We start from the raw sequence: 57671 nt of genomic DNA on the forward strand, positions 1-57671 counted from the left end.
ATGATTAACCTGCCGGCGTGAATCCACCCCGACAGGAAAACCTTCCTTTAATACTCGTGTGAGACTTGATACTTTCGCTTCCGGCAGACCCCGAAGGATCCACCGCCGCGTCGCGCATCAAGCGCCCACACTTATCGGCTGTTAATTTTTAAAGATCGATTACGCACTCACTAACGGACCAGCGCCGTCGTCGTCAACATCACAACCACCCGGCACCGCTTCGTTCTGCGTCGCTGCATCAGCAGCAGAGAAACGAGATTATGAAGAACGACCGGCAGGTCGTCAACCCCCTTTTGTGAATTTTCTTTTGACCAAGTGCGATTTGACGCCGAAACATGCGCCCCACTATATGTAGCAAGATCGACGGAAAGTCATCCGGTCGTGCGGGAGTGGCCGACATAGCCTATAGTGAAGAGCCTGCATACGCGCACGACGAGCAGTTGAAGTGCTGCCTTCTGCCCCCACCTGAACTTACGGATGACAGGCGATGAAGGGACCCTGCGACAAGAGCGCATGACAAATTGGTGTGCTCATAATGCGCGCGAAGGCGCAAGCTCGTATATAATGCGAGCCGCGCGAATTTCGCACATTTCTATCGGCCCGCTTCGCGCGGGCTCATCTTTTTTGCTCCCCAGAGCACAGCCAAACAACCGCGTTGAGTCACTCAGGTGATGTTGAGCCATGCTCGAAACGCCTGACGGTAGCGTCTTGCGTCTCATAGCGAAGCCTCTAGAGGAGAATACGTGAACCCTTTTGATCGCGAAGATTCGCAACACGAAACTGCCGGATACACCGCCAAGGCGCCCGCTGGCCGTACGGCCAAGGGCAAAGGCGCAGGCAAAGCGATCCCCGTAGCGGCTGAACTGCCGCCGCAACAAGCTGAAGAACGCCAGCGCCAGATGCGTGCGCTGATCCAGCTGGGTAAGGAGCAAGGCTACCTGACCCACGCGCAGATCAACGACCACCTGCCCGACAACTTCGCGCAGACGGCGGCGATCGACAGCATCGTCAGCGCCTTCAACGACATGGGCGTGCAGGTCTACGAGCAGGCTCCGGATGCGGAAACCCTGCTGCTCAACTCGAACGCCCCCGCCGTAGTGTCGGACGATCAGGCCGACGAGGAAACCGAAGTCGCGTTGTCGACCGTCGATTCCGAGTTCGGCCGCACGACCGATCCCGTGCGCATGTACATGCGCGAAATGGGCGCAACTGAGCTGCTGACCCGCGCCGGCGAAATCGCGATTGCGAAGCGCATTGAAGACGGTCTTCACGAAATGGTGCAGGCGATTGCCGCTTGCCCGCTCGCGATCTCCGCCATTCTGGCCAGCGCCCAACAGGTCGCGGACGGCGAACTGCGTATCGACGAACTGGTCGACGGTCTGAATGAAGATACGGTTGCGGCGGAAGACGCCAGCGCGAGCGCGGACGCCGCAGCAGACGTTGACGCCGACGCGACCGACGATGACGACAGCGATAGCGAAGACGACGACGATGCCGGTCCGGCCGACTCCTCGGCAGCGGACGAAGCACGCCTGAAGCAACTCACCAGCGATTGCCTGGAAATCTTCGCGCAAGTCGGCATTCTGTCCGACCAGCAGAACGCCTCGCACACGCGCGGCGACGTCAGCTCGAAGGCTTACCTGCGCGCCCGCGAAGAGATTCAGCAGCACCTCGCCAAGATCCGCTTCACGGCACGCACCATCGACCGCCTGTGCGGCGACGTGCAGCACCAAGTCGCGCAAGTTCGTGCGATCGAACGCCGCATTCTGCAAATCGTCGTGACGAAGAGCGGCATGCCGCGCGAGCAGTTCATCGAATCGTTTTCGGGTCATGAAGCCGATCTGGGCTGGACCGAGCGTGCCGCGCGCGGCGCGTCGACGTTCGGCGCGGCGCTCGAGCGCCATCTGCCGGCAATCCAGTCGGAACAGCAGAAGCTGATCGACATCGAAGCAACCGTTTCGCTGCCGCTCAAGCATCTGAAAGAGATCAATCGTCAGATGGTCGCGGCCGAGTCGAAGATGCGCAAGGCCAAGAGCGAGATGATCGAGGCGAATCTGCGTCTCGTGATCTCGATCGCGAAGAAGTACGTCAACCGCGGCATGCTGTTCCTCGACCTGATCCAGGAAGGCAACATCGGTCTGATGAAGGCGGTGGACAAGTTCGAATACCGCCGCGGCTGGAAGTTTTCGACGTATGCAACGTGGTGGGTTCGTCAGGCCGTGACGCGCTCGCTCGCCGACCAGGCGCGCACGATTCGCGTGCCGGTGCACATGATCGAAACGATCAACAAACTCAACCGCATTTCGCGCGAGATCCTGCAGCAGACCGGTCAGGAAGCCCATCCGTCGGTGCTGGCAGAACGCATGGAACTGTCGGAAGAGAAGGTGCGCGGCATTCTGAAGATCGCCAAGCAGCCGGTGTCGATGGAAACGCCGGTCGGTGACGACGGCGACGCCACGCTCGGCGACATGATCGAAGATTCGGCAGCTTCCTCGCCGGCCGACGCAGCAATGCAGGCCGACTTGCGCGCCGCCATCGACGACGCGCTCGACTCACTGTCGCCGCGCGAAGCGAAGGTGCTGCGTATGCGTTACGGCATCAACACGAAGTCGGACCACACGCTCGAAGAAGTCGGCAAGCAGTTCGACGTCACGCGTGAGCGGATCCGTCAAATCGAAAGCAAGGCCATGCGTAAGCTGATGCATCCGAGCCGTGCAGATCGCCTGAAGTCGTTCCTCGACCGCTAAGCCAAGCCGGTCGTTGCGCTTGTCGTGCGTCATGCACGACAAGCGCATCTCCCTCTCCCATTTCAAGCAAGCAACGAGATGATCCCGCCAATGCGCCAATGGTGATTCCCGCGGCCAGCCAACGCCCAGCCGTGTAGAACGCATTACGCTCTTCATGAGGCTGATCCGGGCGTTCGAGACCCAGCGTACCGTACGCGAACAACTTGACCGCCGAGACGTCGGTTGTCGATGCGCCCTCTCCCGCTGAATCGCTTACCGCACCGTCCTGAACCGTATTGCCCTCTTGCGCCGCCGTCGCTGCGCCTTCGGCGGAGATATGGACGGCGTCGTCCTGCCCGGATGTATTTGACGCAACCGTCTGCGTGGCCGTGTCGTCCGTTGCGGACCGGCTCTTCGTCATCGCGCGATCCGATTCCGGCAGTGTCGACGACAGCGCACTGTCGATTTGCATGGCAACCTCCGTTTATTTCGCCCAACGCATGCGCCGCCTCCGGTTCGCTGTGGCAATGCAAACAGACCCATTACGCTCGCACACGGCGGTTCGACGCACGACCGCTTACAGGACCTATCGACGGCAGCAAGCCAATACTTGAGCGCCGGAAAGAAGCGGTAAGCTCCATCGGATGGCATTGCGCCATCACACGCCGATCACTCGAAGAGCCTGCCAGAAACGCATACGACGACTGCGCAACACGCGGTTCTACAGAACGGATTCCATAGTTCGATTTGTCCACAGAAACTGTTCAGAAGCCTGTGGATATCCTGAGCAAGAGTCACCCAACTCGTTGAGTACATTGGTTTTCACATCTACGCTTCCGACAGGTCGAACGGCTCACGGCTTCCCGCACATTGCGCGAACCGCTGCCCATTGCTGCGCCGTCAACGCACTTTCGCCGACTGGCGATCCCTGACTCCGCTTTTCCCGGTCGAGCGTACGCGGATGATCTGACAGAAATTCAATCGCACCGCTGGCACTGCCGCTACGCTTCTCGGTCAACGCAAAAAATGCTGCGAGCCCATCGCTGCGCAATCCACTCGCTTGCAGATAGGCAACGCCGTTCGCATCGGCGAGACGTTCCATGTCACGGCTATACGACAAACCCACTAATCGCCCCGCCAGCGAAGAAACGTCTGCGAAACCCAGATGGATACCCAAGGTTGTGCTGATCAGAGTGATACCGGCGCTGCGAAACAAAGCGGTCAACGGATCGCGCCGCGCGATATGTCCCGTCTCGTGCGCCATCACGCCGGCCAGTTGATCGGGATTGTCGACATGCTGGAACAGGCCGCGCATGACGATCATGCGTGCTCCAGGTAGCGTAAGTGCATTGACCGTCTTGCTGTCGATGACCACCACGCGTACCGGCTGCGCGATCCCCGCCGCGTGAGCGAGGCGCGCTTCGAGTTGTTCGAGCGCACGTTGTCCGTCGTCGCCTCGGCACACCCGATGCTTACCGACCACGACCGACTCCACCACCTCGCCAAGCCGGTTTTCCGCGCTGCGTGGCACAAGCGCCGCGCCAGCCGCAGGCAGTCGCACGACGAGTACGAACGCAAGCGCCAGTGCCGCCACGCCGATCGTGACCCAGCCCAGATAATGCCAACGCTGCCTGCGTGGCGCCGTCATCTGCACAGGTAGTGCAAAGGCATCGGTCAACACGCGGCCCGGTTCGCCCTTGCACGCCAACGCGACCCTGCCTTCCGGGTCGGGCTCGCTGACGATCAGCCGCGCACGCGGCCAAGCCGCCAGCTCGCCCTCAACACCGTCAATCGACAGAAACGCCTCGCTCCAGCGCAGCGTTGCCACGTGAGGCGCGGCGGTATGGCCATCGTAATAGCGTGTGCCGGTCGGCACTGAAGGCTCCACAACCGCGTCAGAACGCGCCGCCATGATCGAGCAGGTTCAGCATGCCTTCGCCCGTGCGCGGCGGCGGCTGATCGCTTTGACCGAGCGTCTGCGGGTCGAGTTGACCGGACACCTGCAGCGTATCGGCTGCGAAGCGCATCACACGATGCAGCACGATCGGGAAACCCAGACCCAGCGTAAAGACGATGATCGCCAGATTGCCCAGCATCATTCCGAGCAGACGCCCGGCGGTAATGCTGCTGCCGAAGCGCAGTTGCGTGCCAAGCGTCGTATTGCCCATGACATGGCGCGTCACCAACGCCAGATAGAAGCACTGGATCAGCAACGCACCGACGATGAACAGCACGTAGAACAGAAATATCGAGCCGAATGCGGCGAACGCGGCAGGATCATGGGCCTTCAGCGGTGCATGCCCGATGGGCAGCAACGCCATGATGCTCTTGAGGAAAACTGCCCCGAGCACGACGAACAGCGCGACGACGCCCAAAAACGTGCCGACGAACGCGCCATACAGCGCACGCGCGCGGCCTTCAAAATGAAACGGCAGGCTGCCGAAACTGCTCGCGTTGATGCGTCGCTCCGCAAGGCGCATGGACACCCACGGCACCATCTGTCCAAGCGTGACGATGCACAGCAGGCCATACAGCAATGCGTACGCGCCGTAGACCCACGACGAGCCGGTCATGCCTCCGCGAATCCCACACCATTGGGTGCGGCTCAAGCGGTAACGCTGCGCGCTGAAATACGCCCCTGCTGCGATCACCGCGATCACGATGTAGAGCACAATGATCGGCACGAGAGCCAGTGCAGCGCTCCCTGTGATGGCGCGCAGAATCGCGCTAAGAATGCCAGCACCGACAATCGCGCCAAAGATAATCGCAATCGCCAGTAGAAAACCTTTGAACAGTTCGCCGCCCGTTCCGGTGTACTCAAATCGCTCACCTTGAAAACGCATGCGCGACCAGATATATCGGCGGGTATTCGTGGTGGCCCAAAAACGATAAATGCCAAGCGTGATGATCTGCAGCAACAGATTCTTGATGAATATCCCGTACAGCTCTCCAACCTTGCCGTCGTAGCTCAACAGCGGCTGCTTCTGGTCGAGTGAGTTCATTTTTTCTTCCCCCGGCTGGCAAATATACGTTTTTGAGGCCCGCGTGCGCATAAGCGCATATGCACGTCGGGCGGGTGGTCTTTCCTTCGCAAAACTGACTACGACAGCGTGAAAATTTGAAATCTGGCCCGCAAGAGAGCAACTGTTTTACGGCATCACGAATGTTTTCACGAGCGTCAGCTCGCCCGGCTTACGCATCGGCACCCGAATGGTTTCGCTCTTCTCGTTCGGCGTGTTCTCGTTCGTGATGATCGTCACCTGCGCGACGGTCATATCGCTGCCGCTGTTCCCGTTACCGTAGTAATTCACATAGACCAGATACGTGCCCTTCAAGGGCGCCGCCGACGAGTAAATCTCCGGCCCGTAGCCGGTAGTCACATCCACGTCGAGTGCGCCGCCGTTCGGCGCAACGCGATCGCCATACCAGGTGTGCACCCCGTCCGGCGACACCACGTGCAAGTCCAGATCGGTGCCATCGGTGTCCCATGCGAGCACCACGCGCAACTTGGGTTGCGTCTTGCCGCTGTAGGCGTCGTAAAACTGCACGCGCTTGCGCGAGCCATCCGGCGCCCGCAGTTCCACGCTGTTGCTGCCGGACGGAAACGCGTAAGGCCGCGAAAACTTGCCGTCTTCCTCCACCCGCTGCGGCAACGGCGTGCCGTCGACCACCAGCGTGCCCACCGTGGTGCTTTTCTTCTTCGGCGTGTTGCGGATCTGCCCTTCGATCAACGCGAACTTCGACTGCCCTTCCGGTGTCGATACCGACACCGCCGGATAGTGCACGTCCTGCGTATAGCGCTCGCTGTCACCGCTGGTGTTGCGCCAGCCGTTCAACGGCGCGCCGAAGTCGATATCGCTCGCGTGCGCCACCGTCGCAGCCTGCAAACAGGCGACGACGAGCATCATCCAGCCAGCCTTCACCCACCCCGTCGTCTTGACCTTCATCGTCACTGCTCCCATCCCGCTGTCAGAGTCGCTCGCTTTTCACGAGCTGCAGGTCGCCGATCTTACGCAGCGGCACGACCATCGTTTCACGCCGCTCGTTCGGCGTGTTTTCATTGAACACCAGCGTCAACGTCGCGGTAATCACGTCGCGCTCGTGCGCGGCGGCGTCGAAGTTGTAGCCGGTCGAATCGAAGTTGCCCCAGTAGTTCAGAAAGAACAGCCACGTCCCGTGCTCGGGTGCCGCCGACGAAAATATTCCCGGCCCCGCACCGTCCACCGAATCGACATCGAATCCGCTGCCGTCTTCGAGCGTGGGATTGGCGAAGAACGCGTGCAGACCGTCCGGCGTAATCACGTGCAGATCCACCTGCGCTTTCGGATCGTCCCATGTGACGATCGCGCGCAGCTTCGCCTGCGGCTTGCTGCGGTCGGCTTCGTAAAACTGCATGCGCTGGCGCTGCTTGCCGTCGGCGGAAATCAACTCGATGCTGTTCGAGCCCGCGCCGAAAGCCCACGGGCGCGCGAAAGCGCCTTCGTCGTCGGTATAGAGCGGCGTTGGATTGCCGTTGACGACCAGTGTGGGCGGCTTGCGCGCGTGTTTGTCGATGTGCTTCAGGCGCCCCTCGATCAACGTGCGATAGCGTTGCGCGCCACGGTCGACCGGCGGCCGGGGATACGCCGCGACGAAGTGCTCGCCTTCGTTCGTCAGCCCGCTGTGACGCCAGCCGCCGAACGCGCCGGTGAGGTCGGCGAGCGCCCCGCCATTGCCGTCTGCGCCGGCGGCTTGGACATTCGTCGCCATACTCGCCGCCAGCACAGCCGAGGCCACAGCAATTGCCATGTTGACTCGAACACCGCGCGCAAGAGGTGCCAAGGTAACTGCCACGCGAACGCGAACTCGAACGCCCTGCATAAGACGCGTCAAGGCAACGGCCGCAGGAATTCGGACGCAGCGCATCACAGGAAGCGCACGGACCACGGCAGAAAGCGAGCGCGAGACGTCGTTCATTGGATCGGATTGTCGGTACGAATCAGCGTGCGCGCGGTACGTTCGACGAATTCTTCATCGAGACCACGCGGATGATGCTGGAACGCGAGGTGAATATATTCATGCGCCAGCGCGATACGGTCTTCTTCGGTCTGCAGGTGATACACGTACACGCGATTGCGCTGCGCATCCGCATACGGCCGACCTTCGCGCACCGCGCACACGGCCGGCAGATCGGGCGTCTCGTAGCCCGCCGCGCCGTCCATGCGCCGCGCCCACAACGGCGCGTTGCGCTGCAGCCATTGCTGCGCGCCGGCCACCTGGATGCAATCGCCGGACAACGGGCTCTCGAACGACGTCAAGGTCGCCTGCGGCCACGTGCGCGAGAGAATGGTGTCGAACGTGAGGCCGGTTTGCGCGGACGCTTTCGCGGCGAGCCAGCTCATCTGAGCGGGCGCGGCCTTGTCGTGGTGATACTGAACCGGCACGCCGGTGAGCACCAGCGCGTCGGTCAGATCCGCGGCACGACGCGCGGCGGCGGTCGGCACGCGCGGCAGGACACGCTGCGTGCTGCTGCTGTCATCGATACGGAAACAGCCGTGATCGTGGTTGCCATGCTGCACGACGTAGGAGCGCGCCGCCACCGCCAACGCCTTGGCTGCTTCCGGTTGGCTCGTGTCGCCCTCCCGCTCGACTACCCGCGCGACGTAGTCGTTCATACCGAAGCGGCCGACCACTTGCGGTGCGCCTGAAGCGTCGCGATCGAGGCGCAGTTCGCCTCGACTTTCCACACGTGCCCAGTTGCCGTTGACGAAGCCGATCCGAAACTCGCCACGCAATGGGCCGTCCGGTACCGCAGCCGGACCTTTGTCGCCGAGCACCTGGCGAATCGGATAGCGGCTGAAGAAGTCGACCAGCACGCACGCGTTGTCGTCCGGTACGGTGACTTGTGTGAGCAACGGCGCGATGCGCGGCGCGGCGGCCGCCAGCACGCGCGCACTGCCGCCGGCGCCACCGAGCCACACTGGCGTGCCATCAGCGAGCCAACCTGCTGCACCGCCGATCGAGGCGCCAGGCCGCGCCGGATCCGGCATCGTCCAGGTTTTGGCGCGCAGCAGGCTGCCGTATAGCGACACGGTGCCTTCGCCGCGGCCGCTGGTCAGCACCGACACCAGCGTGCTCGCCGCCGCTTCGCGCGGCTTGGCCGGCATCGCCTGCAAGGCCGCGAGCAAGTCTGTCACGGGCACGCGGTGCGTCGGCGTCATCGCGTGAAGGTCGCGCAGCCAGACGGGTGCATGCGCGGCAGTCCAATACTTGCGCCAATCGGCGGGATCGAGTTGCAGGCGTGCGGGCTCGAAAAAGCGTCCGCATGATTGCACCAGCGCATGTTCGCGGTCGATGTGACCGCCCGTCATGCAGCAATACACTTCTTCAGGATCGCCGCCGCTGCAAGTGTAATCCGGCGTAGCGATATTGCGATCGACCAGATAACCGTAGACGAACAGCTTCCACACGCTGCCGAGCGGCGTTTCCAGCGTCGCCGGCAACGGACTCGCCGACTGCGGCACGAGGCCGTCCGCGCCGCCGCCGGCGTTGAATTGCCAAAGCAGCGATTGACCGTCGCGCAACCAGGCGAAGCGCAGCATGTTTACCGGTGGTGCGGCTGACGGCGAGGTTGGCGATATGGTTGACGCCGATCCTGGCAATGAGCTTGGCGACGACGTTGACGGCACATTTAGCGATGAGCTCGTCGCCGACCTTGACGACGCGTTCGGCGCCGAGCTTGCCACCGCAGCTAGTGACGCAGTCGACAATGCCATCGCCGCAGTCGCTGCCACACCCGCGCCACTCAAAACACACCCCACTCCCACGGCGAGCGCAATCCGCAGCGTAGCTGCCAGACGATCGCGCGAGTGCCGAAGAGCGGAGAACATAGCGGTCTCGCTTACTGAATACGCAGAGTCGTCATGCGATCGCTCTTGCCGCCTTCGAACGCCTTGGCGTCCGGCTGATACATGCGGAAGTAGCGCGCAGGCGGCAACGCGAACGTGCCCGGCAATGCAAAGCGCACCAGTTGCCGCAGCCTCACTGGACGATCGAGCAAAGGCACCGGCTGGTGATAGGCCAGCTCGCCCATCTCATACGAAGCGGCACGCGCAAACGGCTGCGGACCGCTTACCCCTTCCTTCTCGCCCGGCAACCCGTCAATCGACACGCCCCAGCTTGTCGCCTCCACATCGCCGCCCGGCGACAGCGGCACGTCGAGCAGACCGTAGTGGTACGCATTGCCGGAGCGCGGTGTGAGCGTGACTTCGTCGACGTACAGCGCATTGCTGTCGATCGCATCGCCCTGCTTAACCAGGCGCGCAGTAAATGCCGAGCGACCCAGTTGGCTCTCGGCGCCACCCGCCTTCTTCGGATCGACCTTCACTTCGAGCGGCTCCAGCTTGTAGAAACGACGTTCGACGGTGATGTTCAGTCGGCTGTCCTCGCTCGTATGACTGCGGAACGAAACCAGCGCGTTCACGTCGGTGCGCGCGCCGCCTGCATCGAGCGTGGCCGGCAATGCAGCGCCGGTCCACTTCCACAGCGGCGTGCCAGTCGGGGTCGCAGCGCGCGTCCAACCCGCGCCTTGTAACGACGGCAGCGAAGCCGGCGCCGCGTCGCCACCGAGCGCTTTACGCACCCACAGCAACGTCAACGCACGATCGAGCGTCGGGTAGTCGGCGCTGCTCTTCGCGAGCAAGGCCGATGCATCGATCGCCGCGCCGCCGTCGCCACCTGTCATGTAAAGCAGGCTTTGCACGAGCGGTGCGGGATCGTTGGCCAATGCCGTGCGCGCAGCACTCGCCGCCGCATCGAAGCCGTCCGGCAGTTGAGCACTCGTGCTACGCGCCATGTTGGTGACCAGCAGCGTCGCCATCTGCTTGCCACGCGGCGAATCGGCTTGCGCGAACACGATGCTGTCCGACGCGCCATACGTGCCGTTGCGCGCCGGGGTCGAAGCATTGGCCGCGGCCGTTGCATCGCTTTGCAAGTCCGCCGCAACACCCGACACCGGCGTTGCGACCGGCAGGCCCATTTGTTGCATGAACCACAGCGCCAACGCGCGATGCAGCAGCGGCTCTTTCGCACCGGCATCGCGATAGACGTCCATCGCATGCTGCCAGTTGTCGGTGGGCAGCGTAATGCCGAGGCTGCGGCTCGCGAGCCAGTCCGCGTAATACGCGTAGGCGGTGATCAGCGAACTGCCACCGGTCGTATCGCCCCACCAGCCGAACGTGCCACCGACACCGGCCAGCATCGCCAGACGTTGGCGCTGATTACGCAGCAACGCTTCGAGCCCCTGCGTCGAACTGGCGTTATCGCCATGACCGATGGCGTCGTGCGCAAGCGCCAAAGGAATCAGGCGGCTCGACGTTTGTTCGGCGCATCCGTACGGATAGTTGATCAGATCGTCGGCGACACGTGCAAATTGGCTCGCGGCACTGCCGATGAAACGCACGCTGACGTCCTGCGCATCTTGCGGCAGATTGAGCGGCTTGCTCGAGCCGTCGAGCGCCACTGTGTTCTGATGCAGATCGAGCCAGCCGCTCGCATCGAGCCGGATGGTGGTCTGCAAGCGATCCACATCCTTACCCGCCCGACGCAAGCTCGCGTTGATCACACCCGCCTTCAACGCACCGGTCGGCAAACGCAGGTAGTTCGCGCCGCGCTTGAGCGTGACCTTCTGGTTCAACGAGAGACCGCCGCCGTCGACCACCCACTCGGCGTCCATATCCGCGTCGGTCTGATTGAAGGCGATCATGTCGATGGCCGGCTGATCGTTGACGCGGAAATGCGAAGGCCCACTCCACTTGAGATACAGCGCCTTGTCCGAACGCACATACGCGGTACGTTGTCCGACCATGCCGTCCGGCGCCGCCGCGCGCACGGTGACGCGCCAGCGGGCCAGCGAGTCCGGCATCTTGAAGGTCATGGTGGCGTGGCCATTCGCGTCGGTCTTCAGCGTACCTTCCCACGCGGCCGTGTCCTGATCGTCACGACGCGGCCGTTCGAGCACCTTCACACCGCGCTCGTTGTAGTTGGCGCGTTGCGGACCGCCCGGCGCGCCCTTCAACGGCGAGCGCGCAAGGTCGTACGTAATGAACGACAGGCTCGACGACGTCCGCACATTGTTGCGACGCGGATGATAGAAAAAGTCGACGATATTCGGTGCGATTTCCGGCTGCAGCACGTAGACCATTTCATCGACCACGCTGACCGTCAGATTCGCCGCTTCCGGCTTGCCGTTCAGCGTGCTGTCGAAGCTGAGCGTGACCGTATCGCCGGGACCATACACCGGCTTGTCGCTCTTCACGTTCAGTTCGATCTGCGGCTGCGCGACCACGATGCCCGCATTCTGGAACACGTATTCGCCGGCATGCACGTACAGCACCGAGAACGTCATGTTCGGCGCGAATGCTTCGCCGACCTTGATGCGCGCCTTCCATTGCGACGGCGCCACGCGTTGCAACTGCAGCCAGTCGCCGCCTGCTGTCAGCAATGCGCGATGTTCGACGTTGTCGCGCTCCAGCGTCAGAAGGGCATCGCCGACCGGCATCGGGAACGTGATCAGCGCTTCGGCGGTATCGCCGATCTTGTACCTGTCGCGATCGAACACGATCTCGACGCTGCCCGGAATCGCCTTCAGGCCATCGCCCGCCACCCAATGGCTCGCGGCGGCGAGCAGATTGCCGGTGTCGTCCTTGACCGACAGCATGTACGAACCCGGTTCGTCGAATTGCACAGGGAACGACAGCTTGCCGCCTGCCGTTGCGCCTTTGATTGCGCCTTCTCCGTGTGTCTGCGATTCAAGGCGCGTCCATTCCCACTTGGCCGGCGCACGCGAAGACGGATCGATCGTGCCGAGCGCCTGCAGATCGAAATTGACCGCTTCCTTCGGCTGCGAAAACGACTTGGCCGTTGACAAGCGATAAGGCGTCGCGCCGCGCGCGATCAGCACCTCACGTGTCACACGCACCTTGTAGGCCGCGCCGTCCTGCGCGAACAGAGTCAACGCATAACGGCTCGGTTCTTTTGCAGCGGGCAGCGTGAGACTCGCGTTGCCGTCGCTATCGGTCGTGAGTTCCTGCTGTTCCAGCTTGACCGGAAACAGCCCTGCGTAGCGGAGTTCACCATCGACGATCGTCACTTTCTGCGCGCGCAGCGTAACCGAAACCTTGCTGTCGCGGACCGGCTTGCCATCCGGATAGCGCAACTGGATCTTGCCCTTCAGTTGCTCGCCCGTCGCATAGTCGGTTTTATCCATCGACAGGTTGACGTCGAAATGCGGCTTCACATATTCGGCGACGCGAAATGCGCTGCCGTATACATCGCCGTTGTAATCGAAGCGCAGCGTATAGCCACCGGCGGTAGCATCGGCGGGCAACGTGAAGGACGCGTCCGCGCCCGTATCGGAAGCAAAATGCACCTTGCTGGTCGCCACCGGTGCGCCGTTCGGATCGAGCACGTCGAGCTTGATATCGGCTTCTGCAGGCGCGGTGGATTGCGTCGCGTTCTGGAACGTGCGGCCGATGAACTTCACATGCACTGCGTCGCCCGGCCGGTACATCGGACGATCGGTCACCGCGTAGATCTTGGTGTTGTAGATCTCGCTGTCGTAGTAGAAATTCTCCGAAACGAATACGCCGCCTTGCGGATCGGTGCCGAGCACGTAACTGCGCTCAGGGCTCACGTGTTGCAGCACCAGTGCGCCGTCGCTGCCGGTGGCGCCGCTTTGCAGCACACCTACGCCGTCGGTCCAGTTCACGTCGGTATTCGCCACCGGCTTGCCGTTATCGCGCCGGGTGGTCCACACCAGCATGCCACTCGATGCCGCTTTCACAACCGCAACCGTGTCCGATACGAACAGCAAGGTATGCGCGCGATAGTTGCCGATCACCGCCTCGACGATATACAGCCCCGGCGGCAGCTTGCCCACCGGAATCATCACGTTGCCCGAACTCGCTTCGATGAAGTTACTGCTGCTGCCTTCGAGATTCACACCCTTCGGCGGCTCGATCACCTTCGCGTCCCAGATCGGATAGCGAAAGCGCGCGACCATGTCATAGCCCTTCAGCGGCGCGAACTGCGAGTTCCGCTGGAATTGCGTCTGTTTGCCGGTCTGCTCGCCGAGCTTGAATTGTGGCTCGGCTTCGGTTGCCTTGCTTCGCGTCGCGAACGACAGCACACGTTGCCAGGCGCGGCGCGCTTCGGTGAACCAGCGGTCCCACAGATAGGCCAGCGTATTTGCCAGCCCTTCGCCCTGATAATTCGGCGCGACGTTCAGGCGATGCAGATTCTTCTGCGCCTTCAAAAAATCCGACGGCTTCGGCACGCGATACACGACGATGTCCGCACCGCCGTACGCTTGCAGCGCATCCTTGAACTCACGGCCGGGCGCTTCGAGACGCACCTGCGCCAACTGATCGCTGCCGAAGCTCGCATCCGAGAGCAGGAAGAACGGCTGGCCGTCGACCTTCTGCGACGCGAAGTTACTCGATGGCGTTGTTTGCAGCGTCGGGTTCGCGGCGATGTTGGTATCGGCGGCGCCGCTCGAGGCGGCGTCGTCGGCATAGGCCGTTGGTGCGATGGCGAGCGTCAGGGCCGCGAAGAGCGCGACCACGGTAAAGCCCGCGCGACGTTTCAGGTTGCCGAGCCAGGCGCGCGACGCAGTGACGGAGTTCATTCGGGTCATGGTGTGAGAAAGTCCAAACGAAACACGCCAACGAAATTCGGATTGCCGTCGAGCGGCTGCCAGCGGGAATCTTTCCATTGCATCAGGTCGGAGACGGCCACGGCGCGCAGACCGGTATCGGTCGGCGTAACGGTGCCTGTGTGATAAGCGATGTAGCGATCCAGCCAGATCATCAGATGCTGGTCGTCGCCCTGGTCGAAGAACAACAGGTCGCCAGGCAGCGCCTGGTTCACGTCCTTCGAAACAAAACGGCTATTGCGTTGAATCAGTGCGATCGCCGACGCATACGCGCCGGTGGAACCGTCGAGCCGCGTCCAGCGATTTGCGATTCCGCGTTGCGACGCGGACAACTGCAACTCGGGCGGCATGCTGCTGGTGTCCGCGAGACTGGTCATGCCGTTCGCGCGCAACCATTTGGTGTCGTGTGGCTTGAGCGTTTCGCCGACGGCAAAGCGCACGAGGCCTGCGCAATCGCGTTGCGTCCAGCGCGGCGTCGGACCGCGGCGCATTTGCTGGTCGACGATGCGCACGAACCACGCGCGAAATGCAGCGGATTGCTGCGGCGAGAGCGCGTCGGGGTCGGGCGACGCGGTTGTGCTGGTGAGCGCGTTCGCGTACGGCGCGAGGCTGGCCATGACGAGCGCTGACGCAGCGCGCGCGAGCCAGATGCGGCGTGACGTGCACGCACTCGTCGCGAATGCCACGTCGGGGACGTGAAGGCGGCGCACTTAGTCGCCCTCGGTGCCGGGCTGATCTGCAGGCGAGTCTGCTACTCCCGCGGTGGCGCCGGAATCCGCACCCGCCTTCGCGCGATCGAACCACCACTCCACCGGGACCCAACCCGTCGACCCCGGCAAGCTCTGCGGCAGCGTCAACGAAACCGGCGGGTAGTGTGCCAGCGCATGCAGCTTCGGCACGAGATGGGTGCGCGACGCATTGCGGAACACCGCTTCCTGATCCGCCGGCAACGCCGCGCCCGCTTCGCGTTCGATCAACGCAGCCGCGGACGAAGGTGTCAGCGTGAGAATCGTGCGTGGCAGACGCTGCGGCGCGAGCGTATCGGCCAGCGCCGGATAACGCTTGTCGAGCACGGCGAGCGTGTCGTCGACTAGACGTGAATCAGGGGAGAAAATTAGATAACCATGCGCCAGCGCGAGCGTCACCGGGAAATAGCGCTCCGCCGACAGTTGCGATGCAAACGACGCCTTGCTGGACAGCGCCGTACCGGAGAGCGCGCTGACCGGCCGTTGCCACACGGTAACGCCGACGCACTGGTCATGCTTCGTGACCGGCAAGCGACGATAGCCCGAATCGGCATCAGCGGATTTGGCGGCCTTCGCCTCATACGCGCCGATCACGTCGCCAAAGGTCTTGCCGAGCGCGGTCTGCAGCGCGGCGATGCTCGCCGCGTCCTGCGTCTTCACGCGAGCGACGAACACCGGCGCAACCAGCGTGGACTTCGCATACCAGCAGACGGCCGCGGGACCGGTGAGCTGATCGCCGATCGCAGCAGCGCCATCCGCGCCCACATCGGCCACCTTGCCCAACAAGCCCGACGCTTCTTTCCAGTCCGCCGGCAAGCTCGTGCATGCAGCCGGATTGGCCGGCAAGGCGCGCCACAAGTCGGCACTATTCCAGGCCTGCGGCAACTTGCCCGGCTCGATCAAAGCGGAAGTCTGCCAGTTCGCCGCAGCACTGCCGTTCGGCGAAAAATCGAATCGCAGCGCGTCGATACCGGAGAAAAACGCCTGATAACCAAACGACAAATAATTGGCCGACACCACCAGCCGGTGCCCCTTCGGCGCATCGCCCGGCGCGTCCAACTGATAAGCGCGCGCCGCATCGTCGCGGCCTGAAGAAAGCATCTCGGACACGGCGTCGGCCCGCTCGCCCAGCAAGCTGCCTTTCGCGTCGAGCAGCACGCCGGGGGCGGACATCACGACAAGCCGGTCGTCCTTCGTGGCGAACAGAATCGTGCGGCCAACTGCCAGCTTCAACGCGTAGACCGGTACGTCGCCGGAGAGTTTGGCGACCTGGCTCAACTGCGAATCGCTTGCGGCGACGTTGCCGAAGCTTTGCAGCAGCTTCGCCAGACCGTTGCGGTGCATCGACATCACCCAGTAACCGAGGCGGCCGTCCGGCGAGCGCCACAGCAGCACATGCGCGGGTTCGTCGAATACGCGGCGGATCAGTTCATCACGCCAGTCTAGTTGATGTTCGAACGCGAGACGACGCAGCGCGCCTTCCGTGGACAAGCGCGTGTCGTTCGATTCGTAATAGTCGACGAAGTCTTGAGTCAGCACGTCGTGCAACAGCGGCACACGCAAGATGTCGCGCGGCAAACGCGAAAGCGCTTCGCTGTCGATCACCGCATCCGGGTGATGAATATCGAGCACGATTTCGCTGGTCCCGGCGGCTTTGCGGTGCCCGAATGGACGCCACACCGCCTGAATGACGACGCCGGCCACGACCAGAAGACCGACTACCAGGATTGCAATCTTTTTTCGCGACATCTTCATCTGATTTTTTCTGGTTCGATGCGACGGTATTAACGTGGATGGCCGATGAATTAACTCACCGAAATCATTCGCCGAAGGCAGCGATGATAACCGATATTTTTAGTCCAAAACCAGCGGCACTCTCCATTTAACATTCAGCCATGTTTCAGGAGTTTGACGGAAATATTGAACGGGCGAAATTAAATCTTTAGAAAGCGGGCTCGTTTGAAGCAACGGCTTGAGTTAAAGGGCGGAGCAAGGCGGCGGAATACAAAGAAGGGGATGTCTACGCCCGCTGCCGGCTTGAACAGCGCATAGGAGAGCGTGCGAGCATAGTCAAGCCAGGCGCGGTCTTATGCTGCTTTACAGGATCGGGATGGTTATCCCAAATCTCCGTGATTTAGCACTTGCATAAAAAAACCCGGCTATGCACTACGTGCTCACCGGGTTATTTCAGGTATTGCCCTTACCGCTTTACCGCCAATACTATGTTAGCCGCGTTAGCCGTCATCAAAACAGTGCGAGCGCCTGCTTCATTCTCTGCACACCGGTTTCGATTTCGGCGACGCCGGGCGCTGCAAATGACAGACGCAGTGCCGTCAGATCAATATTGTCTTTATAGAACGCGACGCCCGGCACGAACATGACATTGCGCTCGATACAGGCGCACAGCGTATCGGACGCATTCTGTCCACCTTTCAATTGCGCCCACACGAACATGCCGCCGGCAGGACGATGAAACGCGATGGCGTCACCCAGATGCTCATCGAGCGCGTCGCACAGCGTGCGGCACTTCACGGCGTAGGCGTCGATGATCTTCGGCAGATGACGCTCCAGCGCTCCACTCGCGAGGTATTCTGCGGCGATCGCCTGAGTCCACGGTGAACTGCACAGGTCGACGGTCTGCTTGGCAACTACACAGCGGCGCAAAATTTCCGCGTGCGCGACCATCCAGCCGACCCGCAATCCCGGCGCGACGATCTTCGACAGACTCGAAAAATGCACGACCCAGTCCCGCGAACCGGGCACCTGATCGCTCAACGCGAGCAGCGACGGCAGCGCCGCGCCGCTGAAACGCAGATCGCCATAGGGATCGTCTTCGACGATCAGAAAATGGTGACGCGCCGCGAGCTTCAACAACGCCATGCGGCGTTCGAGCGACAAGGTCGCGCCAGTCGGATTGGCAAAGGTCGGGACGGTGTAGAGCAGCTTCGGTGGGCGAGCTAAAGTGCCCGCTTCGAGCAACGCGGCAAGCGCGGCGACATCGAGTCCGTCCTGATCGACCGGCACCGTCACCACGTCCACCTCCTGCAGCTTCAATGCCTGCAAGGTCGCCGGATAGGCAGGCTGTTCGACCAGCACCACGTCGCCCGGCGCGACCATCACGCGCAACAGCAGATCGAAGCCTTGCTGCGAACCCGTCGTGACGAGCAATTCCTGCGGCGTGCACGGCGTACCGCGCCGCGTCATCAAATGGGTGAGTTGTTCCTTGAGGACGGCGATGCCGTCAGTCGGGCCATATTGTAGACAGAGCGTGGGCTGCTGCGACGCACGCGCGGCGGCCGCATCCAAACCCTCGCGATCGAACAGATCGCTCGCCGGATAGCCGCCGGCAAACGAAATCATGCCGGGTTGCGCCAGATACTTGAACAGCTCGCGGATCGGCGAACCGGTCGGCGCTTCGAATGCAGGATTGAACTTGAACATGGTGACGGGCCGCTTATCTTATCGATGGAAGATTCGCGTCGATTGTGGCCATCGTCCGGGTGGGCGGCAAACGATATCTACGCACTACGTATTGCGTTTTCCGCATCACCTCGAACGCGCGAGCTAAACCACGTTCTTCTCGACGATCGGCCGGTTTTCGAGCACACGAGTGAAACTCAGCGAACCAAGATCAAGCGTCGTATAGCGGCCATGAAGGATCAATTCGCTGACACCGCGGCCGGTTGCCGGGCCCTGCTGCAAACCGTGCCCGCTAAAGCCATTGGCAAAAATGCAGTTATCGACGTCCGGGTGATAGCCGATGATTGCGTTCTGATCGAGCACGTTGTATTCGTAGTAGCCGGACCAGCAGTTCTGCACGCGCAGCGCCTCGAATTGCGGCACGCGGTGCGCGAGTGTCGGCCAGATCACGTCGTCGAATAGTGCGTGATCGACTTCGTCGAGCGGTAAATCGTCGGGATCGTTATCCGCTGACGGCGACGTACCGCAGATGAACGAGTTGCCCTCAGGCCGGAAATACACGCCGCTCGGATCGATCAGCAAAGGGCACTGTTCGAGCCGCGCGGGCGACGTGACGTTGAAAATGCTGCGGCGTCGGGCGAACACCGGAAGATCGATTCCAGCCATCTGCGCGATTTTGCGCGACCAGGCACCCGCAGCATTCACTACGAAATCGCAGGCGTAGACCTCGCCATCCGCGGTTCGCACTTGCGTGACATGCTTGCCGTCGCGATGCAGCGCGGTCACGTCGGCGGCAATGTAGCGCGCGCCGAGCGCCTGCGCTTTCTTGCGCAGCGCCTGCACGAGGCCGTAACCATCGAACCAGCCCTCACCGCTTTCGCCGAAAGCGCCGGCAACGAGGTCGTCGGTATTGAGCCAGGGAAAGCGCGCTTGCAACGCATCTTTATCGAGCAAACTGATATCGGCGCCAAGACGCTTTTGCAGCGCGTGATTCTCACGCAGCGTCGCCTCACCGGCGGGCGTGGCGAGAAACAGATAGCCGCCTTCGTGCAGATCGATCGAGGGCTTCGAGCCGTCGATTTCGAGCCGCTCGCCGATCGAGCGCAGAAACTCGATGCCAAATAGCGACATCTGAATGGAAAGCGGTGTAGAGAATTGCTGGCGAATGGATGCCGCCGATAACGCCGACGACGAACGCGCATACGTCGGATCGCGTTCGATCACCGTGACGCTGACCGACGGATCATTAAGCCGCAGAAAATACGCAATCGAGCTGCCGATCACCCCACCGCCGACGATCACAACTTTGGAACTCACGTCTTACTCCACGAGTAGCGTGGCCGCTCTGAAACGGCGGGCGGCGCAAACGAATTGCTGAAAGAAGTTGTGAACAGCGGCGCGTGGATGCGCCGCTGCTTTCTGCTGAATGCTCTACTGATCGACTGCTCTATCGCTGTATCGCTACTGGCCGGATCAGTCGATATTGAAGTCGATGCCCTGCGCGAGCGGCAACGCCGACGAGTAGTTGACCGTATTGGTCGCGCGGCGCATATAGGCCTTCCACGCATCCGAACCCGACTCACGACCGCCGCCGGTTTCCTTCTCGCCACCGAACGCGCCGCCGATTTCCGCACCGCTCGGTCCGATGTTCACGTTAGCGATACCGCAGTCGCTGCCCGAGTCGGACAGGAAACGTTCAGCTTCGCGCAGATCGGTCGTGAACACGCACGACGACAAACCGTGCACCGCCGCATTGTTTGCATCGACCGCATCTGCGAAATCCGAATAGCGCAGCACGTAAAGAATCGGGGCGAAGGTTTCTTTCAGCACCACTGCCGTTTGCGACGGCATTTCGACGATCGCCGGACGCACGTAGTAACCGCCTTCATGGCCCTTCACCTCGACGCGCTCGCCGCCGAACACCTTGCCACCTTCGGCCGTAGCCTGCTGCAGCGCTTCCTGCATGCGAGCGTACGATTGCTTGTCGATCAGCGGTCCCATCAGCGTGCCCTTTTCGAGCGGATTGCCGATCGGCACCTTGCTATACAACTGCTTCAGACGTTCGATGGTCTTGTCGTACACGCTCTCGTGCACGAACAGACGCCGCAGCGACGTGCAACGCTGCCCCGCCGTACCCACTGCCGAGAACAGAATGCCGCGCATCGCGAGTTCGTGATCTGCCGTTTGCGCGACGATGCCCGCGTTGTTGCCGCCGAGTTCGAGCAGCGAGCGGCCGAAGCGCTTCGCCACTTCAACGCCGACCGTGCGGCCCATTTCCGTACTGCCCGTCGCGCTGACGATCGATGCACGCGGGTCCGCCACCAGCTTCGCGCCGACATCGCGGCCACCGTTGATCAGTGCGGTCAGGCCGGCCGGCGCGTCGCCGAATTCCTTCAGCGCTTCGCTGAGAATCTGGTTGACGGCGAGCGCGGTCAACGGGGTTTTTTCCGACGGCTTCCAGATCACTGCGTTGCCGCACACCAGCGCCAGCGCCGCATTCCACGACCACACCGCAGCCGGGAAGTTGAACGCCGAAATGACGACGCACGTCCCCATGGGATGCCATGTTTCCGCCATACGATGGCCCGGGCGTTCCGAGGCGATCGTCAGACCGTACAACTGGCGCGACAGACCGACCGCGAAGTCGCAGATGTCGATCATTTCCTGCACTTCGCCCAAGCCTTCCTGCAGGATCTTGCCGGTTTCGAGCGTGATGATGCTGCCTAGTGCGTGCTTCTTTTCACGCAGACGGTTGCCGAGCAGGCGCACCAGTTCGCCGCGGCGCGGCGCCGGAACGTTGCGCCAGGCGGTGTACGCCTCTTTCGCATTGGCGAGGGCCGCGTCGACTTCCGCGACCGTATTGCTGGCCACACGGCCGATGAGTTCGCCGGTAATGGGCGAATGAACCGCGATGTCGCCGGCTTGCGCCGCGTGGGCGATGCCGAGGTCGGCGAGGATGGTGGAAGCGTCCATGAGAATCCCTTTAATTTCCGATGCGAAACAAGAGTAAGTTCGGAAACTATACACGCGGGATTTTGTGGCGGCAAGGGTATTTGCCCCGGGGTTGAGTGGCGGATCGGGCTGAATGGGCTTGTGAGCTTGGTGCGCCGTAGAGATGGCGTGGCTTCGGGCGGTGTCGTGGGCCACGGCTGCCGACACCCCGGCAGCGCGGTATGGCTTGTTCAGTCGTTTCTTATTGGAAATTCGCAAACGACCTTCACGCCTCGGAATCCCACTGCACGAGCAGCTCCGGCGGGATTGCCTGCACCACCTCGGCGTAGCGCTTGCCCACGAACTGCTCTGCGCGCCGTAGCAGCACCGGAATTGGGCTGCTGGGCTCGTGGGTTTCGAACCAATGCCGTGCCTCGCGCATTTTCTCCAGAGCCATCAGTCGATCAGTCGCGGACGTGCAGGCGCTCCGCATGGGCTGGCCCGGCTCGACTGCATGCGGCGTTGTCGCAACCTGTACGGTAGTTGTAACGTCGAGTGGCGCACCCATATCGGCGACCTGCGTTACACAAGCGGCTGCGTCTTCCAGAATGCCGTCGTGCGCGGCCAGGCCTTCAATTGGCCGCGCAAACAGCCGCAGCACGTTACCGAGCGTGGACAGATCCGGGGCAAATGAATGCAGATGCAGTTCGGACCATGTCTCGATGCCATCGAAACTCGCCAGCGCCTGATCGAATCCACTCAATACTGCGGGAGTCTGCGCGCGCAAATAATCCAGTTGCTGTCGCACCGAGTCCTGCGAAAGCGCGTCGGCCGGGCGTGGTCGGGCAAATGCGCGTTCCACGTCCCGGACCTGCAGGCGCGTAGCGGTCGATTTGACGAGGGATATTTCCCGCAGATCCGACAGCAGGCCATCGACGTCGGTTAGCGCCTGGAGTGCGTTCGATCGTATCTCTAACGCAGCATCGCGATCCGCATCCACCGCGAGTTGTGGATGGATCGTGTCGGGGTAGAGGTCGAGCCAGCTTGCCAGCAAAGACATGCCTTCCGCGAAACCAGCACTGCCAGCCAGCCTTGTCCGGCTCCGAGCGAACAGCACGGCGAGCCGGATAGCGTTACAAAACGCTTCCAGGCGCAACCGAGCCCGTGCAGGGGCCGAGTCTGGCGCCATTCGAGCGTGCGAAGGCCATCAGGGATGTGTTTTTCACAGACCCAGGACAGAAGAAACTAGCCTGGAAAGCCGATATCACCATCCCTGAACTCGACCCGACGATCACCGGACTCGTGCTCGATATCGACGGTCAGGGCGAGCAATACCAGCATGGCCCCGTCCGGCCGTTCTCCATAACGTGGCCCGGGCCACGTGGCGGTGCGCATGCGGAAGTTACAGCGAACCCGCGCATTCGTCCGGATACCTCAACGATTTCGACCGACGGCCCGTGGGCGCTGTTGCGTCTGCTAAGCAAAGGGACGCTGATCAATACGGCGACCCGTGGCCGCACACGCGTTGAGTTCGATTTCGACGGACGCAAGGCCGTGCTCGATATTGCGAGTGCGGGCAGTGTCGCCAATCCACTGACGGGCGATGTGCTGAGGGGATTTCAATGCCCCAGTTCCATGGCGATGTTCAGTTTGCCGGATAGCGGGCCGCCGGTGGGATTGCCGCCTGGGTTGCCGGTCACCCGGGCTGTGAATTGACATGGGAAATGACCGTCAAGGTTATCGAAGAACAGTTCATTGGTCTCATGATTGCCCCTCAAATCTCCTGAACCCATCCCGCCGCGTAGTTCGCGCAAACAACTCTCGCAGAGTTCAAGCAAGCGCGGCCGTAGCCCGCATAGTTAGATAACCTTCGTGGTCTTTGGCCCACAGGTCGACGGTCCTACCGTCGGCAGAAGGTTTGCCGCATACCGTGAAAGCCTGGCCAGCGAAGGTAGGCCGCAGCGCCTTGAACGCAAAGCTTTGCACCACCGCGTCCGGCTGTTCACGACGCACCAGATCAACCAGCAACGTCGCGATCAACGGCCCGTGTACGATCAGCCCGGGATAGCCTTCCACCTCGGTCACGTAAGGGTAGTCGTAATGGATGCGATGGCCGTTGAAGGTCAGCGCGGAGTAGCGGAACAACATCACGGCGTCCGCATCGATCGTACGGCTCCACGTTTCGCCCTCGGGGGCGAGCGCCGCCTGCGGTGGTCGGGCACCCTCTTGCGGCGCATCGCGATAGACAATGTCGTGCTCTTCTTCGAGCCTCAGCTCACCGTCGACCTCAATCGCGTGCTGCACCGTCACGAACACGAGACGGCCCGAGCGGCCGGTCTTGTCTTCGATATTGGCGATGGTCGAGGTACGTTTCGCATGCTCGCCGACTTTGAGCGGCGCATGAAACGTCAGGCGGCCACCGGCCCACATGCGGCGCGGCAACGGCACCGGTGGCAGAAAGCCACCACGCTTCGGATGACCGTCCGGACCGACCTCGGACAGCGGCGCGATCGGCAGAAAGTACAGCCAGTGCCAGAGAGGTGGCACGGTATCGCCACTTTCTTCCCGGTCCAGGGTGGCAGCCATTGCCGTCAGCGGAAACGCGGTGATGTCGTCTTCGGTCACCGCTTCCTTGTTGAGCCAGTCGTCGAGTTTCTCTAGGGAAGCAGACATGGGCAAAGTCTCCAAACACACTGATTGGACGAAATAGGTCTTACGATAAACCTTGCGGCAGGTTTCGCGAAGTTTGCATTTTCGAACCGGGCCTTCGCTTTTGCTTAAGACGCTCCGGACACCCACGCGGCGGATTGGAGCGGCTCGGTCATAACGATACGGGAATTGGAGAGCAAGAGTCGGAGTGCGTGGCCTTGGGCGTGTGCTTACACTCGGTCATCGTTCGATGAATCGCCTTACGGAGAATGTTCATGAATACGGTCGCGAAGGATCTGCAGTCGCCGGAGTTGGAACTGGAACTGGAACTGGAACTGGGGTTCGAGCCCGACCTGAAACACGCTGGCGCACGGGAGTCAGGCTCCAGCACCGTCACCGGCTCGTTTACGCGGCGCGTCGACGCGATCGACTGGTTCGATGTCGAAGAAGAACTGAACGGATATGGCTGCGCGATGCTGCGCAATCTGCTCAGTGCGCAGGAATGCGACGCGCTGACAGCGCTCTATCCACGCGACGATCTGTACCGCAGCCGCGTCGTGATGGCGCGGCATGGTTTCGGTCGTGGTGAGTACAAGTACTTTGCGTATCCGCTGCCGCAGTTGGTAGCGGCGTTGCGCGCCGAGCTTTATCCGCGCCTCGCGCCGGTGGCGAATCGCTGGAACGAGGCGATGAATATCGATGTCCGCTATCCGGTCGCCCACGGCGAATTTATCGAGCGCTGTCACGCCGCCGGCCAGCTGCGTCCAACGCCCCTGATGCTTCAATACGCCAAGGACGACTACAACTGCCTGCATCAGGATCTATACGGCGAACACGTGTTCCCGCTTCAGGTCGCGATTCTGCTTTCGGAGCCAGGCAAGGATTTCACGGGCGGCGAGTTCGTCATGACGGAGCAGCGTCCGCGGATGCAGTCGCGCACGGAAGTCGTGCCGCTCGGCAAGGGCGACGCAGTGGTGTTTGCGGTTCATCACCGGCCGGTGCAGGGCACGCGCGGCGTGTATCGGGTGAATCTGCGACACGGCGTGAGCCGCCTGCGGTCGGGTCACCGGCACACGCTCGGGGTGATTTTCCACGACGCGACCTGATTGCGCTCCACACGATGACCACCCGTCCCGGCTGGACGCGCCGCCAAGCCACGGACCGGTCCCGTGTTCAATTGGGCGCTTAGGAGTAGGAGCGCGTAAGCGGCGATGGGATTTGGACTTTGTTTGTCCACGGCGTTAAGGGACGGTAGCTGTTGTGAACTTGTCCACAGAAAATGTTCGCAAGCCTGTGGATAACAACCCCACAACAGCGCCAACTACTTGATCCACTTAACTTCCTAAGCGCTGCACGCTGCGCGCCGAAAGGCGATTCCCCTCATCCCGCGACGATCTCGAACCACGCGCCATGCGTGCGATCACGGTCGAGCACTCGCGACTCCGCTTTACCATCAGCGCGCAAAGCGACACCCAACACCCCTTCCCCACGCGTGGCGAGTTGCCGGCGCAACGCCGCGCCTTCGGGGGTAACACTCGCGGCATCGACATGCACGGGGCTCAGCAACACAACCGACGCATCGCCAATCGACACCGTCGCCGACGCTGCCCCAAGTCCCGGCAAAGCCACCGTCCGCGCGTCCGCAAAACCAAGCAACGCCCGATACCGCTGCAAACTCGCCTTCAAATCCTCCACAGCGACCGTCAAGCTCGCCACCCCTCGCACGCCGTTCGCATGTTCACGCACCGCGCCTTCAGTCACACGCAGATCACGCGGCGTGATATCCCCGCACAGGAATGGCAAGTCGCTGGTTTGCGGGCGGCCGGTCTGCCACTCGAGCCGCGCGCCGTCCGGGCGGACGCGCCCACCTGCCTGTGGCCCGTCGTATTGCAAGCCCCGCCCATGCGCGGCGTCAATCACAGCAGCCACGCTCGACGGCAACAACGCGTAATCAACAAATCCATCGCCATGACGCTGCCCCACATCCCACCAGCGACGCTGCGGCGCCGCCTGCAAGAAAGCGATCAGCTCGATGTAACTGCCATCGGCGAAACCGATCAGCGCGTTATGCGTCACGCCATCGGCATGTGTACCGCCTTGCTGCACGGTGAAACCGAGCGCCGTGAAATCTTCAATGGTCTGCGTCAGGTCGTGGACGCGAATCACAATGTGGTCGAGTAAAAGGCTCATGGCACAAAAGTCGTGAATGTTGTGAATGATCGAAGAGTTGGACGGCCGGCGAAATACCTACTTCTGGGCAACCGTCGCCTTACTCTCAAGCAATGCCCACTTATCGTTCTTCACCACCACGTTGATGTTTTTCACGCCGATCACACGACGCGTCGCCGGATCGAAATTGGCCTTGCCGAACACGACGCTCGGAATGTCGTGCAGCTTCGGCAGCGCATCGCGCACAGCTTTGCGGTCGGGACCGCCGGCGCGCAGCGCATAGGCGGCGATGATGACGGCGTCATACGCGTAAGCGTTGAACGCGTCCGGTTCGCGGTGGTATCTCGCCTCGAAGCGTTTAACGAAGCTTTGCACTTCCGGCCCGGATTCACCGGGGAAGAAGCTGGTGTTGGTCGCCACGCCGTTGACGGCCTCACCGCCGAGTTCGAGGAATTTCGGCGAATACACGGAACTGGCTGCGGCGATCGGCAGGTTGATACCGCTTGTGCGCGCCTGGCGGGCGATCTGCGCGCCGTCGGAGTAGTACGAGATCAACACGATGCCATCCGGATTCGCAGCGCTCACGCGCACCAGCGTCGCGCGGAAATCTTTCTCGGCCGACTGATAGCCCTCTGCCGCCACGACTTGCGCACCGCGTTCGTTGGCGGCTTTGACGAAGACGTCCTTGCTGGTGCGTCCCCAGTCGGTGTTCAGATAGAGCACGGCGATGCGCTTGAGGCCGAGCGTTTTCACGGCGAGGTCGGCAAGCAGCGGCTGGGCGTCGGCCTGGCTGACTGACGGGCTCCAGATGTAGTCGCCGCCTTTGGTGAAGTCAGGATGCGAGTTGGTGAAACCGAGTTGCACAAGGCCGGCATGCTGATAAATCGGCGACGCCGCCATCGAAGCGGGACTCGAGAAGTCGCCGAGTTCGATCAGGATGCGCGGGTCGTTGACGAATTTCTGCGCGATCGTGATGGACTGGCGCGGGTCGCTCTGGCTGTCCTCAAAGACGTAGTTCAGCGGGCGGCCGTTGATGCCGTTGTGGCTGTTGATCTCATCCAATGCAAGATCGAAGCCGGCTTTCCATTGCGCGCCGTACTGAGCGTTCTGTCCGGTCAGCGGGCCGCTGACGCCTATCAGGATCGGATCGCCCGAAGGTGGCGCTGCGATGGCCGTTGTCGTCGTCGTTATTGCCGATGCGGCCAGCAGCAGAAGTGCCGTGATACGAGTGGCCCATGATGGGCGCAGGCTTGATGAGTTCGACATGGCTCCAGGCTCGGTTTGCTTGAGATTGGAGTGAGTGTCGGATTTGCCCCGGCTTCGGGCAACCAAGCGATTCGCATAACGTTATGCACCCATGGAACTTGTCCACAGAAAATGTCCATAAGCCTGTGGATAACATTCCCGCAAACGCGCCAAGTACTTGATGTATTTGGTTTCTCTCGCGCTGCACGCCTGCGTGACCGCGGCTCGCGCGGTCACGCCATTCACATCAAAGGTAAGCGGACTTCGCGGCGCTGCGGCTCGCGGAAGCCAGCAATTTGCTTCGCTCGACGAGGGCGCCGAACAGCAGCCCAACTGTCGTCCACATAACCACCTGCATGCCGATGGCCGCGACGCGGAATTTCCACAACAGCACCGCCGGGAAAGCCGCCGGTACTTCGTTGATCGTCGGCATCGACAGTTGCACGGCAGCAATGATCGCGACGAACACCAGGCCCGCCACAATCGAGCCATTCCACGCGCCCAGCTTCAGCGCCGCGCGGCGCCGAACCTTCAGCGAGAACACCACTGCGGCCAGCGAGATCGCGATCATCAGGAAGAACAAGCCGGTCCGCATCCCGATCGTCTCGGGGTCGCCCACCGAAGGGGGATTCGCCGGGTACTTGATGTTCGGAACGATCACCAGCGCAATAAACGCGCCAAGCGCGAGCCATGCGGACAACGCGCGCGCACTCAGCGCGCCGACGCGCCCGTACGCATACGCGAACACCAGCGAGAACAGCCCGCCGAACGCTGCGCCGTACGTCACCACGCCAGTCAACAATCCCAGGCCCGCCTGGGTGCCGCGGCTCACCAGTTCGGGTTCGGGCGCTTCGCCTTTGGCGGCGTCGGCCTTTTCCTCGAAGGAAATCGCCTGATCGACCTGCGGTTCGCCCACCAATCTCGCGAAGCCGAACGTGAGCAATCCCGCGGCGATGCCTGCAAGCATCCCGCGTACCAACAATTTACCGACCATTTTCGACTCCGTTAGTGGCAGGGAAAGCCGAGCAGATGGCGGCCGTCGTGCACGAATTCGTGCACATACATGCCAGGCACCAGCGACGTGGCACCCTGTTCCGCACCAACGAAATACAGCGCGAGCAACAGCAGCAAGCCGCCGAACACGACCCAAGGCAGCAATTCACGCAGCGGAATCGGCGTGGGTTGGGCGACAGGCTGTGTCGTGGAATCGAAAACAGCGTTGGACATAATGGACATCTCCTGGGGGTAACGCGCCCCGATAGTAGATTGAAGAGGGATGGTGCAAAGCTCAGGTCTGGCTTTCGGCTCGTGAATGCCGATTACAGTGGCGCGACCGCGCCGGGCTCTCACCGGCTTCCGTGCTTCGCAGTGACGCTATTCTACGCGCTAAACTTTGCCTCCCGGCAACGTAAAGCATGCACGCGGCGTCCCGCTTTAGTCCGGTCTTTATGGAAATCAACTGAATGGACACACGGCTGTTACTGATCAGCCACGCATCGACCGCGGCGATGCGCGCGGGCCGCTTCCCCGCCGACGACCCGGTCGATGCACGTGGCCTCGCCGAAGCAACCGCCGCACGAGCGCGCCTGTCGATTCCGGACGACGCGGCGGTTTTCGTCAGCCCTGCCGTTTGTGCGCGCGACACGGCGTCGGCCTTGGGGATCGGTGCCGCGGCATCGGGCCAAGGCGCATCGGTCGACGAGGGACTGGCAGACATGGACTACGGCCTGTGGCATGGCCGTCGCCTTGCCGATCTCGCGGCCGAAGCACCGCACGACCTCGCCGCATGGACACATGATCCCGACGCAGCCGCGCACGGCGGCGAGTCGTTCAGTCAACTTGTGAAACGGGTGGGACAGTGGCTCGATGCGCTAAACGATGCGTTGAGCGAGGACGTGACCCGCGCAACAGACCGTGCATCAAATGATGGAGCGAACGAGGCAAGGAATCGTACGTTACGCGAAAAAACGAGCGTCATCCCGAGCACCACGCAAAACGTGGTCGCCGTCACGCACCCGCCAGTGATCCGGGCCGCCATTGTTCATGCGCTTGGTGCGTCGCCGGCCGTGTTTCCGCGTATCGAGATCGCGCCGCTCTCGATGGTCGAGTTGCGACGCTCACGACGCGGCTGGACATGGTGGCCGGCGTCGCAATAACGGCGGCCGCGAGGAGTCGGGTCTTGTTCATGTCGGCACAATCCTTTGAAAGGTGGCCTTATCGCGGTAGCACGGTTCATGCCTTGCCGAACAACGCCGCCAGCCCCTGCACCGATGCAAAAATCCCCTTCGCATCGTGCCCAACGCCGTCGATCACAAACGTACGATGCTTCGCCGCCCCTTCCGGATGCCGCGACGCCATATAACGCGCGTAAGCCAGTCCGCGCCCCAGCCGATGCTCGCCTTGAGTCTGCGCGGCGCATGAACGGTCGAGAGCCGGATGCTGCGGATCGCAATCCGCGCCGCCGAGCAGCACGGTGACATCACGACGCGCATAGCGCGATTCAAGCGCATCAGCAGAGCCCGCCTCCCCGCCACTAGAAGCATAGGCCGGCAACTCTTCGAGCCCATACTTCCAGCGATTGAACGACGGACACGCCGCCGCATCGAACGCCGCGAATTCACCGGATGCGGTCGGCCGCATCGCGTCGAAGTACACATACGACGAAGGATTCGCGACCACATAGCGCAGCGCGATTCCGCGCGCGACGAGCGGCGCTTCACCCCGCGTCACCACGGCATAGCGCTGCACCACCTGACCACCACCCGAATGCCCGGCGATCACCACCTCGGTTAGCGACGCAAACTGCTCGCGCGACGCCAGCGTCTGCAGGATGGCATCGAGCACATCGAACGAACTGAGCGGCGCCGGACCTTCGGCGTTGTCGCCGCCCATCCAGCCAGCCCATTCCCAATGCAGCGTGGATGACGGCAACACATGCGCGCTAACGTCGGCACTCGCGAGGAATTGCGGCACGATCAGCAGCGTATCGGCTGCATCGCCACCAGCAAGTGCGCACGCGCGCTCCGCCAGATGGAAGTACGTGTCCGCGTTGCGCAGGCGTCCGTGAATCAGAATCACGGCGCGCTTGACGTCACGCGTCGGCGCAAGCCAGTCGCCGTTCGCGAACACCGGCACGGTGCCGCTGCCCGCAGGCGTCGCGACACTCAGATGCCGGCTGGCGACGACGGCGACCGGACGTTCATTCGGTGCGCGTTCGTCATCTGTTATCAAAGGCTGGGTCATGCAATAAGCTCGTGGGTCATCTAATCAGTCTGGCTAGTGGCGGTTAACGCGTGACGAACTTCGCTGTTGCGCCGCCCGCTTCACGTCCCGAGCGCGTGAAATACACCATCGCGAGCGACACGCAACCGGCAAAAATCAGGTAGAACGCCGGCGTCAGACTGCTGCCAGTCAGATGCGTCAAGGCGGTGATGGTGAGCGGCGCCATGCCGCCGAACAGCGTCACCGCAATGTTGTACGACAGCGCCACGCCCGCCGACCGGCTGCGCACCGGAAACAGCGTCGCGAGCATGCCGGGGTGCGAACCGGACATGGCGGCGAGGAACACCGTCGCGACCATCTGCGCGATGAACAGATGCCCCGGCGTGGGATTCGTCACGACGAAGTGATAAAGCGGATACACGCACACCATCCACGTGATCACGATCGGATAGAACAGCCGGTACGCGCCGTAACGATCGGCAAGCTTGCCGGACAGTGGAAACAGAAACAGATTCAGCACGCCCGACACGAACGCGCCGAGCAGCGCGGTGGACAGCGGCAGATGCAATTGCCGCTCGACATACACCGACAGATACGAGTGCCACACATAATTGGTCGCCGCGCCGATGATGATCACGCCCATCGCGCAGATCGCCGCGTCGCCGTTATCGCGGAAGAACTGGCGCACCGTCACACGTGGCGGCTTATCCTTTTGATCGAGCAAGCGCTCGAACTCCGGCGATTCCGCCACGCGATGCCGGATGTAGAAACCAAACGGCCCCGCCAACGCGCCGAACAGAAACGGCAGGCGCCAACCCCATGCCACCAGTTGCTCATGCGTGAGCTGCGTGGTCAGCAGATAACCGACGCCTGACGAAAGCAGCAACGCGAACGCCTGCGCGGACATATTGAAGCTGCCGTAGAACATCTTCTTGTGCGACGGCGCATACTCGACCAGCATCGCCGAGGCCGTCGCGAACTGCCCGCCCACCGAGAGCCCTTGCAACAGCCGCGCGAGCACCACGAGCAACGGCGCCGCGATGCCGATGCTGGCATAACCCGGCGTGAGGCCCATCAACAGCGTGCTCGCCGCCATCGAAATGATCAGCAGCGAAAGCGCTTTGCGCCGCCCCGCCCGGTCCGCGTAGATACCGAACAGAATGCCGCCGATCGGTCGCACGATAAAGCCGACGGCGAACGTGGCGAGCGTCAGCATGATCGACACGAAGCCACTGCCGCCGGGAAAGAACACCAGCGCGATGATCTTCGCGAAGTAGCCGTAGATCAGAAAATCGAACCACTCGAGTCCGTTGCCGAGCACCGAGGCAAAGATCGCGCGCCGCACCATCGGCGGGCTCAGTCCGTTCGATGCCTCCGCGGTGGACGCCGCACCGTCACGCTGATTCACGCTCGCCCCGCTCATTGCTCGCATCCTTGGGTGTCGAACATTGCCGACAATGCGCAGACCGACGTCAGCATGCGCGCGCCGTTGTGACCCACACCTGGCACGACATGAAAACTCTGCTTCAGCCCTTCCGGATGACGCGACTGGATGTACCGGTAATACGCCTCCGCACGCGCAACGCGCTGCGGACCTTGCGCTTCGGCGGCACAGCTTCTATCGAGCGCGCTTTGCTGCGGATCGTCGTCCGCGCCGCCGACCAGGTAGTCAATGCGGCGCGACGCATAAGTCGCTTCGAGTTGTGCGGGCGAGCGGTCGTCGAGGTATGACGGCCGATTGTCCATGCCGTATTTCCATTGATTGAAATCGGCGCATTGCGCGGCATCGAACGGCGCCGATACACCTTGCGCATTCGGCCGTTGTGCATCGAAGTACGCATACGTCGACGGGCTCGCCACGACGTAGCGCACGTCGATGCCCTCATTCGTCAGCACGTCGATGTTATGCGCCGCCACCGCGTAACGCTGCACGACCTGCCCGCCACCTGAATGCCCCGCGAACACGACGTGCCGCAGATTCGGAAACAGCTTGCGATCCGCGAGACGCGTGACGATTTCGTCCAGCACCGCGTACGAACTGACGGGCAGCGGCGCCCGCGCCGCTTCGCCACCCATCCACGCGTCGCCGGTCCAGCGCAGCAGATCGGCCGGTTCGTCATGCACGCGCACGTCGAGCGTGGCAAGGAATTGCGGCGCGATCAGAAGCGTGCTGTCGAGATCCGCGTGGGCGGCGTCGCGTGCGTTCTGCGCCGTACGGAAGTACACGTCCGCGTTGCGCAGTTTGCCGTGAATCACGATCACCGCGCGCGTCACCCGCGGTTGCGCGACGTTCCAGTCCTTCGACAGGTACAGCGGAAATTCAGCTTGCCCTTGCGGCGTGTCGATCACGAACCGTGTGTCCGAGATCGTCGCCACCGGCTTCAGATGCGACTCGTAGGCATGCACCGCGAATGCCGGTTGCGTGAGCAATGTCAGCATGGCGGTACCCACTGCCGCACACCCCATCGCCAGACGTCGTGAAAAATTCAATGTCATGCAGCTTGCTCCTGATCACCGTGCACTGTCTTGAACGCGGTGCATCGTCAGATCCGTCGTTGAAAAGTTCGAAAACTCAGAACCGGTGGCGGATGCCGAGCGTCACGCGGAAGGCCAGTTTGGCATGACTATCACTATCGTCTCCAGTCGATTTAGTTTTATGTCGCGGAGCGCTCGAGCCTGCTTGCCGTGAGCAACGCGGGCCTCGATCGATGCGATAGACGAGATCGTAGGATTGGGCGTGGTAAATGTAAAATACCTGTTTTATGCACCATCCATATCTATACGATATGGTAATGCACAGAAAGCAAGGCACGACCGAGGAGACACAACACGATGGAGCTTCGCCACTTGCGCTACTTCCTGGCGGTTGCCGAGGAAGGTCAATTCACGCGTGCAGCCGAGCGGCTGGCCATGCAACAGCCGCCCCTCTCGCAGCAGATTCGAACGCTGGAGGAAGAGATCGGCTTCGAACTATTTGTGCGCATGCCTCGCGGCGTAAGCTTGACGCCCGCAGGGCAGGCCTTTGCGGAAGACGCGCAACGCTTGCTGCAGGACCTGCAACAGTCGGTGGAGAGAGCGCACCGGATTGCGCGCGGCGAGCTCGGCACGATCTCGATCGGCCTCACCAGTTCGGCTGCGTTCCATCCTTTTACGACGGAGACGATCCGGGCTTTTCGCGCGGTGTGTCCCGAGGTCGCCGTGGAGCTTGCCGAACTCAATGCGGCGGAGATTATCGAGCGTTTGGCCGCGGGGCAGATTCAGGCCGCGTTTCTCCGCAAGCCGGTCGATGTGCGCGAGGGCGTGGCGTTCGAGTTATTGCTCGACGAGCCGATGGTGGTGGTATTGCCAGTCGGGCATCCGTTGCTGAAAGGAGCGGGCAAGAAACGGCCGCAGGTGTCGTTGAAGGCATTGGCGCACGAGGACTTCATTCTGGTGCGCCGGCCGGGCGCACCCGGCATGTATGCGGATATCCTGGCAGCATGCAGACAAGCCGGGTTCGTCCCGCGGATTGCGCGCGAGGTGCCGCGCATGGTGTCGGGGATCAATCTGGTCGCAGCAGGGTTGGGGGTGACGCTGGTGCCGGCGTCGATGCAACGTTACGACCAGGTTGGCGCCGTCTATTGCACATTGACGAATCCCGCGAAGTTGAGTGCTCCGCTGCATCTTGCTTACCCTGCGGGACTGCGCAATAGCGCGGCGACCCGCTTTATCGAACTGGTGAAGGAGCGCGTTTACGGCTAAATGAGCCGGGCTTTTGCGACAGCGGCACGAAAGCCGCGCTTCACAAAAAATTCCGATTCAATAGCTTGCTAACGAATATTTAGGAAATACAATAGCGGCCATGTCGAATCTCGATACCTTGCGCCGCACCGTCAGCAGCACCCTGGTCGTCGCTGCCAGAAAATGGCGACGCACGAGCCATGGCGTGCTCACGGCCGACGCAGCGGCGCCGCCCAATCCCCGGGATGCCGGGTAACGGGTTATGGTCTATCCCTCCGTCCGCGACTGGCTCTTCTCCGTCAAGACGTTTGCCGCGGCGATGATCGCGCTTTACATCGGTCTCTCGCTCGAATTGCCGCGCCCGTATTGGGCGATGGCCACCGTCTACATTGTGTCGAATCCGTTTGTAGGCGCGACCCGCTCCAAGGCGCTTTATCGTGCGCTCGGCACCATGCTGGGCGCGTCGGCCGCGGTGCTGCTGGTGCCGCCGTTCGTCGAATCGCCGTATCTGTTCAGCGTGATCGTCGCGTTGTGGACCGGCACGCTGCTGTATCTGGCGGTGGCCGATCGCACCGCGCGCAGCTACGTCTTCATGCTGGCGGCCTACACCATGCCGATCATTGCGCTGCCTTCGGTGACCAATCCAGGCGGCGTGTTCGATCTGGCAATCAGCCGCACCGAGGAGATCCTGCTCGGCATCGTGTGCGCGAGCATTGTCGGCAGTTCGCTGTTTCCCAGCCGGCTCGCGCCCACCATCATCGAGCGGACCGACGCGTGGTTTCGCGACGCCGCGTTCTATGCGACCGAGACGCTGTCCGGGCGCATTGCGGGCTCGGCGATTTCTGGGGCCCGCCAGCGCATCGCGAGCACGATCAACGGGCTGGAACTGCTGCTGAGCCAGCTTGCCTACGACCACACCCGGCCGGACATCCTGGCGCGTGCTCACGAGTTGCGCGGGCGCATGCAGTTGCTGCTGCCGATCATGTCGGCGCTGGCCGATCCGCTGATCGCCCTCTACAACAGCGGCCGCCAGACATGGCCCGAGGGTCTCGAAACGTTGCTCAACGACGTCATCAAATGGTTCCATGCGCCGCTTCCTGAAGCCAGCGAAGGCTATCACCCCGACCCGGAAGCCAACGCATTGCGCGAGCGCATCGCCGCGATGCAGCCGCTGCCGGCCGCGCTGGCGACCTGGGACGGCGCGCTGCTTTCGAACGCGCTGTGGCGCATGAAACAGGTGATCGATATCTGGCAGGACTGCCGCTCGCTGCGCATCATCATCACGCGCGAAGAAGGCTCGTGGCGGCCACGTTTTCGCCATTGGCGGCTCGGTGGCACCGAGCAGTTTTTCGACCGCGGCATCATGCTGTTTTCGACGGTTTCAGCGGGCGCCGCCGTGATCATCGCGTGCAGTCTGTGGATCGGCTCAGGCTGGGCGGACGGCGCCAGCGCGGTGACGCTGGCCGCCATCGCGTGCTGCTTCTTCGCCGCGCTCGACGAACCCGCGCCCATGGTGTTCAAGTTCTTCGTCGCCACGGCGATCGCCGTGGTGGCCGCCGGTATCTATCTGTTCGCCGTGCTGCCTCACGTGCACGATTTCCCGATGCTGGTCGTCCTGTTCGCCGGGCCGTTCATCCTTGTCGGCACGCTGATCCCGCGTCCGCAGTTCAGCATGGTGACGGTGCTCGTGGCCGTCAATACGGCCACCTTCATCAGCATTCAGGATGCCTACTCGGCCGACTTCCTGATCTTCCTGAACAGCAATCTCGCGGGCCTTGCCGGCTTGCTGTATGCGTATCTGTGGACCCGCGCGACGCGGCCGTTCGGCGCCGAACTCGCGGCATCGCGGCTGTTGCGCTCGAGCTGGGCCGACGTAGTGCTGACTGCGTCCACCCGGACTATCGAAGACCCGCGCAATCTCGCCGCGCGCATGCTCGACCGCCTGATGCAGTTGATCCCGCGTCTCGCCGCCACGGACGACCACCGCCATCCGTCGATCGAAAGCTTCCGCGATTTGCGCATCGCCTTCAACGCGCTCGATCTGCGCCGACTGACCGGCAAGCTCGGCGGCGAAGCGCCGGCTGCGATCGATCATGTCCTCGAAGACGTGCGCGAATACTTCGAATGGTGCATCGACCAGCGCGCGCGCCAACCGGTGCCCGAGAGCCTGATGTCGTCGATCGATGCAGCCTTGGCGCGCGTCACCGCACAAGGCCTCGCCAATGCCGGTGCGCCGGGCCCGACCGCGCAAACCTCGGCGCGCAGATTGCGCGAGGCGCTGCACGCGCTGGTCGGCTTGCGTCTTTCGCTGTTTCCGGCCACGCTAATCACACCCACGCCGCCCGAACCGGAGGCCGCTGCCTGATGCGCCCGTCCCGCAACCCAATCCTCTCCCTGGCCCGTTCCCGCGATGATCGGTGAAATCGATATCTTCGGCGTGTTCGTGCCGGCCGTGCTGGTGCTGATGTTGATCGCCTATCTGATCAACCTGGCCATTCGCACGGTGTTCGAACGCGTCGGCTTTTACCGCTTCGTCTGGCATCGCTCCATCTTCGATCTCGGCATCTATGTGCTGGTGCTGGGCCTTGTCGTCGTCGTTTCGCACAGACTAATAACGTGAAAAAAACCTGGTTCTCCGTCGGTCAAATTCTGCTGACCCTGATCGTCGTCGTGGTTGCAGCCTTCGTGCTGTGGAAACTGGTTGCCTATTACATGTTCGCGCCGTGGACGCGCGACGGCCACGTGCGCGCCGACGTGATCCAGGTCGCGCCGGATATCTCGGGGCTGATCTCATCGGTCGAGGTGGTGGACAACCAGCAGGTCAAACAAGGCCAGGTGCTGTTCGTGATCGATCAGGCCCGCTATGCGCTCGCACTGCGCCAGGCGCAGGCCACCGCGCAGCAACGCCGCGCTACCCTCGATCAGGCGCGCCGCGAAGACGCGCGCAATCGCCAGCTCGGCAACCTGGTCGCGACGGAAGTCGCCGAAGAAAGCCGTTCGCGTGTCGAAACAGCGGATGCCGCGCTCGCCGATGCGAACGTCGCAATCGATACCGCCAAACTGAATTTGCAACGCACTACCATCGTGAGTCCGGTCGACGGTTATCTGAACGACCGCGCGCCGCGTACCGGCGAATTCGTTTCGGCGGGCCGTGCGGTGCTCGCGGTGGTGGATATGCATTCATTCCGCGTCGACGGTTACTTTGAAGAGACCAAGCTACGCGGCATCGACATCGGCCAGCGGGTCGATATCCAGGTGATGGGCGAGCCGAACGTGCTGCGCGGCCACGTGCAAAGCATCGTCGCGGGGATTGAAGACCGCGACCGCACGCAAGGATCGAATCTGCTGCCGAACGTGAACCCGGCATTCAGCTGGGTGCGGCTCGCGCAACGGATTCCGGTGCGCGTTGCGCTCGACGAGGTGCCTGCCGACTTCCGCATGATCGCCGGACGCACCGCGACGGTGTCGGTGCGTGATCTGTCGGCGACCGGCAAGCCGCGTCCGGCTGCGGGCGCTTCGGGTACGGTGGATGCATCGGCGGCTTCGGCTTCGGCTTCGGCTGCTGTTCCGGCTGCCTCCGCTACTTCTACTGCGCAACCGGCGTCTGCTGCCGTCATGTCGGGCGCGTCGCAATGAAGCTGTCGCGCGCCCTTCCCTTATTGCCGCTGCTGCCGCTATTGCCGTTGAGCGTCGCGCTCAACGGCTGCGTGAATGTCGGCCCCGATTACGCGCTGCCGAAGCAGGCGCTGGTCAACGCGCCGCTCGCCAATGCGCCGATCGAAGGCGCCGACGCCAAACTGACCACGCGGCAGAACGTGCCTGCGGTCTGGTGGAAGCTCTACGACGATCCGGTGCTGAACAACCTCGTCGACGAAGCGCTGCAGTCGAACACCGACTTGCGCGTCGCGGCGGCGAACCTCGCGCGTTCGCGTGAAGCGCTGGGTGTCGCGCAGGCTCAAGGCGGCTTCTCAGGAAAGACGTCGGCGGTCGTCGAGCGGGCGCAGGAATCGGCCGAACAGTATCTGCTCTTCAACAAACTGCCGGTCACTAACGAAGGCGATATCGGCATCAGCATCTCGTACGAAATCGATCTGTTCGGCAAGCTGCGCCGTGGTGTCGAAGCGGCTGCGGCGGATACGGAATCCGTGCAGGCGGCCGGCGATCTCGCGCGGATCACGGTGGTCGCGGATGTGGTGCGCTCGTATGTCGACCAATGCTCGGCCGCCGAGGAGCTCAGGATCGCGCAGCAATCGCTGGCCTTGCAGAAGGAACGTGTGGACGTGTCGCGCCGATTGCGCGACGCCGGCCGCGGCAATCAGACCGATGTGACGCGCGGACAAACCCAGGTCGATACGCTGGCGGCGGATATTCCGCGCTATACGGCGCGCCGCCAGATTGCGCAATACCGGCTCGCGGCACTACTCGCACGCGCACCGTCCGATTTGCCGCCAGCCGTGCTCGCCTGCAGCACGCTGCCGCAGATCCGTCAGCCGATTCCGGTCGGCGATGGCGCCGCGCTGCTCAAGCGCCGCCCGGACGTGCGCGAGGCCGAGCGCCAACTGGCAGCGTCGACGGCGCGCATCGGCGTCGCGACGGGCGCGTTGTATCCGACGGTGAGCATCGGTGCGTCGGCGGGTTTGACGGGGATTCTGGAGGACCTCGGCACCTCGCCGACGGCACGCTGGGCCTTCGGTCCACTGATCAGTTGGACCTTCCCCACGAATGGCGCGCGGGGCCGTGTGCGTGAAGCGCAAGCGTCAAGCAATGTTGCGTTGGCAAAGTTCGACGGCGTGGTGCTGACCGCGTTGCGCGAAACTGAAACCAGCCTCGCGACCTATGCGTCCGACTATGCCCGCGCCGACGCCTTGCGTGCCGCGCTGAAGTCGGCCACCGCGTCGGCGGATGAAACGCATCGCTTGTATCGCGCCGGACGCGAGTCGTTCATTTCGGATCTGGATGCGACGCGCACGCTGACTTCGACGAAGTCTCAGGTTGCGGCAGCGGAAGGTCAGGTGGCGATCGATCAGGTCAACCTGTTCCTCGCGCTGGGCGGTGGGTGGGAGACTGATGCGCAGACGGCGCCTGGGACAGCAGTGTCTAACACCGCGACTCCCGCTGCTGCGGCGCCGGCTAAGGCGGCCATGCCGACGGCGGCCACCAAAGCGCCCTAACCCTCCCGCCTCGTCTCATCCGGGTAAATCGCTATTATTGACAAGCTTTCTTTGGCCTTTCAATTCAGGTTAAATACGAGCCTCAACATCACACGGTACGGGGTCACGTATGTCGCAATTCATGCAAGGCGCAGCCACACTGGGTGGTTGTATCGGCGTTTTCACGGTAGTGGTGGCGGTCGTGGAGATGCTGGCGAACTGAGCCCGCCGGGCTCGTGATCGGCTCACCCAGGCGTCTCTGTCTGCGGTGATGCCGGCCTTAAACGGGCCGCCGTTTCGCAGCCGCCTGGTGAATCGCCGCCCTTACCCTCGGATACGTGCCGCAACGGCACACGATGTTGGACATCGCCGCGTCGATGTCCGCATCGGTGGGATTGGGTTTCTGTTTGAGCAGCGCGCAGGCCGCCATCAGTTGCGCGCTCTGGCAATAACCGCACTGCACCACGTCGAGATCGATCCACGCCGCTTTTAACGCCTGCGCTTCGGCGCCCTGCACGCCTTCGATCGTCGTGATCTTCTGCGAGTGCAAGCTCGACATCGGCGTCTGGCAGGCAAGGCCTGCCTTGCCGTCTAGATGGATCGTGCACGCGCCGCAAATGCCCACGCCGCAGCCGAACTTGGTGCCGGTCATGCCGAGGTCGCAGCGCAGCACCCACAGGAGCGGCATATCCGGTTCAGCTTGCACAGCAACCACGCGGCCGTTGATGTTTAGTGATCCCATTTTTTCTCCGTCAATCTGAAGCGTTTCACGCAACCCTCAACGGCAACCCGCGCAAGCGCTGGCCGGTCAGCGCGAATACCGCGTTGGCCACCGCCGGCGCAACCGGCGGCACGCCCGGTTCGCCGACGCCCTGCGGGTGCATCTGGCTTGGCATGATGTCGACTTCGATCACCGGACAGTCGTTCATCCGCACAACCGGGAAATCGACGAAGTTCTTCTGCGTCACCTGCCCGCCGACGATGGTGATTTCGTCCTGCAACGCAGTCGAGAGGCCGAATACGATGCCACCCTCCATCTGCTGACGAATCAGGTTTGGGTTCACCGGCAGTCCACAGTCGATCACGCAGACCACCCGATGCACGCGAATCTGCTTGTTCGCACCGACCGATACTTCCGCCACCTGCGCGACGACACTGCCGAACGCTTCGTGCAGCGCGACGCCACGTGCCCGCTTTGTGCCATCGGCGGCACGCGTCATGGGATGTCCCCAGTCCGATAAGACTGCAACGCGCTTTAACACCGCCAGATGGCGCGGATGCTGCGCGAGCAGCGCCGCGCGAAACGCAATCGGGTCCTGACCGGCGGCTACGGCGAGTTCGTCGGTAAAACCTTCGGTGAAAAACGCCTGATGCGAATGGCCGACCGAGCGCCAGAATCCAATCGGGATCGGTAGTTCGACGATCTTGTGCGCCACGCGCACAGTGGGCCATTCGTAGGGCTGATCGAATGCGCCTTCGCAAGTGGTCTTGTCGATGGGGATGCGCGGCACGCCGTAGTAACGCGCAAGCGATTCCGGCACGATCGCCTGACTCGCTGAAGTGGCTTGCCACGCGACGAGCTTGCCGTCTTTGTCGAGACCGGCCTTGAGTCGCGACACGCACGCCGGACGATAGAAATCGTGGGTGAAATCCTCCGCACGCGACCAGATCGTTTGCACCGGACGACCACCGCCTTCGCGCGCAATCGCCGCGGCTTGCGCGATGAAATCGAGTTCGAGACGGCGCCCGAAAGCACCGCCGAGCAATTGCGTTTGCACGTCGACCTTGTCGGCATCGATGTCCAGCACTTTCGCGACGTGCTGCCGCGCGAGCGCCGGCATTTGCGTGGAGACCCAAACGGTGGCCGCGCCGTCCGCAACCTGCACCGTGCAATTCACCGGCTCGACCGCGCCATGTGCGAGATACGGTGCGTGGTACTCGGCGCTGATCGTTCGCGCCGCGCCGCTCAATGCGGCTTCGACGTCACCGCGATGGTAGTAGGCGTGGCCGTTGCTGTCGTCCAGCGCTTGCGCGAGCTGGGTGTCCACGTCTGCGCTCGACAGCGTGGCTGCGGGGCCGTCATTCCACACCACGTCGATCGCACTCACCGCGTTCATCGCGCGGAAAGGGTTGTCGGCGATTACCGCGACGCCGCCGCTGCCACCAGCGTAGGGCTTCAGCGAAAACGCCTTGATGAAACCCGGCATGCTCTTGGCAGGCGAAGCGTCGAAATGCGCCACCGTGCCGCCTAATGTGGGACACATGACCACGCTTGCGTAGATGAGACCATCGGGCAGCGCGTCAATGCCGAAGCGCGCCGTGCCGTTGATTTTCGACGCGGCTTCGATACGCCGCATCGGTTTGCCGATCAGTTTGAACTCAGCGGGATCTTTCAGCGCGACCTTGCGTGGCAGCGGCTGCTGCGCGGCCATCGTGGACAGTTCGCCGAAGCTCGCCTTGTGGCCTGCTGCGTGCAGTACGTAGCCGCCTTCCGTACGGCATTCGCCGGGTGCCACCTTCCATTGCGCGGCCGCCGCGCCGATCAGCATCGCGCGCGCCGAGGCGCCGGCTTCACGCATCGGCGTCCATAGATCGTTCATGCTCGATGAACCGCCCGTCATCATCGTGCCGGCGTCGCGCACCAGCTTGCGGGTCATCCAGACCGTCGCGCGCTTGACCGCGCTGTCGTCGTCCGGGCGAAACGGCAGATCGTCGACGATGTTCTGCACGCTGTTGTAGATCTTGTCGATCGGCGAGTTTTCCACTCGAACCTGCGACCAGTCGGCGTCGAGTTCTTCGGCCAGCAGCATCGCAAGGCCGGTGTGGATACCCTGCCCCATTTCCGCTTTGCACACCACGATCGTCACGGTGTTGTCCGCGGCGATTTTGACCCAGCCGTTGAGTGCGACCTGGTTGCCTTCCGCCGGCAGCGGTGTGGAGGGGGTCAGGCGTTGACCCGGCGGCAGCACCGACCAGCCGACCAGCAGCACGCCGAGCGCGCCGGCGCCGCCTAGCAGGAAGGTTCTGCGCTTTAACATCGTATGGCTCGATCAGCTTGCACGGTGGCGGGGACGCTGTGAAAGCGCGGGCTGGCGCGGGAGTTTGTTTCGTCGGAACAGTAGTAAGACGGGAAAGTGGGTGGGGGACTGAAAGCTAAGGGGTTTCAGCCGACCTGCACAGTGCTGGCGGATGCCCTTCGAGGAAAGGGCGAATGCAAGCCGTGTGTCAGTTCATTAAATGTTATTCGTCGCGTGGTGGCACGCTGCAGCGCAACTGGCTTGAACGGCGGAAAAAATGCGAGAGGTGGCGGATTTTTGCTTTCACCCGCCCTCCCGAATCATCTCAATCAACGCCCGCAACCCCGCCGGCACATGACGCCGCCCAGGATAATAAAGACATAGCCCGTCGAACGCCGGCGTCCAATCTTCCAGCACACGCTGCAGCGTGCCCGCTTCCAGATCCGCCGCCACATTCCATTCGGTCATATACGCCAGTCCGAATCCCTCGCGGGCCGCCTCCATGATGAGCAACGGCTCATCGAGCGTCAGCATGCCCTGCACATCCACGCTGAAAGCCTCGCCGCGTCGCTCGAACTCCCAGTGATAAATACGTCCGCTCGGCATGCGCATCCGGATACAACGGTGTGCACGCAGATCGTCCGGCTTGCGCGGCTTCGGATTTTCGGCGAAATAGGCGGGACTCCCAACAACTGCAAATCGCTGCGGCCGGTTGAACGGCACAGCAATCATGTCCTGCGGCACAATCTCAGCCAACCGAATGCCGGCATCAAAACCCTCCACCACGATGTCGATCATGCGCCCCTCGGTGACGAGATCCAGCTTCATCTCCGGATAACGCCGCAGGTATTCCAGCAACAAGGGCATCACCTGGCGCGCCGCGCCCGTCGATGTGTTGATGCGCAGCGTGCCAGCGGGCGTGTCGCGATAGCTGCCGGCCTGCTCGATGGCGACGCGGATGGTCGACAACGCCGGCGCCACACTGTCGACGAATTGCGCGCCCGCTTCGGACAACGACACGCTGCGTGTCGTCCGATTAAAGAGCCGCACGCCGATGCGCGCTTCCAACGCCGCGATCGCATGGCTCAGCGCCGATGTCGACACGCCAAGTTCCGTGGCCGCTGCGCGGAAGCTGCGATGGCGCGCCACCGCAAGCACGCCTTCCAGTTCGCTCAAACCCGGCGTCTTCATTATCCCATCCTGCTCAACGAATCATCCTTGATTATATGGCTAGTCGGCTTAATCGATTGAGCCTATCTTTGAGGCAACAACTTTCTGGGTAGGAGCTTTCATGCAGCAAATCGACAAGGTTTATATCGACGGCGCGTTCGTCACGCCGCACGGCGAAGAGTGGTTCGATCTTCACAACCCGGCGAAGGAAACGGTGATCGGCAAGGTGCGTCTGGCCGACGCGGAAGACGCCCGCCGCGCGATCGCGGCCGCCAAACGCGCCTTCCCGGCGTTTTCCCGCACCAGCAAGGAGGAGCGAATCGCGCTGCTCGAACGCATGCACGCCGCGGTTCAAGCGAGAGAAGACGAGCTGTACGAAGCAATCGTCGAGGAATACGGTGCGCCGGTGTCACGCGCGCGCTGGATGGCGAAATACCCGGCGGACGTGCTGGCGGAAGTCATCAAGGTCTTGCAGACCTATGATTTCACGCGCCGCGCTGGCACGGCCGACGTCGTCATGCAGCCGCTCGGCGTCGCCGGACTGATTACGCCGTGGAATAGCAATGGCGGCTTTATCTGCGGGAAACTGGCTGCGGCGATTGCAGCGGGCTGCACGGCCGTCATCAAGCCGAGTGAAATGAGCGCGATCCAGACACGCATCATCACGGAGGCACTGCACGAGGCCGACTTGCCTGCGGGCGTGTTCAATATCGTCACGGGCCGGGGCGACACGGTGGGTGCGGAAATCAGCGCGCATCCGGACGTGGCGAAGATTTCCTTCACCGGATCGACGGCTGTCGGCAAGACGATCCTGCGTACCGGCGCGGAGACATTGAAACGCGTCACGTTAGAGTTGGGCGGCAAATCGCCGGTGGTCATACTCGACGACGCCGATTTCGCGGAAGCGGTGCCGTTGGCGCTCCAGGCAGGGTTTATGAACAGCGGTCAGGCGTGTATCGCCGGTACGCGGATTCTTGTGCCGCAGAGCCGCCTTACGGAATTCGAAGAGCGGGTGCGCTTTGAAGTCGCTCGCACGCAAGCCGGTGATCCGCGCGATCCGGCTACGCAGATCGGCCCGATGGTCAGCCGCAAGCAGTGGGAGCGCGTGCAGCGCTACATCGGCATCGGCATCGACGAAGGTGCGAGATTGGTTGCCGGTGGCGAGGGCCGACCGGAGGGCGTGGAGCACGGCTGGTTCGTGCGTCCGACCGTATTTAGCGGTGTCAGCAACGACATGACGATTGCCCGCGAGGAGATTTTTGGGCCGGTGCTGTCGATCATTGCGTATCGCGATACCGAGGAAGCGATTGCAATCGCCAATGACACGAGCTACGGGCTGCAAGCCTACGTAGTCTCGGCCGATGCGGCGCGGGCTCGCGCGGTCGCCACGCGTATCGACGCAGGGCGTGTACTGATCAACACGTTGGCACACGAACCGGCCGCACCGTTCGGCGGCTTCAAGCAATCGGGCATCGGGCGGGAATACGGGACGTTCGGGTTGGAAGCGTTCATGGAGCCGAAGTCGTTGCTTGGCGTGAACTGAAAACCGCGCCTTGCTGATTGAAGAGCGCGGCTAATCGCTCAGCAGGCGGTGCGTCAGCATTTACATGACGCGCCGCCTGCTGTTTCAACGCCGGTTCGATCCCGACACGACATCGATCCACACGGCCAGCACAAGAATGCTGCCCTTCACGATCATCTGCCAGTACGCGTCGACATCCAGCATCGACATGCCGTTGTCCAAACTCGCCATCACCAGCGCACCGATCAACGCACCGTAGACCGTTCCGGACCCGCCGCGCATCGACGTCCCGCCGATAAAGCACGCGGCGATCGCGTCGAGTTCACCCATCGATCCCGCCGACGGTGAGCCGGCCGCGAGTCGCGCCGTATTGACGATCCCCGCGAACGCACACATCAGTCCCATCAGTGCGAAGATGGCCAACTTGACGCGGTTGGTATTCACGCCGGAGAGGCGCGTTGCTTCCAGGTTGGACCCCACCGCGTAAATACGCCGCCCGAAAACGGTCTGCGTCGCGATCCACGTGAAAATGCCCAGCAATGCGAGCAGCAACAAAACCGGCACGGGAATGCCGCCATAACGATCGAGCGTGGCAACAAACGCGGCCAGAATCACGCCCGCCCCGACCACTTTCGCGACGTCCTGCCAGATCGGCACCACCCGCAACTTATAACGCTCACGGTTGCTTCGTTGTCGCACGGTCAGAAAGGCCAGCACGACAAACAGCACGACAGCAAGCGTATCGCCCGCAAAACGCGGCAAATACCCCTGACCGACAAACACAAAACCATCGGAGACCGGCGCAATCGTCGAGCCGCCGGTGACACCAAGCAGAATGCCGCGATACGCGAGCATGCCGCCCAGGCCGACAATGAACGAAGGCACACGCCGGTACGTCGACCACCATCCGTTGAACATGCCGACGAGCACGCCAAGCAGCATTACCACAGGCACGGTGACGCCAATTGGCCAATGCCGGTTCACATCGAGAATCGCCGCGACACCGCCGAGCAGACCCAGCAACGACCCGACCGACAGATCGATCTCGCCCGCGATGATCACGAACACCATGCCGCACGCGAGCATGCCGGTAATCGACATCTGCCGCAGCAGATTCGACAGATTGCGCGGCGTCACGAACGCGCCGTGCGTCAGAAAGGAGAAGAAAATCCAGATCGCGGCCACGGCGATCAGCAACGCGAGAATCTTGTAACGCGCGAACAGTTGCTGAATGCGCTGCGGGCCACCGAATGCGCCTCGCGACGCAGCGCCGTCGGCGGGTTGGGAAGTGACGTCGGGAGTCATGCGGCACTCGCTTCGGTTGGTGCGGTCGGGTTGAGGGATCGCTGCACAGGACGGATTGCGGCGCTGAGAATGTCCTCTTGCGTGAGGCCGTCGTTGACGAAATCGCCGCGCAATTCGCCTTCGCCGATAACCAGCACGCGATCGCTGATGCCAAGCACTTCGGGCAATTCGGACGACACCATCACGATCGACATGCCGCGCTGTGCCAGTTGAAAAATCAGTTTGTAGATCTCGAACTTCGCGCCGACATCGACACCTCGCGTCGGTTCGTCGAGAATCAGTACTTTCGGGTCGGTCAGCAGCATGCGCGTCAGCACGGCCTTCTGCTGATTGCCGCCCGATAGACTCGCAATCGAGAGCATCGGATGCGCCGCGCGCACCGAAAGCCGCTTCATCTCCGTGTGAATCGTGTCGAGTTCGGCGGCGGAATCAATACGGCCGCCCTTTGCGAAACGTTGCAACACCGCAAGCGTGATGTTGTGGCCGACGCTCAGACCCGGCACGATGCCGTGGCGCTTTCGATCTTCCGGTACCATGCCGATACCGGCGCGAATCGCATCGACAGGGGCGCGAATTTTCAACGGCTTGCCGTCCATCACCACCGTCGCCTCGCTCACACCGGGATACGCGCCGAAGATCGCCTGCATCAGTTCTGTACGCCCCGCGCCGACCAAACCGGCAACACCGAGAATTTCGCCACGCCGCAGCGCAAACGACACATCGTTCACGCGCTTTCGGCGTGGATTGTTGACGTCAAAACAGGTCACGTGGCGCGCTTCAAAGATCACGTCGCCAATGGGATGCGGTTCACGCGGAAACAGGTTCTTGATTTCGCGCCCCACCATCAGGGAGATGATGCGGTCAGTGGTCAGCGCGCGCATGGGTTCGGTCGCGACGTGGCGGCCGTCGCGAATCACGCTGATTGTGTCGCACACCGCCGCTACTTCGTCGAGCTTGTGCGAGATGTAAACGCAGGCAACACCGCGCCGCTTCAGATCGCGCACGATATCCAGCAGGATGTGTATCTCCGTAGCGGTCAGCGACGACGACGGTTCATCGAGGATCAACAGTTTCGCGCGCTTGTTCAGCGCCTTCGCGATCTCGATCAACTGCTGGTGGCCGCCACCGTAATTCATCACTGGTTGCGCGGAGTTGATTCCGCTTATGCCGAGTTCGCGCAGCAGTTCGTCGGCACGCTGATACATCGCGGCGTAATTCATTCGGCCACCGGGCAGCGTGATTTCGTTGCCGAGAAAGATGTTCTCTGCGACCGAGAGCTCCGGCACCAGCATCAACTCCTGATGGATGATGATGATGCCCGCGCGTTCCGTGTCTCTTATGCTCGCGGCCTTCAGCGGCTCGCCTTCCCAGATGATTTCGCCGTCCCACGTGCCGTGGGGATAGACGCCGGACAGCACTTTCATCAGCGTCGATTTGCCCGCGCCGTTTTCGCCGCACAAGCCGACGCACTCGCCAGGCGCCACCGTCAGGTCGATGCCGTCGAGCGCCTTCACGCCGGAAAACGCTTTAACGATGCCGCGCATCGTCAGTAATGGTTCACTCATTCGCTATGCCTCGCTGCAGGGCGCGCGGTCGCGCCGATGTGCCTGACGCATACCAGGCACATCGGCTTGAACTACGCACACGTTACGCTCATTGGCTCGCGAGCTGGGCCTGGGTGTAGAAGCCGTCCTTGACGACCACATCAACATTGCTCTTGGTGAGCAACGTGGGTTGCAGAAGCACCGTGTCGACCTTCTTCTTGCCGTTGTCGTACTGTGCATTGAAGGCTGGCTTTTCGCCCTTCGCAAGCGCGACGGAGAGTTTCGCCGCTTCGCCTGCAATCAGCTTCAGCGGTTTGTACACGGTCATCGTCTGCGTGCCGGCGATCACGCGTTTCACAGCAGCCAGATCAGCGTCTTGTCCCGACACCGGCACCTTGCCTGCCATGTGCTGTGCGGCAAGCGCCTGGATCGCGCCGCCTGCGGTGCCGTCGTTCGAAGCGACGATTGCGTCGATCTTGTTGTTGTTCGCCGTGAGCGCATCTTCAACGATACGCAGCGCCGTCGATGCGCTCCATTCCGGTACCCATTGCTGACCGACGATCTTGATGTCGCCCTTGTCGATTGCGGGCTTCAACACCTTGAGCTGGCCTTCACGCAGCATCTTGGCGTTGTTGTCGGTCGGCGCGCCGCCGAGCATGAAGTAGTTACCCTTCGGTTGCGCGTTGAAGACACCTTGTGCTTGCAGCTCGCCAACCTTCTCGTTGTCGAACGAGATATAGGCATCCACGTCGGCGTCGAGAATCAGGCGGTCGTACGAGACGACCTTGATGCCTGCTTTCTTGGCTTCGGCGACCACATTGCCGAGCGTCTTCGAATTAAACGGCACGATCACGATCACGTCGACGCCGCGCGAGATCAGGTTTTCAATCTGCGAAATCTGTCGCTCTTCGCTCGCGTCGGCGGATTGCACCGATACTTTGGCGCCGAGTTTTTCTGCTGCGGCAACGAAATAGTCACGATCGCGCGACCAACGCTCGACACGCAGATCGTCGATACAGAAACCAATTTCCGGGTGGTCCTTGCTTGCGTGCGCGAGCGGCGCGACAAGCGACAGGCTGGCGAGCATCGCTCCACATACGAGCGAACTCAGTACGGTACAACGCGTTGCGAATTTCATGTCTCACTCCTTGTTCTGATAGCCGGAATACCGGATTGGACGGTCTGCGCTGCGAGCCGCAGAACCGGACAAGCGACAACCCAAAGCTTCTTTTATTCGCGCGGTCAACGTGGCCGCGCGATTTTTATGTCTTACTGCGTGCCCTTTTTCAGGCGTTACTTCGTGACTACCTTTTAGCGTCGGCTGTAAATCGCCTGATTTACAACGTTTTCCAGTTGCTCCTGTCTGCCACTCACATGCTGCGGATTCAGGCCGCGCGTCAATGCATCCGCAGCCAGCGTCGAGAGCGAATAGTCGCCCTTCAGAATCTTGCGGCCGAACTCCGACTCCCAGCCCGCGTAGCGTTGACGTTTGAACGCTTCGAGCCGGTCGTTTTCGATCAGTGTCGCCGCACGCTCGACGGCGAGCGCCAGGTTATCGATTGCACCGATATGACCGAAGAACAGATCTTCCGCATCGACGCTCTGCCGCCGCACTTTAGCGTCGAAGTTCATACCGCCGGTGGTGAAGCCGCCGTGCTTGAGGATTTCGTAGAAAGCGAGAGTCAATTCTTCGACGCTGTTCGGAAACTGGTCCGTGTCCCAGCCGTTTTGTTGATCGCCGCGATTCGCGTCGACGCTGCCGAAAATGCCCAGCGCGTAGGCCGTGGCGATCTCGTGATGGAACGAGTGGCCAGCAAGCGTGGCGTGATTGGCTTCGATGTTCACGCGAATTTCTTTTTCGAGCCCGTATTGCAGCAGGAAACCGTGTACCGTCGCCACGTCGTAGTCGAATTGATGCTTGGTCGGCTCCTGCGGCTTCGGCTCGATCAGCAATGCGCCTTTGAAGCCGATCTTGTGCTTGTGCTCGACCACCATGTGCAGGAAGCGGGCAAGCTGATCACGTTCGCGCACGAGGTCGGTATTGAGCAGTGTGTCGTAGCCTTCACGGCCGCCCCACAACACGTAATTTTCACCGCCGAGCCGTTGGGTCGCGTCGAGCGCGTGACGAACCTGCGTCGCAGCGAACGCGAAAATCTCAGGATCAGGACTGGTCGCCGCACCTGCTGCATAACGCGGATGCGAGAACAGATTGGCCGTGCCCCACAGCAGTTTGACGCCGGTATCCTGCTGCTTGCGCGCCAGATAGTCGGCGATGCGCGTGAAGTTCTCGCTATAGGCCTTCAGGCTGTCGCCTTCCGGTGCAACGTCGGTATCGTGAAACGTGTAATACGGCGTGCCGAGCTTCGAGAAGAACTCGAACGCGGAATCCGCCTTTTGCTGCGCCCGTTCCATTGCGTCGCCGGCTTGCTGCCAGGGACGCCGAAACGTCCCTTGCCCGAAGATATCGACGCCCGGCCAGACAAACGTATGCCAGTAGCACACAGCGATGCGGAGATGTTCTTCGAGTGTCTTGCCGAGCACCCGCTTACTCTTGTCGTAATGGCGATACGCAAGCGGATTATCCGATTGCGGGCCCTCGTAGCGGATCTCGGGAATGTGTTCGAAGTAGGACATCAGCGTCTCCTGTTTTATGCTGCACTGCAACCCGTGCGGCATCGCCGCGCCGGTCGACAAGGTGACGCCATGCTGCCGCTTGCAAGGTGCATCGGCAATTGCGAAATTGCGCAGCGTGCTTGATGTTTCTTACCGCCCATGCTTTTGTTTCACACCGGCGCGATCTTCGCGGCCTAGAATAACCAGACGCTTAAAAACGGTGCTGCCTTCAGAGCACACCCAACAACAGGAGACGAAGGCGCTGCGTATCTTGACGATTCGCACGCCACCCACTGCCATGACCCGTCCGCAAACACCACAGACGACCCATCGGATCGCGCTGCTGTTCAACGCGAACAAGGTGTATGACCGCGAGATCATCACCGGCATCGGCAATTACCTGCTGTCGACGCGTGTGGCGTGGGATCTCTTCCTTGAAGAAGATTTCCGCTGCCGGTTGACGGGTATCGAGCGTTTCGACGGCGACGGCATCATCGCGGATTTCGACGATCCCGCTGTGGGTGAAGCGCTGAGAGACTGTCCGTTGCCGGTGGTGGCAGTCGGTTCATCGTTCGAAGATCCGGCGCACTACCCCCCGGACTTACCCTATATCGCGACCGATAACGCCAAGCTCGTTTCCCTTGCGTACACGCATCTGATCGGTGCGGGACTCGAGCACTTCGCTTTGTATAGCCTTCCGCAAGCGCAAGAAAACCGCTGGGCGCAGCAACGTGAGTTGGCATTCGCTCACCTACGCAGCACGGACGGCCATAGCGCCGAGCAGATCGGCACCGAGATCTATCGTGGCCTGTCGACCAGCGCGCCGTCGTGGAATCAGGCAACCGAGCAACTCACCGCTTGGCTCGCCCAGTTGCCGAAGCCGGTCGGCATCATCGCCGTCACCGACGCCCGCGCTCGGCACCTGTTGCAGGCCTGTTTGATCGCGGGTATTCCCGTGCCTGAAGAAGTGGCGATCATCGGCATCGACAACGATCCGCTCACGCGAACGCTGACCCGCATTCCGCTTTCCTCCGTGATTCAAGGCACCGAGGAAATGGGCCGCACCGCCGCTCACTTGCTGCATCAAATGCTGCACGGCGCGCGTTTTCCGGGGCGGCGCATTCTCGTGCCACCGGTCGGCATCAATGTGCTCGAATCGACAAAACACCAGCCGCTCGCGAGTCCGTATGTGATGCGCGCACGTCATTTCATCCGCCAGTACGCGTGCCAGGGCATTCGCACCGAACAGGTTGCCGATTACGTGGGCGTGTCGCGTTCGTCGCTCGAAGAGTACTTTCGGCGCGAACGGCAGTGCACCGTGCATCAGGAAATCCTGCGCCATAAACTCGACGTCGCTAAAGCGCTGCTTGCGAAGCGCGATGCGTCGAGTGCCGAGGTGGCGATCCGTTGCGGCTTCACGTCGCTGCAATACATGTACGCGGTGTTTCGCCGCGAACTCGGCTGTACGCCGCGCGAATACCAGGACCGTGTGAATTCGACGGCAGAGCCTGGCTGAGCATGCCTTTCACCTTCTCTTTCTACCGACGACATGATCAGCATCGCACCACTTTCCTCTGAGCCATGGGGCACGCTGCCCGGCGGCGATCCTGTGCGGCTCTTTACGCTGCGCAATGCGCACGGCATGAAAGTCGCCATCAGCGACCTGGGCGCGACGCTGGTCTCGTGGCATGCGCCGGACCGCGCGGGTCGTCTCGGCGACATCCTACTCGGCCACGACACGCCCGCCGAATACGTTGCGGCCACAACCTACATGGGCGGATTGATCGGCCGTTGGGCGAACCGCATTGCCGATGCGCGTTTCACGCTCGACGGCATCGAGTACACGCTCGATCGCAATGAAGGCGCGAATCTGCTGCATGGCGGCACGCAGGGTTTTCATCGCACACTGTGGGACGTGAGCGAAGACAACGGTGCGCTGGTTATGCGTCTGGAATCGCCCGAAGGCGACGCCGGCTTTCCGGGCAACGTCACGGTGCAGGTGCGCTACACGCTCGACGACGACGGCACCTTGACGATCGCCTATGAAGCGATCACGGACGCCCCTACGCCGCTCAATCTGACGAGCCATCCGTATTTCAACCTGACGGGTCGGCGGGGTGCCGACATTCGCGGACATGTGCTGTCGATCAATGCCGACCGGTTCTTCGAAGTCGATGCGTCGATGATTCCTTGCGAGCTTGCCGAAGTGGCAGGCAATGCGTTCGACTTCAGACAGAGCGCGCCGATCGGCGCACGGCTCGATTGGCCGCATGCGCAGCTTGCGAGGGCCGGTGGCTTCGATCACTGCTATGTGCTGCGTGACGCGCCTGACGCCACGATGGCCGGACGCGAACCGCAGGTACGCGAGGTTGCATGCGCCTATGACCCCGGCAGCGGACGCGAACTGACCGTCTCGACCGATCAGCGCGGCTTACAGTTCTACACCGGCAATTTCCTGAAAGGCGACACGGGACGCGGCGGCATCGCCTATCAGGCGTACTCCGGACTGTGTCTCGAAGCGGGCGGCTTTCCGAATGAAGTCAATATGGCCGAGCAGGATCAGGTCATCGTGCGACCTGGCAGCGCATACCGGCAGATGACGGCGTACCGCGTAGGTGTACGTTCTGGAGTCTGAAGCAATTCTTCCAATCTTAGGAAGATCATTACATAACGCCGACTTATCATTTGCTGCAAGACTGAATTACGGGTTTAGGGGTTTGCCCTAGATCGCCCGCTTCCTAGAATCCCTCCATAGGTCGCCGAACACATGTTGCGGCGCCGAATAAAACATCCTCGGAGGGACGCATCATGAAATCACTGATCAAAGCAGTCGCAGTGGTCGTTGTTCTCGCAGCCCCGGTCGCTTCGTTCGCACAGTCCGAGCAACCGCTGACCCGCGCGGAGGTCAAGGCGCAACTGATCCAGATTGAACAGGCCGGCTACAACCCCGCCGCTGCAACCGACTCGACCTACCCCGCGGACATTCAGGCAGCCGAAGCACGCGTAGCCGCACAGCATGACGCCACCGGTTATGGTTCTTCGGCAAACGGCTCATCGCAAACCGGCACACCCGTACCCGCTGCGCCCGCGGTTCAGCCCGAACCGATGGGCGGCCAGTAAAACGCTAACGTTGTCTGTTGTTGCGTAGTTCGATGCGAGCCATGCTTGTTGAAGCATGCGCTCGCATGAACGCGTTCCACTGCGCATGACTATGACAGCGCAGTGTCAGAAAATCCTTTGACGAAAATAATGGCTCATATATCCTAGGGCGGCAGTCTGGTGGTTCTCGCAGCGCGGTCAATCTGCATCAGCGAGGACTTCTACTCAACGTCGCTTCGGGTTCCATCGTGAAAGTCCGTGGTCCATTGGTGAGATATCAGCCTGGTCGGGAAAGAACCTTCCTGTCCGGCTGTTCTATCGCTCATCAGGGGAGCAACTGCGCTTCGCCATCCCGCCCCCTGTCCATCGATACCGTGTTGTCGCGTCGCTCTGTCCGTCGACACAACGTCATTGCAGCACCCGCAACTATCGGGGTGCGTACCGACGAAATCGCGGCGCTTCTGCCTTAGCCCCCTTCTCTTTTCGCGAGCAAGTGTTGCATGCGATCAGGCCGCTTTATCTAGCGGTCGAACGTCTGCAATGCATTTGTCTGTCCGCGCTTTGCATTTGTCTTGCTAGCGTTGGCCGGCTTATAGCGCTCGCCTCTCTGCGTCCCTTTTAGCTCTGCTGTGCGCTTGCGCTGCGGCAGGCGGCGTCACGTCCCTGATTCGTCCGCACTCGTGCAGGACATAAGGACGTGCGGGTCGTCACGCTCGTGCATCGGTGCCTACGCTGCGGCGAAAACTGAAGATCGAAACCAAGGAGATAGTCGAATGAAGATCCGTCATGCCAAGCTTCTCTCGCTCACCGGCACGATGCTGTGCTCGTTGACCGCCCTAACGCCGATGAACGCTGCACACGCAGCGGATACGACGATCAACGTCTACAACTGGTCGGACTACATCGCCAAAGACACGATTACCGGCTTCGAAAAGCAATCCGGCATCACGGTGAAATACGACAGCTACGATAGCGACGACACACTGCAGGCGAAACTGCTGGCAGGCAGTTCCGGGTATGACATCGTTGTGCCCACATCGAGTTATATGGCGCGCCAGATCGAAGCCGGCGTGTATCAGAAGATCGACAAATCGAAGATGCCGAACCTCGCGAACCTCGATCCGGGTTTGATGAAACTGATTGCCGATGCGGACCCCGGCAATCAATACGGTGTGCCTTGGGCCTGGGGCACGGACGGTGTCGGCTATAACGTTCAGGCCGTAAAAAAGGCTCTCGGTGCCGATGCGCCCGTTGATAGCTGGTCGCTGTTGTTCGACCCTCAGAATCTTTCCAAGCTGAAGAGTTGTGGCGTGTCTTTCCTCGACGCAGCGGCGGATGTTTTCCCGGCCGTGCTTCAGTACATGCATAAGGACCCGAACAGCACCAATCCCGGCGATTACCAGGCCGCATACGAAGTGCTGAAGAAAGTGCGACCGTATATCACGCAGTTCAATTCATCCGGCTACATCAACGATCTGGCGAACAACGATATCTGCGTGGCGTTGGGCTATTCGGGAGATGTGGGGATTGCACGGCGACGTGCGTCGGAAGCGAAGCGTTCGTATGATGTGCGGTTCTCGAACATCAAGGACGCCGGCCTGCTCTGGATGGACGTGATGGTGATTCCGAAAGATGCCCCGCATCCGGAAGCGGCGATGAAGTGGATGAACTACATCGAAGATCCGAAGGTAAGCGCGGCGATTACGAACGAAGTGTTTTATCCGACTGCGAATCGCGCGGCGAGGCAGTTTGTGACGCCGGCGATCGAGCAGGATGCGAATGTGTATCCGCCTGAAGCCGTGCTGAACAAGATGACGTTGATGCGGCCGCAGCCTGCACCGATCATGCGGCTTGAGAACCGGCTGTGGGCGCAGTTGAAGTCGGGGAGTTGAGTTCGGTTTAGCTGATGCAGTCTGCTGACGGTAGGTGTCACCTTTTGAGCGTGGCGCATGCAGTGGGTGTGTGCGCTACGCCCTTTTTGAAGCTTTGATTTTTAACTCTGTTTGCATCGAGCCATTATGAGCATTCTGAATATCGTAGATTTTGCGCAACCTGCCAAGGAAAGCGTTGAGTACATGCCGAAAGCAGAAGCGGTGCTTGCCGGCAATCCTTCGCAGCTTGTTCACACGCATTTTGCCAGTCCCTGTGGGCAGCTCGCGGCTGGCGTTTGGGAGGGAGCTTGCGGGCAATGGACGGTGAACTTCACCGAGAGTGAGTATTGCGAAATACTCGAGGGCGTGTCCGTGATTCGGAATGCGCATGGGACTAGCAAGACTGTGCGGGCTGGGGACCGGTTCTTGATTCCGGCGGGATTTAAGGGGACGTGGGAAGTGGTTGAGCCGTGTAAGAAGATTTTTGTTTCGGTGGAGTTTAAGGGGTAGGTTGCGGTGGTGGTGCTGCTTTCAGGCTTCGCTGTTGATCGCGCATCACGGGTGGAGTCTGGTCGATCGCATTCCTCGCTTTTCTGGTGACCTATCAATTCATGTTCTGGATACCGACTTTGCTCGTGTCGTACGGATTTTCGCCAGCGAGCGCGGCGTTGGGCTCCGCGGCGAGCGCAATCGGCGGCATTCTACTAACGCTTGGGTTTTCGCCGCAGCGAATCGTGTTGTTCAACTGCTTGCCGATTTTCCTGATTATTGCCTTGCTCGCGATCTCGCAGCTCTACCCGCGACGGTCGCGAGCTGGTCACGTGCGTACCGATTGACGGCGGCAAGGTCAGGAGTGTTCGTCGATCCACGCCTCGTGCAACACTTGAGATGTTGAGCCAGGATGCAACCCTATCCCCGACAGATCTCACGAAATCAAACGGGTAAGTTCGTCGTGAAGCTCCTTTGAAAGCGACACGCCGTGCTCAACGCTGCGCTGTCGCGCATCGAATCGTCGCTGAGAGGGCAGACGCGCGCCCTGACCCACGATTCCTTCAAACAGAGTCTCGGCGCGCTGCAGGTTGTCCGTAGGGGCAGCGCCGGCGAAGACTGCAGGGTCGAAAGCGATGACGATTTCACCATGACAGGGGGCCGCGCCTACGTCTTCGTCAAAAGCCAGCGATTCCGGGCTGAGCATATCGCCAATTAACGGACCAGCCAGCAACTCAACCATCGCTGAGAGCGCGGAACCCTTATAGCCTCCGAATGTAAGCATGGCACCCCTCAATGCTTTATCAGGATCATCGGTAGCTTGACCGTTTTCGTCGATCGCCCAGTCACTCGGGATCTTCGAGCCAGACCGCTTATGCAGCTCGATGTCGCCACGGGCGATTCTGCTCGTAGCCATGTCGAACACAAACGGAAAGGGGCCTGGACGTGGCCAGGCGAACGCGATCGGGTTGGTTCCAAATAGCGGCTTGTTTCCGCCAGCAGGTGCTACACAGCTATGGGTCGGTGTCATGGCCAGTGCGGCTACGCCTTCAGCAGCAATTGCCTCGACCTCCGGCCACAAAGCGCTGAAGTGAAAGCAGTTGTTGATTGCCAGGGCCGCGATACCAGATCTCTTCGCCTTTTCAACGAGTACTCGACTCCCCAGTTCAAAAGCAAGCGGAGAGAATCCGAACCGAGCATCGACTTTAACAAGCGAAGGCGAGACATCGTTTATCTGCGGTTCGGCATCAGCATTGATTTTGCCCATCTTCAGCGTTTTTACGCATCCAATAAGGCGCCATACACCGTGTGAGTGGCAATCGTCCCGTTGACCTGCAACGAGTACCTTCGCCATCGCGTCCGATTGACGCG

42 protein-coding genes, 2 pseudogenes and 1 riboswitch (1 of these 45 running past the window's edge) are annotated in these 57671 nt (G+C 61.7%); of the genes and pseudogenes, 16 read left to right on the forward strand and 28 right to left on the reverse strand.

Going from position 1 to position 57671, the window contains the following annotated elements; all coding sequences use genetic code 11:
- The first annotated feature begins 743 nt into the window (after positions 1-743).
- Positions 744-2747, forward strand: coding sequence for an RNA polymerase sigma factor RpoD (rpoD, locus tag M0D64_RS00005; protein WP_175049914.1), 2004 nt, complete (start codon positions 744-746; stop codon positions 2745-2747).
- 832 nt (positions 2748-3579) lie between these two features.
- Here the strand turns inward: rpoD and M0D64_RS00010 are convergent.
- The 12 genes from M0D64_RS00010 to M0D64_RS00065 form a co-directional block, all read right to left on the reverse strand.
- A complete protein-coding gene (locus M0D64_RS00010) occupies positions 3580-4602 on the reverse strand; it encodes a M48 family metallopeptidase (protein WP_266256208.1) in 1023 nt (340 codons plus the stop codon).
- Positions 4603-4621: 19 nt separating this feature from the next.
- Positions 4622-5728, reverse strand: a complete 1107-nt coding sequence (locus M0D64_RS00015) for a YjgN family protein (protein ID WP_266256209.1) — start codon at positions 5726-5728, stop codon at positions 4622-4624.
- Positions 5729-5875: 147 nt separating this feature from the next.
- Complete coding sequence (locus M0D64_RS00020) at positions 5876-6673, reverse strand: YfaP family protein (protein WP_266256210.1); 798 nt, start codon at positions 6671-6673, stop codon at positions 5876-5878.
- A gap of 22 nt (positions 6674-6695) precedes the next feature.
- A complete protein-coding gene (locus M0D64_RS00025) occupies positions 6696-7475 on the reverse strand; it encodes a YfaP family protein (RefSeq protein WP_054040212.1) in 780 nt (259 codons plus the stop codon).
- Positions 7476-7678: 203 nt separating this feature from the next.
- Positions 7679-9307, reverse strand: coding sequence for a DUF2300 domain-containing protein (locus M0D64_RS00030; RefSeq protein WP_266256211.1), 1629 nt, complete (start codon positions 9305-9307; stop codon positions 7679-7681).
- Between the two features lie 299 nt (positions 9308-9606).
- Positions 9607-14400, reverse strand: a complete 4794-nt coding sequence (locus M0D64_RS00035; RefSeq protein ID WP_266256212.1) for an alpha-2-macroglobulin — start codon at positions 14398-14400, stop codon at positions 9607-9609.
- Positions 14397-15035 carry a DUF1175 domain-containing protein gene (locus M0D64_RS00040; RefSeq protein ID WP_266256477.1) on the reverse strand — a complete coding sequence of 213 codons (639 nt, stop codon included), beginning with the start codon at positions 15033-15035 and terminating at the stop codon, positions 14397-14399. Before M0D64_RS00040 ends, M0D64_RS00035 begins: the two co-directional genes overlap by 4 nt.
- A 93-nt stretch (positions 15036-15128) precedes the next feature.
- A complete protein-coding gene (locus tag M0D64_RS00045; RefSeq protein WP_266256213.1) occupies positions 15129-16919 on the reverse strand; it encodes a DUF2138 domain-containing protein in 1791 nt (596 codons plus the stop codon).
- 489 nt (positions 16920-17408) lie between these two features.
- Entirely contained in the window at positions 17409-18605 is a 1197-nt protein-coding gene (locus M0D64_RS00050; protein WP_266256214.1) for a PLP-dependent aminotransferase family protein, read from the reverse strand.
- A gap of 123 nt (positions 18606-18728) precedes the next feature.
- Positions 18729-19901, reverse strand: a complete 1173-nt coding sequence (locus M0D64_RS00055; protein ID WP_266256215.1) for an FAD-binding oxidoreductase — start codon at positions 19899-19901, stop codon at positions 18729-18731.
- Between the two features lie 156 nt (positions 19902-20057).
- The gene (locus tag M0D64_RS00060) at positions 20058-21557 is read right to left on the reverse strand and encodes an aldehyde dehydrogenase family protein (protein WP_200654023.1); all 1500 of its coding nucleotides are present in this window, start codon (positions 21555-21557) and stop codon (positions 20058-20060) included.
- 244 nt (positions 21558-21801) lie between these two features.
- Positions 21802-22704, reverse strand: a complete 903-nt coding sequence (locus tag M0D64_RS00065; protein WP_266256216.1) for an ImpA family type VI secretion system protein — start codon at positions 22702-22704, stop codon at positions 21802-21804.
- Between M0D64_RS00065 and M0D64_RS00070 the strand changes: the two are divergent.
- Positions 22647-23231, forward strand: a pseudogene (locus M0D64_RS00070) (type VI secretion IcmF C-terminal domain-containing protein); the annotation flags it as partial. The gene M0D64_RS00065 and the pseudogene M0D64_RS00070 overlap by 58 nt on opposite strands.
- Before the next feature lie 114 nt (positions 23232-23345).
- On the opposite strand, the gene M0D64_RS00075 reads toward M0D64_RS00070, so the two are convergent.
- Positions 23346-24188 (reverse strand): MaoC family dehydratase N-terminal domain-containing protein, encoded by an 843-nt coding sequence (locus M0D64_RS00075; protein ID WP_266256217.1) that lies wholly within the window; start codon positions 24186-24188, stop codon positions 23346-23348.
- Positions 24189-24439: 251 nt separating this feature from the next.
- On the opposite strand from M0D64_RS00075, the gene M0D64_RS00080 reads away from it, so the two are divergent.
- On the forward strand, positions 24440-25270 hold the full coding sequence (locus M0D64_RS00080; RefSeq protein WP_266256218.1) for a 2OG-Fe(II) oxygenase: 831 nt from the start codon (positions 24440-24442) through the stop codon (positions 25268-25270).
- Positions 25271-25544: 274 nt separating this feature from the next.
- Here the strand turns inward: M0D64_RS00080 and M0D64_RS00085 are convergent, their stop codons facing one another.
- The 4 genes from M0D64_RS00085 to M0D64_RS00100 all read right to left on the reverse strand — a co-directional run bounded on the left by M0D64_RS00085 (position 25545) and on the right by M0D64_RS00100 (position 28805).
- Positions 25545-26354 (reverse strand): VOC family protein, encoded by an 810-nt coding sequence (locus M0D64_RS00085; RefSeq protein WP_266256219.1) that lies wholly within the window; start codon positions 26352-26354, stop codon positions 25545-25547.
- A 57-nt stretch (positions 26355-26411) separates the two neighbouring features.
- The gene (locus M0D64_RS00090; protein WP_266256220.1) at positions 26412-27599 is read right to left on the reverse strand and encodes an ABC transporter substrate-binding protein; all 1188 of its coding nucleotides are present in this window, start codon (positions 27597-27599) and stop codon (positions 26412-26414) included.
- A gap of 226 nt (positions 27600-27825) precedes the next feature.
- Positions 27826-28572, reverse strand: coding sequence for a CbtA family protein (locus tag M0D64_RS00095; RefSeq protein WP_266256221.1), 747 nt, complete (start codon positions 28570-28572; stop codon positions 27826-27828).
- Between the two features lie 11 nt (positions 28573-28583).
- The gene (locus M0D64_RS00100; RefSeq protein WP_054040208.1) at positions 28584-28805 is read right to left on the reverse strand and encodes a CbtB-domain containing protein; all 222 of its coding nucleotides are present in this window, start codon (positions 28803-28805) and stop codon (positions 28584-28586) included.
- A 42-nt stretch (positions 28806-28847) separates the two neighbouring features.
- A riboswitch (cobalamin riboswitch) is annotated at positions 28848-28987 on the reverse strand.
- Positions 28988-29041: 54 nt separating this feature from the next.
- On the opposite strand from M0D64_RS00100, the gene M0D64_RS00105 reads away from it, so the two are divergent.
- Positions 29042-29734 carry a histidine phosphatase family protein gene (locus M0D64_RS00105; RefSeq protein ID WP_266256222.1) on the forward strand — a complete coding sequence of 231 codons (693 nt, stop codon included), beginning with the start codon at positions 29042-29044 and terminating at the stop codon, positions 29732-29734.
- Between the two features lie 76 nt (positions 29735-29810).
- Here the strand turns inward: M0D64_RS00105 and M0D64_RS00110 are convergent, their stop codons facing one another.
- From M0D64_RS00110 to M0D64_RS00120, 3 genes are read right to left on the reverse strand one after another with little or no spacing between them, the layout of a single operon-like run.
- Complete coding sequence (locus M0D64_RS00110) at positions 29811-30821, reverse strand: alpha/beta hydrolase (RefSeq protein WP_266256223.1); 1011 nt, start codon at positions 30819-30821, stop codon at positions 29811-29813.
- A 43-nt stretch (positions 30822-30864) separates the two neighbouring features.
- Entirely contained in the window at positions 30865-32223 is a 1359-nt protein-coding gene (locus tag M0D64_RS00115) for an MFS transporter (protein WP_266256224.1), read from the reverse strand.
- Complete coding sequence (locus tag M0D64_RS00120; RefSeq protein WP_266256225.1) at positions 32220-33296, reverse strand: alpha/beta hydrolase; 1077 nt, start codon at positions 33294-33296, stop codon at positions 32220-32222. The genes M0D64_RS00115 and M0D64_RS00120 overlap by 4 nt, the downstream gene beginning before the upstream one ends.
- Positions 33297-33632: 336 nt before the next feature.
- On the opposite strand from M0D64_RS00120, the gene M0D64_RS00125 reads away from it, so the two are divergent.
- The 6 genes and pseudogenes from M0D64_RS00125 to M0D64_RS00150 all read left to right on the forward strand — a co-directional run bounded on the left by M0D64_RS00125 (position 33633) and on the right by M0D64_RS00150 (position 39691).
- Positions 33633-34541, forward strand: a complete 909-nt coding sequence (locus M0D64_RS00125) for a LysR family transcriptional regulator (RefSeq protein WP_266256226.1) — start codon at positions 33633-33635, stop codon at positions 34539-34541.
- Positions 34542-34641: 100 nt separating this feature from the next.
- Positions 34642-34737, forward strand: a pseudogene (locus tag M0D64_RS00130) (MarR family transcriptional regulator); the annotation flags it as partial.
- 45 nt (positions 34738-34782) lie between these two features.
- On the forward strand, positions 34783-36885 hold the full coding sequence (locus M0D64_RS00135; protein ID WP_266256227.1) for an FUSC family protein: 2103 nt from the start codon (positions 34783-34785) through the stop codon (positions 36883-36885).
- A gap of 45 nt (positions 36886-36930) precedes the next feature.
- On the forward strand, positions 36931-37140 hold the full coding sequence (locus tag M0D64_RS00140) for a DUF1656 domain-containing protein (RefSeq protein WP_054040146.1): 210 nt from the start codon (positions 36931-36933) through the stop codon (positions 37138-37140).
- Positions 37137-38156, forward strand: coding sequence for an efflux RND transporter periplasmic adaptor subunit (locus tag M0D64_RS00145; RefSeq protein ID WP_266256228.1), 1020 nt, complete (start codon positions 37137-37139; stop codon positions 38154-38156). The genes M0D64_RS00140 and M0D64_RS00145 overlap by 4 nt, the downstream gene beginning before the upstream one ends.
- On the forward strand, positions 38153-39691 hold the full coding sequence (locus M0D64_RS00150; protein ID WP_266256229.1) for an efflux transporter outer membrane subunit: 1539 nt from the start codon (positions 38153-38155) through the stop codon (positions 39689-39691). The genes M0D64_RS00145 and M0D64_RS00150 overlap by 4 nt, the downstream gene beginning before the upstream one ends.
- Before the next feature lie 259 nt (positions 39692-39950).
- Here M0D64_RS00150 and M0D64_RS00155 read toward each other — a convergent pair whose 3' ends face one another.
- The 3 genes from M0D64_RS00155 to M0D64_RS00165 form a co-directional block, all read right to left on the reverse strand.
- Positions 39951-40412, reverse strand: coding sequence for a (2Fe-2S)-binding protein (locus M0D64_RS00155; protein ID WP_266238176.1), 462 nt, complete (start codon positions 40410-40412; stop codon positions 39951-39953).
- A 25-nt stretch (positions 40413-40437) separates the two neighbouring features.
- Complete coding sequence (locus M0D64_RS00160; protein ID WP_266256230.1) at positions 40438-42708, reverse strand: xanthine dehydrogenase family protein molybdopterin-binding subunit; 2271 nt, start codon at positions 42706-42708, stop codon at positions 40438-40440.
- A gap of 282 nt (positions 42709-42990) precedes the next feature.
- Positions 42991-43878 (reverse strand): LysR family transcriptional regulator, encoded by an 888-nt coding sequence (locus M0D64_RS00165; protein WP_266238172.1) that lies wholly within the window; start codon positions 43876-43878, stop codon positions 42991-42993.
- A gap of 100 nt (positions 43879-43978) precedes the next feature.
- Here M0D64_RS00165 and M0D64_RS00170 point away from each other — a divergent pair, with 100 nt between their 5' ends.
- Entirely contained in the window at positions 43979-45400 is a 1422-nt protein-coding gene (locus tag M0D64_RS00170; protein ID WP_266256231.1) for an aldehyde dehydrogenase family protein, read from the forward strand.
- An 84-nt stretch (positions 45401-45484) separates the two neighbouring features.
- Here M0D64_RS00170 and M0D64_RS00175 read toward each other — a convergent pair whose 3' ends face one another.
- From M0D64_RS00175 to xylA, 4 genes are all read right to left on the reverse strand, one after another.
- Positions 45485-46684 (reverse strand): sugar ABC transporter permease, encoded by a 1200-nt coding sequence (locus tag M0D64_RS00175; protein WP_266256232.1) that lies wholly within the window; start codon positions 46682-46684, stop codon positions 45485-45487.
- The gene (gene xylG, locus M0D64_RS00180; RefSeq protein WP_211699705.1) at positions 46681-48249 is read right to left on the reverse strand and encodes a D-xylose ABC transporter ATP-binding protein; all 1569 of its coding nucleotides are present in this window, start codon (positions 48247-48249) and stop codon (positions 46681-46683) included. The genes M0D64_RS00175 and xylG overlap by 4 nt, the downstream gene beginning before the upstream one ends.
- Before the next feature lie 88 nt (positions 48250-48337).
- A complete protein-coding gene (gene xylF / locus M0D64_RS00185) occupies positions 48338-49366 on the reverse strand; it encodes a D-xylose ABC transporter substrate-binding protein (protein ID WP_266256233.1) in 1029 nt (342 codons plus the stop codon).
- 173 nt (positions 49367-49539) lie between these two features.
- Complete coding sequence (gene xylA, locus M0D64_RS00190) at positions 49540-50862, reverse strand: xylose isomerase (RefSeq protein ID WP_266256234.1); 1323 nt, start codon at positions 50860-50862, stop codon at positions 49540-49542.
- 277 nt (positions 50863-51139) lie between these two features.
- Here xylA and M0D64_RS00195 point away from each other — a divergent pair, with 277 nt between their 5' ends.
- The 5 genes from M0D64_RS00195 (at position 51140) to M0D64_RS00215 (ending at position 56321) form a co-directional block, all read left to right on the forward strand.
- A complete protein-coding gene (locus tag M0D64_RS00195) occupies positions 51140-52357 on the forward strand; it encodes a DNA-binding transcriptional regulator (RefSeq protein WP_171925885.1) in 1218 nt (405 codons plus the stop codon).
- A gap of 33 nt (positions 52358-52390) precedes the next feature.
- A complete protein-coding gene (locus M0D64_RS00200; protein WP_266238162.1) occupies positions 52391-53476 on the forward strand; it encodes an aldose epimerase family protein in 1086 nt (361 codons plus the stop codon).
- Positions 53477-53649: 173 nt separating this feature from the next.
- Positions 53650-53961, forward strand: coding sequence for a DUF4148 domain-containing protein (locus M0D64_RS00205; RefSeq protein ID WP_266238160.1), 312 nt, complete (start codon positions 53650-53652; stop codon positions 53959-53961).
- A gap of 794 nt (positions 53962-54755) precedes the next feature.
- The gene (locus tag M0D64_RS00210) at positions 54756-55832 is read left to right on the forward strand and encodes a polyamine ABC transporter substrate-binding protein (protein ID WP_233464703.1); all 1077 of its coding nucleotides are present in this window, start codon (positions 54756-54758) and stop codon (positions 55830-55832) included.
- Positions 55833-55958: 126 nt separating this feature from the next.
- Positions 55959-56321, forward strand: coding sequence for a cupin domain-containing protein (locus tag M0D64_RS00215; protein ID WP_266256235.1), 363 nt, complete (start codon positions 55959-55961; stop codon positions 56319-56321).
- Between the two features lie 415 nt (positions 56322-56736).
- Here M0D64_RS00215 and M0D64_RS00220 read toward each other — a convergent pair whose 3' ends face one another.
- Positions 56737-57671 carry the 3' portion of an Ldh family oxidoreductase gene (locus M0D64_RS00220; protein WP_171925846.1) on the reverse strand. The gene runs 76 nt beyond the window's last position, so the window shows 935 of its 1011 coding nt (coding positions 77-1011); the start codon falls outside the window, past its right edge; it ends in the stop codon at positions 56737-56739.

The organism is Paraburkholderia sp. WS6, from assembly GCF_030464835.1.
Lineage (GTDB): Bacteria > Pseudomonadota > Gammaproteobacteria > Burkholderiales > Burkholderiaceae > Paraburkholderia > Paraburkholderia madseniana.

Coding starts and splice junctions, on each gene's coding strand:
- M0D64_RS00015 (WP_266256209.1), bottom strand. CDS start 5,728: ATGAACTCACTCGACCAGAAGCAGCCGCTGTTGAGCTACGACGGCAAG.
- M0D64_RS00020 (WP_266256210.1), bottom strand. CDS start 6,673: ATGAAGGTCAAGACGACGGGGTGGGTGAAGGCTGGCTGGATGATGCTC.
- M0D64_RS00025 (WP_054040212.1), bottom strand. CDS start 7,475: ATGGCGACGAATGTCCAAGCCGCCGGCGCAGACGGCAATGGCGGGGCG.
- M0D64_RS00030 (WP_266256211.1), bottom strand. CDS start 9,307: ATGCTGCGCTTCGCCTGGTTGCGCGACGGTCAATCGCTGCTTTGGCAA.
- M0D64_RS00035 (WP_266256212.1), bottom strand. CDS start 14,400: ATGACCCGAATGAACTCCGTCACTGCGTCGCGCGCCTGGCTCGGCAAC.
- M0D64_RS00040 (WP_266256477.1), bottom strand. CDS start 15,035: ATGGCCAGCCTCGCGCCGTACGCGAACGCGCTCACCAGCACAACCGCG.
- M0D64_RS00045 (WP_266256213.1), bottom strand. CDS start 16,919: ATGAAGATGTCGCGAAAAAAGATTGCAATCCTGGTAGTCGGTCTTCTG.
- M0D64_RS00050 (WP_266256214.1), bottom strand. CDS start 18,605: ATGTTCAAGTTCAATCCTGCATTCGAAGCGCCGACCGGTTCGCCGATC.
- M0D64_RS00060 (WP_200654023.1), bottom strand. CDS start 21,557: ATGGACGCTTCCACCATCCTCGCCGACCTCGGCATCGCCCACGCGGCG.
- M0D64_RS00065 (WP_266256216.1), bottom strand. CDS start 22,704: ATGGCGCCAGACTCGGCCCCTGCACGGGCTCGGTTGCGCCTGGAAGCG.
- M0D64_RS00075 (WP_266256217.1), bottom strand. CDS start 24,188: ATGTCTGCTTCCCTAGAGAAACTCGACGACTGGCTCAACAAGGAAGCG.
- M0D64_RS00080 (WP_266256218.1), top strand. CDS start 24,440: ATGAATACGGTCGCGAAGGATCTGCAGTCGCCGGAGTTGGAACTGGAA.
- M0D64_RS00085 (WP_266256219.1), bottom strand. CDS start 26,354: ATGAGCCTTTTACTCGACCACATTGTGATTCGCGTCCACGACCTGACG.
- M0D64_RS00090 (WP_266256220.1), bottom strand. CDS start 27,599: ATGTCGAACTCATCAAGCCTGCGCCCATCATGGGCCACTCGTATCACG.
- M0D64_RS00095 (WP_266256221.1), bottom strand. CDS start 28,572: ATGGTCGGTAAATTGTTGGTACGCGGGATGCTTGCAGGCATCGCCGCG.
- M0D64_RS00100 (WP_054040208.1), bottom strand. CDS start 28,805: ATGTCCAACGCTGTTTTCGATTCCACGACACAGCCTGTCGCCCAACCC.
- M0D64_RS00105 (WP_266256222.1), top strand. CDS start 29,042: ATGGACACACGGCTGTTACTGATCAGCCACGCATCGACCGCGGCGATG.
- M0D64_RS00110 (WP_266256223.1), bottom strand. CDS start 30,821: ATGACCCAGCCTTTGATAACAGATGACGAACGCGCACCGAATGAACGT.
- M0D64_RS00115 (WP_266256224.1), bottom strand. CDS start 32,223: ATGAGCGGGGCGAGCGTGAATCAGCGTGACGGTGCGGCGTCCACCGCG.
- M0D64_RS00120 (WP_266256225.1), bottom strand. CDS start 33,296: ATGACATTGAATTTTTCACGACGTCTGGCGATGGGGTGTGCGGCAGTG.
- M0D64_RS00125 (WP_266256226.1), top strand. CDS start 33,633: ATGGAGCTTCGCCACTTGCGCTACTTCCTGGCGGTTGCCGAGGAAGGT.
- M0D64_RS00135 (WP_266256227.1), top strand. CDS start 34,783: ATGGTCTATCCCTCCGTCCGCGACTGGCTCTTCTCCGTCAAGACGTTT.
- M0D64_RS00140 (WP_054040146.1), top strand. CDS start 36,931: ATGATCGGTGAAATCGATATCTTCGGCGTGTTCGTGCCGGCCGTGCTG.
- M0D64_RS00150 (WP_266256229.1), top strand. CDS start 38,153: ATGAAGCTGTCGCGCGCCCTTCCCTTATTGCCGCTGCTGCCGCTATTG.
- M0D64_RS00155 (WP_266238176.1), bottom strand. CDS start 40,412: ATGGGATCACTAAACATCAACGGCCGCGTGGTTGCTGTGCAAGCTGAA.
- M0D64_RS00160 (WP_266256230.1), bottom strand. CDS start 42,708: ATGTTAAAGCGCAGAACCTTCCTGCTAGGCGGCGCCGGCGCGCTCGGC.
- M0D64_RS00165 (WP_266238172.1), bottom strand. CDS start 43,878: ATGAAGACGCCGGGTTTGAGCGAACTGGAAGGCGTGCTTGCGGTGGCG.
- M0D64_RS00170 (WP_266256231.1), top strand. CDS start 43,979: ATGCAGCAAATCGACAAGGTTTATATCGACGGCGCGTTCGTCACGCCG.
- M0D64_RS00175 (WP_266256232.1), bottom strand. CDS start 46,684: ATGACTCCCGACGTCACTTCCCAACCCGCCGACGGCGCTGCGTCGCGA.
- xylG (WP_211699705.1), bottom strand. CDS start 48,249: ATGAGTGAACCATTACTGACGATGCGCGGCATCGTTAAAGCGTTTTCC.
- xylF (WP_266256233.1), bottom strand. CDS start 49,366: ATGAAATTCGCAACGCGTTGTACCGTACTGAGTTCGCTCGTATGTGGA.
- xylA (WP_266256234.1), bottom strand. CDS start 50,862: ATGTCCTACTTCGAACACATTCCCGAGATCCGCTACGAGGGCCCGCAA.
- M0D64_RS00195 (WP_171925885.1), top strand. CDS start 51,140: ATGACCCGTCCGCAAACACCACAGACGACCCATCGGATCGCGCTGCTG.
- M0D64_RS00200 (WP_266238162.1), top strand. CDS start 52,391: ATGATCAGCATCGCACCACTTTCCTCTGAGCCATGGGGCACGCTGCCC.
- M0D64_RS00205 (WP_266238160.1), top strand. CDS start 53,650: ATGAAATCACTGATCAAAGCAGTCGCAGTGGTCGTTGTTCTCGCAGCC.
- M0D64_RS00210 (WP_233464703.1), top strand. CDS start 54,756: ATGCTGTGCTCGTTGACCGCCCTAACGCCGATGAACGCTGCACACGCA.
- M0D64_RS00215 (WP_266256235.1), top strand. CDS start 55,959: ATGAGCATTCTGAATATCGTAGATTTTGCGCAACCTGCCAAGGAAAGC.